Here is a 57,140-nt window from a genome sequence, read left to right as displayed (position 1 = left end):
CATTGCCTGTGTATATAAATTAAATGTAGACCACATCTTTTCATCATCAGGCATGACGAAATGCGGTGCCCATAATAGCGTTGGCTTGTCTTTATTAACTTTTCCATCCGCCTGGGCGCCAAAGCGTGATGTATAGTTATCAAGCTTTGGATGTCCGCTAACATAGACGTGTTGATTGCCATTTCCGCAATATTTAGCAAACTCATCTTTATGCCGCTGAGAGCGAACGAATACCCACCTGGCAACATTTTGACAGGGAAGATTGTACTGATAAACACGGTTTCTCTCGCCATCACCCATATCTAACCCATAAGGAATATAGGCGATAGAAATATTGCGTCGATTAAGCGTCAAACTTTGCAGTTCATTGGGACGTGCATCATCATAAGGATTTTGTAAAAAAACCACATGCGGCTTACGCGCCGTAATCTCATACTCGTGATACTCGGTATACCGGATACCCTTATCATTTAATAAATCACGCTGTGCAGTGTAATCCGGTGCTTTTGCGCCCCGACTGAAATAGGGCGCAAGGATAATCTGGCAATCGAAATGCGGTTTGGCCTGCATAGCGCGATATACCGACTCAAAGTTAGTCCAGCCGGGGGCCCACTGGAAAAAGATATCCACTTTTATCTTTTCTTCGCCAGGTTGATAGGCTGGCCACACTATTTCTTCTAATTTTTTAGCGAAATGCGCTCGATAATCAACAGGTTGGTTTTCGATATCACTTTTATCAGCGGCCTGATAGCCCGCATTGGGAAAGATACCCAACCAGCGGTCACGTTTTATCAAACTATTCCAGCGTACATCTAAAGCCCAGCACTGAGGAACGCCACCCGCCAGTAACCCCTGCAAGCTTTCTGCATAATTATCAATGAGAGTGGAGTAGTAATCACCGTTCACAATGTAAGCGCAAGCGCACCATGCATATTGCGGCTTAACAATATAATCCACACTTTTTAACGGCACGACGTTATCATAGTTGGCAGCGAGCAGCGCGACATGCCAGTTGATCTGCTGTAAAGAGGAGAGAAATAGATCAATTCGCTGTTTGGTCTGAATATCATCATGGAAAACCATATCGTCTTCCAGAATCAATACATTTTTCCAGCCGTTTTGCTGAGCCATTTGCAGCACGAGAATATGTGATTTAATACAGCCGATATAGCCTGGCGCTTCTTCAATAGCCTCAAAACGGACAATCTTTTCACGTGGTACGCCAATTGCTTTTAATTGACGAGCGATACGTACCCTGCGATCCTTGCGTTTGTTCAGGTTGATGTATACAACCTTATCTATCGTCTGCCAGTTGACTGCCATCATCTCTACACCCATCGCACTAAGAAAGCTCTCATTTTCAGGACGGCGCAATAAAGACGATTCTTAAGGAAAATAAAAAAATTTTTTAGGTTTACTGGCAAGGGATCAGCAGGGTAACGAGCCGGTGCCGGCAGCTTGTTCGGGCTGCGCCAGCGTTACAGCCATCGATCGTTTCACTCGCGCTGAATCATCGTAGCTGGATGTATAACCGCCACGACGAAGGCAAGCTTTGTGTACTGTATTGCCCGGCCCGCCTGCGTATGCGTGGCAAAGTGCACAGTTGTCGCATCACGTTCGAATTCACGAAAGCGCTGAGTTAGGTTGCCAGCGGAAAGGCAGCGGTCAGTCCGAAAATAGCCGTGCGGATTGAGGCAGGGCCGGGTATGGCAGGCATAGGGTGCGATCTTATTTTGCTGGCGCAATAACCCGATCACAAAACCCTGTGCCTGTCTTTTTGTGGTGATTCCTCAGCCCTGTGGGCCACTGCTCTTCGCGAGCATTTTGCGGTAATTGTTCAGCCATTTGCCGCTGGTCAAACGCCACCAGAAACAGATACCGCGCACCGTCCAGTCGAGGAACATGCCGAGCCAGACGCCAATCACCCCCATGCCCAGCACAATGCCGAGCAGATAACCGGCCACCACGCGCGCGCCCCACATACTGAACATCGATACATACATGGTGTACCGTGCGTCGCGCGCGCCTTTTAGCCCGGCCGGCAGCACCCAGGAGGCGGTCCAGATAGGCATAAAGGCGGCATTCAGCCAGATCAGGTGTTTGGTTACCTCAATCACCTGCGGATCGCGGGTGTAGAATCGCGCCAGCGTGCCCGCCAGCGGCACGGTGATAAACGCCAGCGTACATAGCCCAATCATCGCCAGCCAGAATACGTGCTTGATCTGCCGCTCCGCCTGCATCACCTGATTTTTCCCTAAGCGCCTGCCGGTGATAATGGTCGACGCCGACCCCAGCGCGTTGCCCGGCAGGTTGATTAGCGTGGCGATGGAGAAGGCAATAAAATTACCGGCGATTTCATTGGTGCCCATGCCAGCGACAAAAATCTGCGTCAGCAGTTTACCGCCGTTAAACAACACCGATTCGATACTGGCCGGTACGCCAATCCCCAGCACTTCCATCAGGATGTTGCGATCCCAGCGGCGGAAATAGCTGGCCAGCGTGATTTTCAGCGCCGGACTGATGCCGCGATACAGCACGTAAATGGCCGCCGCCGCGCCGATATAGCGTGAAATGGTTAATCCCAGCCCGGCACCGACAAATCCCATCCCTTCCCAGCCGAGCGCACCGTAGATCAGCACGCTACTGATGATGATATTCAGGATATTCATGCCGCCGTTGATCAGCATCGGAATTTTAGTGTTGCCGGCACCACGCAACGCGCCGCTGCCTATCAGCGCAATCGCCGCTGCCGGGTAGCTCCACGCGGAGGTTTGCAGATAGCTGAGCGCCAGCTCTTTGACCTGCGGCTCGGCGTTACCGGCGATCACATCCACGATCAGATGTCCCCAGAACTCGATGGCGATGACCAGCACAAACGCCAGCACCGTCATCAATCCCAGCGACTGCCGCGTCGCCGCACGCGCACGCTTGCCGTTGCGTTTGGCCAGGCTGAACGCCACCACCACCGTGGTACCGAGATCGATGGCGGCAAAAAAGGAAATGATCACCATGTTGAAGCTGTCGGCCAGCCCAACGCCTGCCATCGCCTCTTTGCCCAGCCAGCTCACCAGAAAAGTACTGAGAACCCCCATCAGCATCACGCACAGGTTCTCAATAAAGATGGGCACCGCCAGTGGGGTGATTTCACGCCACAACAGCGTGCGATAAGCACGGCGTTTGGGATACCACGCCGTGTTTCTGATCGCCCGCATTACTGCTACGCCAGGATTTTGCAAGGGAGTACCAAATCACTTTGGTTAAGAAGTAGAGTAATAATGATGATAGGCTGCTAACGATTATGCAAAGTGTTTCCCGTCACCATTTAATCATTATTACAAACTTTTTGCTGACTCCCCGCCCGCGCCGACGCTGCCGCCCAGATAGGCGCTGCGCACCTCTTCGTTGTGCAACAGTTCGCTGCCGCTGCCGCTCAGACGAATTTCGCCATTGACCATTACATAACCGCGATCCGCCAGTTGCAGCGCGTGGCGCGCGTTCTGCTCCACCAGAAACAGCGTCATGCCCTGCTGCGTCAGCTCGCGCAGGATGCTGAAAATCTGCTTTACCACCAGCGGGGCCAGCCCGAGGCTGGGTTCATCCAGCAGCAGCAGACGCGGCCGGCTCATCAGCGCGCGGGCGATCGCCAGCATTTGCTGCTCGCCGCCGGAGAGCGTCATTGCCCGCTGTTTCCGCCGCTCCAGCAGGCGTGGAAACAGCGTATACATGCGTTCTTTATCCTGCTTCATGTGGCGCTCGCCGATGGCGATGGTGCCCATCAGCAGATTCTCTTCCACCGTCATATCCGGAAAGATGCGCCGTCCTTCCGGCGCCTGGGCAATACCGCTGGCGGCGATAAAATGGGTCGACCGCTGGCTGATGGCTTCTCCGCGAAGGCGAATTTCACCGCTGGCAATGCGCGGCTGACCAAAAATCGACATCAGCAGCGTGGATTTTCCCGCACCGTTGGCCCCAATCAGCGCCACGGTTTCCCCTTCCGCCACGGTCAGCGACACCTGCTTCAGCGCCTGCACCGGGCCGTAAAACACATCCACCTGTTCAAACGCCAGCATTGCTTCAGCCATGCTCGCTCTCCTCTTCCGCGCCGAGATAAGCGGCGATCACCTTCGCATCGTGTCGAATCTGCTGCGGCGTGCCCTGGGCGATCACGTCACCGTGATCCAGTACGACGATGTGATCGGAAATGCGCATCACCATCGGCATATCGTGTTCAATCAACAGCACGCTGATGCGGTGATCGGCGCGCAGCTGATGCAGAATCTGGCTCAGCGCCTCGGTTTCGACCGGATTGAGTCCCGCTGCGGGCTCATCCAGGCAGATCAGTTCCGGCCGGGTGCACATGGCGCGCGCAATCTCCAGCCGGCGCTGCTGGCCGTAAGAGAGCGTACCGGCCAGCCGGTTGGCGCTGCTGACCAGATCAACGCGCTCCAGCCAGTAAAAAGCGCGATCGAGCGCGCGACTCTCCGCTGCCCGATAGCCGCGGGTATTGAGAATGCCGGCCAGCAGCTGACGGTTGACCTGCATATGCTGCGCCACCAGCAGGTTCTCCACCACCGACATCTCGCGAAACAGGCGGATGTTCTGAAAGGTGCGCGCCAGACCGGCGCGGTTGACCAGATGTGCGCCGCCAAACATCTTGTACCAGATACGCGAGCCCAGCCGCGCCGGCCGCAGCCAGTCACCCGGCTGAATCTTCTGGCCCAGCACCTGGATCACATCGGTGCTGCGCTGATGGGCATTGAGCACAATGCGCCCGCCGCTGGCGCGATAAAATCCCGTCAGGCAGTTAAATACCGTGGTTTTGCCCGCGCCGTTGGGGCCAATCAGCGCGGTGACCGAGCCGCGCTCCACGCGCAGGCTGACATCATTCAGCGCTTTGATGCCGCCAAAGCGCATCATCAGGTTATCAACCTGCAGGATGGCATCACTCATGGCGTACTCCTTTTCTCAGCGGCACACCGACGCGTGCGGTGCGCACCAGGCCGCGCGGACGCCAGATCATCATCAGCACCATCAACATGCCAAACAGCAGCACGCGGTACTCGGCAAAGCTGCGCAGCAGCTCGGGCGCCACCGTCAGCACAAACGCGGCCAGCACCACGCCGAGCGTCGAGCCCATCCCGCCCAGCACCACGATGGCCAGAATCAGCGCGGACTCAAAAAAGGTAAACGAGGTGGGATTAACGAACCCCTGATAGCTGGCGAAAAATACCCCGGCAATACCGGCGGTTGAGGCTCCGAGCATAAAGGCCGACAGCTTCACCAGCACGTGATTCAGCCCCATGGCGCGACAGGCGATTTCATCTTCACGCAACGCTTCCCACGCCCGGCCAATCGGCATGCGCGTCAGCCGGTGCTTGATAAACAGCACCAGCAGCACTACCAGCACCAGCACCACGTAAATAAAGATGAACTTCATGTTGGGGTTGTAATCGAGATGCAAAAACTGGTGGTACGGTATGCCGCCCTCTTTTGCCCGGCGGGCGAATTCAAGGCCGAGAAAGGTCGGTGACGGCACCGAGACGCCGTTCGGGCCCCCGGTGAACGACAGCCAGTTATTCAGCACCAGCCGGATAATTTCACCGAAGCCGAGCGTGACGATAGCCAGATAGTCACCGTGCATGCGCAGCACCGGAAAGCCGAGCAGCGCACCGGCCAATGCCGCCAGCAGCGCAGCGATGGGGATCATGCTCCAGAAACCCAGCCCGAGATACTGATAGCCCAGCGCCAGCCCGTAGGCACCAATGGCGTAAAATGCCACGTAGCCCAGATCGAGCAGCCCGGCGAGGCCGACCACGATATTGAGCCCGAGTCCCAGCAGCACGTAGATTAGCCCGAGAATCGCCACCGTCAGCAGATACTTGCTGGAGAGAAACGGAAACGCCAGAGCCACAACCAGCAGCAGCGGTATTATCCAGCGCAGGCGCGAGCGGTAACCGGGTTCACGCACGTATACGCCGTCATCGTTGCCCTCAAACTTGCGCAGAAAACGGCGCCCCACGGCGGTATGCAGAAACAGCCCCAGCAGCAAACGTCCTGCCATCACCACTGCCACCAGCAGCGCCACGCGCAGCGGCGACAGCGTAAAACTGTAGCCGCTGAGCACCACGCCCACTACCGGGCCGAACACCACCAGCGCGACAGCACCGGCCAGCAGCGTGTCGAGCAGCACCTGACGGATGCCGCTGGTTTGCGTCATTGCATTCATTCTGGCTTCCTCACACTTTGGCGACCAGCGGCCGGCCCAGCAGTCCCTGCGGACGGAAGATTAAAATCACCACCAGCAGCGAAAACGAGAACACATCTTTGTAATCAGAGTTCACCAGCCCGGCGAACTGCGCCTCGGCCACGCCCAGTAGCAAACCGCCCAGCATCGCACCGGGCAGCGAACCGATGCCCCCCAGCACCGCCGCGGTGAAGGCTTTGATGCCGATAATGAAGCCGGCGTAGAAATCAAACGTGCCGTAGTTCATGGTAACCAGCACCCCGGCCAGCCCGGCCATCGCCGCGCCGATGACAAACACCAGCGAAATCACCCGGTCGGTATTGATACCGAGAATCGACGCCATGCGCCGATCCTGCTGGACCGCACGGCAGATACGGCCCAGTTTGGTGTACTGGATAATCCAGGTCAGCAGCGCCATCCCGCACAGCGCCGCCACCAGGATAAACACTTTTGTCCAGGTGATTTGCACCACGCCGCCGTCAATCTCCATACGCAGCACACCGCTGAGCAGAGTAGGAATGCCCTGCTGATTCGGTCCCTGACTGAGCTGCACATAGTTTTGCAGAATCAGCGACATACCAATGGCAGAGATCAGCGGTGCCAGCCGGGTGGAATTGCGCAGCGGACGATAGGCAATGCGCTCAATGGCCCAGCCGTAAGCGGCGGTGACCACGATGGTGAACAACAGCGTGCCAAAGATCAGCAGTGGAAAGGAGTGAATGCCAAAGTAACTGAGCAGCGCCAGCCCGATCGCACACAGATAAGCAGAGATCATGTACACCTCGCCGTGGGCGAAGTTGATCATGCCGATAATGCCGTAAACCATGGTGTAGCCGATGGCGATCAGCCCGTAGACCGCGCCCAGCGTCAGGCCGTTAATCAGCTGCTGTATAAAGAAGGCGTCCATATTGTCTCTCGCAGGTGGAAGGCGTGCACAGGTCACGCTCAGATGCGAACGGCCCCGCTGCGCGCGGGGCCGCAGAGCGAATTACAGCTGGTGATATTTGCCTTTGTCATCCCACTGATAGACCACGTAATCCGAGACTTTCAGGTCGCCTTTTTCGTCCCATGCCTTCTTGCCCATCACGGTGTCAACGCTGTTGGCCTTCAGCCAGTCGCTGGCTTTGGCATTGTCTTTACCTGCTGCTTTGTAGGCGGCGGCCAGAGCCTGAATGGAGGCGTAGGCGTACAGCGTATACCCTTCCGGCTCAAAACCGCTGGCGCGGAATTTTTCAATCACCGCTTTGCCATCCGCGATGGTGCGCGGGTCATTGCCGAAGGTCATGTACACGCCTTTAGTGAACTGCGGACCGCCGGCAGCAGTCACCAGTTCTTCCGTCACGATGCAGTCGCCGGAGAAGAAAGCCGCATTGACGCCCTGCTCACGCATCTGACGCACCAGCGGACCCGCCTCCGGATGACAGCCACCGAAATAGACCACATCCGGTTTCACCGCGCCGATTTTGGTGACCAGCGCGTTAAAGTCTTTTTCACCGCGCGACAGCCCCTCATACAGCACTTCTTTCACGCCGCGTTTCTCCAGCGCCGCTTTGGTGGCATCCGCCAGCCCCTGACCGTAAGTATCTTTATCGTGGATCACCGCCACTTTCTTCGCTTTCAGCGTATCGAGAATATAGTTAGCGGCAATTGTCCCCTGCTGGTCATCACGCCCGCACATTCGGAACAGGGTTTTCATGCCGCGCTCGGTGATTTGTGGATTAGTTGAACCGGGCGTAATCGCCAGTACGCCCGCCTCGTCATACACCTCTGAGGCTGGCATGGTCGAGGACGAGCAGAAATGGCCCACCACCGCCATCACTTTGTCCTGATCCACCAGCCGGTTGGCAACGGCCACCGCCTGCTTGGGTTCGCAGGCGTCATCGCCCTGCACCAGCACAATTTTTTCACCGTTTATGCCGCCCGCCGCGTTAATGTCCGCCGCAGCCTGGCTGGCGCCCTTCCAGTATTGTGTACCGTACGTAGCATTCGGTCCGGTAAACGGACCGGCCACGCCAATCTTTATGTCAGCCTGCGCGTAGAACGCCATGCTTAAACAACCTGCCATCACCACCTTCAATGGGTGTTTTATGAATTTCAAAGACATGCTTTCAATCCTCAACGGGTCAGGAACGGAGCCATACCACGGCCTGGGAGAAATCAATCTGAAACACTTCGAGAGCAGTGTGGTCTGTGCGACCACGGTTGAAATTTAAGCAAAAAGCTCGCCAGAGAAGACAATCGGTGACAATTTTTTTGCAGCGGCATCGCAGCCGGGCGGAAAACGTGCGATGTGGCCTCCCTGCACCTGATAAACATAGCCAGCCTTTTGCCGCCTACCAGCACCGTGATGGTGCAGAATGCGGTCGATCACAGATTCTTCATCGTGATGAGAGGTTTATCCGCTATGCTCTGGTCAAATCGGTCCAAATTGCTGAAGGAGAATCTATGAATACGCAACGGAACGGATTGACCACTGAGCAGGCGCTGGATCAACTGGAGCGTCTGTATGACGACGCGGTTGAAGCGCTGCGCAACGCCATTCGCACGTTCACTGCCAGCGGCACACTGCCGGACGCCGGACTGCGCCAGCAGGGGCTGTTTGTCTATCCGGAGCTGCGCATCACCTGGCAGGGTGAAGGCCCGCAGCAAAATCGCACCCGCGCCTGGGGACGTTTTACCCACACCGGCCGCTACAGCACCACCATCACGCGCCCGGCGCTGCTGCGTCACTATCTCAGCGAACAGCTGCAGATGATCGAAAAAGAGTACGACGTGCTGATTGAGGTGGGCCCGTCAGAGCAGGAAATCCCTTATCCCTATGTGATTGATGGCTCCGACCTGTCACTGGACCGCTCCATGAGCGCCAGTATTGCGCGCCATTTCCCGACGACCGAGCTGTCGCAGATTGGTGATGAAACCGCTGATGGTCTGTTCAACGCCGACGCGCTGTTCCCGCTGTCGCATTTCGACGCGCTGCGCACCGATTTCTCCCTGGCGCGCCTGCGTCACTACACCGGCACCGCGGTAGAACACTTCCAGCCGTTTGTACTGTTCACTAACTACACGCGCTACGTCGATGAGTTCGTGCGCTGGGCGATTGAGCAGGTGCAGGACCCCAGCACGCCTTACGACAGTCTCGCCTGCGCCGGCGATGTGGTGATCACGGCGGAAACGCAGGACCCAACGGCGATGATGTCGGATCTGGCGTGGAAGAAGCATCAGATGCCCGCCTGGCATTTAACCTCGCCCAATCGTCGCGGCATCACGCTGGTAAATATTGGCGTCGGTCCGTCGAACGCCAAAACCATCTGCGACCACCTCGCGGTGGTGCGCCCACATGCGTGGCTGATGATTGGTCACTGCGGTGGCCTGCGTGAAAGCCAGAGCATCGGCGATTACGTGCTGGCGCACGCCTATCTGCGTGACGACCACGTGCTGGACAGCGTATTACCACCGGATATCCCGATCCCGAGCATTGCGGAGGTGCAGCGTGCCCTGTACGACGCCACCAAAGCAGTCAGCGGTATGCCCGGCGAAGAGGTGAAGCAGCGCCTGCGTACCGGTACGGTCGTCACTACAGACGACCGCAACTGGGAGCTGCGCTACTCCGCATCTGCGTTACGCTTCAACCTGAGCCGCGCGGTGGCGGTGGATATGGAGAGCGCCACCATTGCTGCACAGGGCTATCGTTTCCGCGTACCGTACGGCACCCTGCTGTGCGTCTCGGATAAACCGCTGCACGGTGAAATCAAACTGCCCGGCCAGGCCAACCGTTTCTATGAGGGCGCCATCTCGGAACATCTGCAGATTGGCATCTGCGCCGTTGAGCTGCTGCGCGCCGAGGGTGACAAACTGCACTCCAGGAAACTACGCACCTTCAACGAACCGCCCTTCCGCTAAACCCGCTGTTCCGGCCCATGGACGGGCCGGATTTCTGCTGACAACCTTAAATTTTCAGCACCGCCACTTTTACTAACCATGCCAGTACGGCGAGGATAGCCGGCAACATGAGGGTCCAGATCAGTCTGTCATTTAACCGTTCGAACTTTTTATCGATACGCTTCTCCACCTGACCGATCTCATTCATCAGTTGATTGCACATCAGCCCCTGTTCGGTACGCACGCGTTCCACGTCCGCTCTGGTGGCAAAATTTTCAAAACGCGCGGTCAGGACCGCGACATCCTGCTGTAACAGCTGAGTGGTGTTCGCCAGCTGTTCCACGTGTTGGGTTAATCGTACCATTAGCGGTGCTCCCTGATTTCTTAACGCCAGAAGGCGAGGCGGCAACCGATGCGGCAGCGTGCAAACGGGATAATCCATTATCTTGTCCTTCTTCAGCAACCTTGTGTCATCGCCTCACTCCACCGCTATTTAAGCAGAGCGGCAGCAATTAAACATTCAACGATCCCGCCACTGCAGGCAAAAAATTTGCGCATGGCAGAATTTACGGAAAGACAGTAAACAACAGGCCTGAAAGAGAAAAGTGGCGACGGGCAGGAATTGCGAGACATCACGCAAACAATCATTGCGCGCATGTAACAACTTACACGGAAGCCCGGGCGGGCTTCCGTTACACAGCATCAGGCACTCAGCCAGCCGAGTTTAATCACAAACAGAATCGACAGAATCACCAGCGCCGCATTGACCTCTTTGGTGCGGCCACTCAGCAGTTTCACCACCGTCCAGGTAATAAAACCAAAGGCGATACCGTTGGCGATCGAGTAAGTCAGCGGCATGGTCAGCGCGGTCACGGTGACCGGTGCCGCCGTGGTGACATCTTTCCAGTCAATTTCTGCCAGACCGGAAGCCATCAGCACCGCGACGAACAGCAGCGCTGGCGCCGTGGCGTAGACCGGCACGCTACCCGCCAGTGGCGAGAAGAACAGGCTGAGCAGGAACAGAATAGCGACCACAATCGCCGTCAGACCGGTACGGCCGCCGGCGCTGACGCCCGCAGCGGACTCCACATAGCTGGTGGTGGTTGAGGTACCCAGCAGTGAACCGAACAGCGCAGCGGCGCTATCGGCGATCAGCGCACGGCCCATTTTCGGCACGTTGCCCTGCTCATCGGCCAGACCGGCGCGTTTCGTCACGCCCAGCAGCGTGCCGGTGTTATCAAACACGTCGACAAACAGGAACGCAAAGATCACGCTCACCAGGCCTACGTTGAACGCGCCGGCGATATCCAGCTGCATAAAGGTCGGCGCAATCGACGGCGGCGCAGAGAACACGCCCGCGAACGGCGTCAGGCCAATGCCCATCGAGATAAAAGTAACAACCAGAATGCCGATCAGTACGGCTCCGGTGACGCGACGCGCTTCCAGCACCACAATGATAAAGAAGCCAAGCAGCGCCAGCAGCGGACCCGGTTTGGTGAGGTCGCCCAGACCGACCAGCGTAGCCGGGTTATCCACCACGATGCCCGCCCCTTCCAGCGCAATCAGTGCGAGGAACAGGCCAATGCCTGCCGCAATCCCGGCACGCAGCGGCAGCGGAATGCTGGCAATAATCCATTCGCGAATTTTAAAAATCGACAGTGCAAAGAAGATCACCGCCGAGAGGAACACCGCACCCAGCGCGATCTGCCAAGTGTAGCCCATATGCAGCACCACGGTGTAGGTGAAAAAGGCGTTCAGGCCCATGCCCGGTGCCAGCGCGATCGGATAGTTAGCGATCAGGCCCATCAGAATCGAACCGATGGCCGCGGCCAGACAGGTGGCAACAAATACCGAGCCTTTATCCATACCGGTCGCCCCGAGGATGCTGGGGTTCACAAACAGGATGTAGGCCATTGCCAGAAAGGTCGTGATACCGGCAATGATTTCGGTGCGCACCGTGGTGTGGTGAGCTTTTAACTTAAAAAGTTTTTCTAACATCATCATCTCTCATCAGCGGAGACGGCCCGCAGGCCTGCTCTCTCTTGCCAAGGCGTTTTCCCGCTATTCCGCGCGTGGTGGCTAAGCTGACGCGGAAAAAGTGAGGAAAATTATTTTTTTATGCCGGCGTTTTGCCACCGCTGGCAGCAGAACGTCGTGTGCTATCCCCTGTCCACATAGCAATTGCTATGCCACTCCCTGACGCAATCGTTTCCGTTTCAGCGTGCCGTTGCGGCTAAGAAAATTCTGAACCAGAACGAGGCGCGATTATGGTGCATTGCACCACCTGCGCGCAAACGTTTTCCCGCCGTGCGCAGCAGGGGATGAAATATTGCGGTAACGCACGCTTTCACACTCTGCCAGGCGATGGCGCTCACGTTTCTGCTGCGCGTTTCAGCAGCTTAAAAACGCCGGGTTACACTGCGTTTAACCCTTTCGCAACAAAAGAGGCAGTGCAATGAAGCCCGCGATTCTGGTCGTTGATGATGATCGTGCCATCTGCGAATTGCTGCACGATGTGCTGAGCGAACATGTGTTTACCGTTTATAGCTGTCATCAGGGGCGCGACGCCCTGGCGCTGCTGGCGCAGCATCCGGAAATCTCCCTGGTGATGCTGGATATGATGCTGCCCGATACCAACGGCCTGCTGGTATTACAGCAGATGCAGCGTCAGCGCCCTGAACTGCTGGTGATCATGCTGACCGGCATGGGATCGGAAGCCGATATGGTGGTTGGACTGGAGATGGGTGCCGACGACTATATCGCCAAACCCTTTAATCCCCGCGTGGTGGTGGCGCGGGCCCGTGCGGCGCTGCGCCGCTGCGGGCGACTGGCGCAGCCGGAAACGGTGATTGATGACGGCTGGCAGTTTAATGGCTGGCGGCTGGATGATGTGCGTTGTCAGCTGTTCAATCCGCAGCGTGAAAGCGTGCCGCTCACTCAGGGCGAATACAGTCTGCTGCGCGCGCTGGTCGGCCACGCGCGTAAGGTCCTGACGCGCGACCAGCTGCTGGAGCTGACCCACAGCGAGAGCCTCGACGTGTTCGATCGCACCATTGATGTGCTGATCATGCGCCTCAGACGCAAAATCGAGGCTAATCCGCATCAGCCGATCCTGATCCGCACCATTCGCGGACTGGGCTATGTTTTTTCCGCCGATGTGATGCGCCCGTCCGCCGCGGCGCGCGAGACGCAAATCGCCTGATCCATCCAGCGCTGCATCTCGCTCAGTGGCCGGATGCCGTCCAGCGCGTTGGCCGCATGCAGATTAAAGCTGGCGCAGGTATGGGCCAGCTTTAACGTCTGCTGCAGGCTGTAGTTCTGATGGCTGGCGTACAGCACGCCGGCGCAGAAGGCATCGCCCGCCCCGACGCTGCCGACAATCTCCTCTGCCGCTAAGCACCAGGCGGGCTGCCACAGACCGTCGCCCGCTGGCTGCTGGCCCCAGGCGCCTTCCGGGGCATGAATCACCACGCGCTGGCGCACACCCTGCGCCAGCAGCCAGCGTGCCGCCGCAGCAAACGCCGCCGGTGACGCCAGCGTGCCACTGCTGCGCAGCTCGATGCCGGTGAGCGCCTGCGCTTCCAGTTCGTTAATCACCAGATAATCGAGCCAGCGTAGCGCCGGCTTCACCAGCGTCTGATACTCGCCGGCGCGTGAGACCAGATCGAGCGAAGTGAGATAGCCGCGCTGCTGCATCTCCGCCAGCAGCCGGGCACTGCGGGTACCGTACTGCGCATCGGGCTGGTCGAGCTTATCCAGTAACAACAGATAGCCGAGGTGGAAGATGCGGTGCGCGGTGGCAAGGTGAGCGAAGTGCGCCACATCGAGCTGCGCATTGGCCCCGCGCGCATGAAAAAAGGTGCGCTGACCGTCCGGCGCGGTCATCACCTGCGTCATCGCCGTGGCTGACGCACCGATGCGCTGCACGTGCTGACGATCCACATGATGTTCATCCAGCAGCTGCAGCAGATAATCGCCGTCGCTGTCCTCGCCCAGCATCCCCACGGCGGCCAGCGGCAGACCGACCTGCATGCGCGCCAGGGTAAACAGCACATTCAGCGCTGCACCGCCGCTGCATTTCTCGCTGTGGCTAATCTCCGCCAGCCAGCCCTGTTCTGGCCAGTGGCTGATGCGCTGCACGTGATCCACCAGCATATTACCCGCCGCCAGAATGCCGTTGCGTGCTGCCATGTCAGGCCCTCCCGGCGCTGCCAAACACCTGCATCTGCTGGGCCACAACGCTGGCGATGTCGCGTTCAACCGCCATTAACAGTTCGGCGAACGAGTCGTAGCGCGCGTCGCGCTGGGTGATTTGCGTTTCAATCGCCCCGAGCGCCGCCTGCGACATACCGGTGTAGAAGTTGATTTTGTGGATGCCGAGGCTGATGGCGCGGCGGAAATCAGCGTCGCTGATGCCGGAACCGCCGTGCAGTACCAGCGGAATGCCGGCCGCTGCGCGAATCGCCGCCAGACGGTCAAAATCAAGCTTTGGCTCGCCTTTGTATTTGCCGTGCGCGTTGCCGATGGCCACTGCGAGGCAGTCGATGCCGGTTGCCTGGACAAATTCCGCCGCCAGCGCCGGGTCGGTGAATTTATTGCTGTCCGCTTCGCCAAACAGCGCGCCACCCTCATCGCCGCCCACGGCGCCCAGCTCAGCCTCGATCGAAATGCCCAGCGCGTGGCACATCTTCACCACTTCCCGCGTCTGGCGAATGTTCTCGTCATAGCTCAGGGTTGAACCATCGAACATTACCGAGGTGAAGCCGAGGCGAATCGCCTGCATCACCGCATCAAAATGCAGGCCGTGATCGAGGTTGAGCACCACCGGGATGGCGTGCAGCGCCGCTTCGGCACGGATAGCGGCGATCAACGGTTCCAGGCTGACGTATTTAAAATGCACCTCGGCAATGTTGATGATAAACGGCGAACGCTGCTGCTCCGCCGCATGGAACAGCGCGCGCAGAAAGTGGGTATCGAGAACGTTGAACGCGCCGAGCGCGTAACCGTGCTGCTGCGCATGGGCGAGGCCCTGCGCCAGAGAGATCAGTGCCATGGAACACTCCTGTTATGCCAGCCAGCGGTGATATTCGTTACACAGCAGCCAGCGCGGCGCTTCATCCTCATCAATCGGATTAAAGCGCGCCAGCGGGGTAAGAAAGACGTTGTCGTGCTCATCGTCATTGGGCATGGAGACTTCGCCCACCAGCACATCGCCGTAGCCGGTTTCGCCCCAGAAGCTGTGCCAGACACCGGGCAGTAACGTGACGCTCTCGCCGGGTGACAGCCGCAGCTGGGAACCGGCGGCATGGGTCTGGCAGATGCCATCCAGCGTGACCTGTACCGGCGAATCCGCCAGCCGATCGCCGTCGCGATTGTGTAGCGTGACAATCAGGTTGCCACCGCCGCGGTTGATAATGTCTTCCATTTTTTGCGGATGATAATGCATCGGCGTCACCTGCCCTTCGCGCACGTGCATGATCTTCTCCGCATACGGTTTGCCCCACGGTTGTCCGCCGCGTGAACCGTTGCGCAGGGTAAACAGCGTCAGGCCGGTCTGGCTGAAATCATCGGCACCAAAACTGGTGACATCCCAGCCGAGGTGCAGCGCCAGCAGTTCGGCAGCGGCTGAGGTGTCCAGCGCGCGCCACTGGCTGAGACCGTAATCGGCCCACGGCGGCAGATGCACATCCTGCCGCAGAAAGAATTCACGGGTCAGTTGCAAAATAGCGTTAACTTCGGAACGTTGCATAGCTGCGTCTCCGGCGGGCGTCGCGGCGCGCAGTGTGCACCGCGACGCCCGTGTGGCTTATTTCACCGTCCAGCCTTTGTAGCTGCTGACATTGTTACGATCGATTAGCGTTACCGGAATCAGCACCGGCTTATCCGGCGCTGGCTTGCCCTGCAGGATGTCATAGCCAATCTCAACTGCTTTGGCCGCCATCACCTGCGGATCCTGGGCTGGCGTCGCGACAAACAGCGAGCCTTTGCGCTTCAGCGCCTCTTCGCCGTCTGGCGATCCATCGACGCCGACGATAAAGAATTCGCTACGCTGCGCCTGTTTCGCCGCCAGATCGGCACCGATAGCGGTAGGATCGTTGATGGCGAACACGGCATCAATCTTCGGATTGGCCGACAGCAGGCCGGTCATCACTTCCAGTCCGCCTTCGCGACTGCCTTTGGCGTTCTGGTTGTAAGAGAGCAGTTTGATATCCGGGTGGGTTTTCAGCTCATTCATGCAGCCTTCCACGCGGTTCTGCACCGCTGACACCGGTGGTCCGTTGATGATGACCACGTTGCCTTTGGCTTTCAGGCGGTCGGAGATGTATTTACAGGCCATGGCCCCGGCCTGGGTGTTGTCAGAGGTGATGGTGGCATTGGCACCGTCCGCGGCCACGTCCACCGCCACTACCACGATGCCGGCATCACGCGCACGCTTCACCGCCGGCGCGATGCCTTTGGAGTCGGCAGCGTTGAGGATGATCATGTCCACTTTAGCGGCGATGAAGTTGTCAATCTGCGCTACCTGCTGGCCAAGATCATAGCCGCTGGAGACCAGCGTCACGTTGACCTTATCGCCCGCCAGCTGACGCGCCTTGAGCTCCGCCCCTTTGGTGATCTGGACGAAGAACGGGTTAGCCAGATCGCCCACCGTCACGCCGATGGATTTCAGTTCTTTGGCCTGCACAAATGGCGCACTGAACAGCGTCGCGGCCAGCAGTCCGGTGATAATCGGATTAAAACGCATAGTCGATGTTCTCCTGCTTTTTTGGTTTTATGCCCTGATTGCCTTTGCCCTCACCCTGGCCCTCTCCCGCAAGCGGGAGAGGGAACCGTTCTGCGTGGTGTTCAGGTGAAGCACTTGTTTCTAAATCTTCTCTCCGGACAGCCCCCTCTCCCGCAAGCGAGAGAGGGAACCGTTCTGCATGGTGTTCAGGTGAAGCACTTGTTTCTAAATCTTCTCTCCGGACAGCCCCCTCTCCCGCAAGCGGGAGAGGGAACCGTTCTGCATGGTGTTCAGGTGAAGCACTTGTTTCTAAATCTTCTCTCCGGACAGCCCCCTCTCCCGCAAGCGAGAGAGGGAACCGTTCTGCATGGTGTTCAGGTGAAGCACGTTAGTTACCTCTTCGCTCCGGGCTGCCCCCTCTCCCGCGAGCGGGAGAGGGTTGGGGTGAGGGCCAAAGCCAGCGCCCCCCCTCACCCCACGTGATGCCGCGTACGGTACTTATCGATCAGCACCGCAATAATGATCACCCCGCCCTTAATCACCAGCTGCCAGAAGTACGACACGCCCATCAGCGTCATGCCGTTGTTCAGCGTGGCGATAATCAGCGCGCCAATCAGCGTGCCGGTAATGGTGCCAATGCCGCCGACAAAGCTGGTCCCGCCCAGAATCACCGCGGCGATCGCGTCCAGCTCATAGCCCACGCCGAGGTTGCCGTTAGCGCTGTACAAGCGCGATGCGCTCATCAGGCCACCCAGCCCGGACAACAGGCCGCTCATGGCGTAGACGAACACCAGTACCGCACCCACTTTAATACCGGTCAGGCGCGCTGCCTGCATGTTGCCGCCCACCGCATAGATGTGCACGCCAAGCGTGGTGCGGCGCAAAATAAACCAGCACAGCGCAATCACCGCAAAGGCAATGATAATCAGCCACGGGATCGGTCCGAGATAACCGTTGCCTATCCACTCAAAGTTGATATCCGAATTGATCACCGTGGTGCCGTTAGCCAGCAGATAGGCCGCCCCGCGCAGCGCGGTATAGGTGCCCAGCGTGACGATAAACGGCGGCAGGCCCGCCCAGGCGACCAGAATGCCGTTGAACAGCCCCATGATCAGCCCGGCTCCCAGCGCGGCCGGGATGGTCAGCCCGGCAAACGCCGGATCGAGCGACACCACCATCGCCACCACCGCCGTGGTACCCAGCATTGAGCCAACCGACAGGTCAATGCCGCCGGTGAGAATGACAAACGTCATGCCCGCCGCCAGCACAATGTTGATGGAGGCCTGACGCGTGATATTCAGCAGGTTAGCTTCGGTAAAAAAGTTCGGGGCGACAAAGCCAAATACCGCCACGATCAGGATCAGAATCGGCAAGATACCCACGGTTTGCAGCAGGTCACTCATCAACGCACGTTTTAGCGTTGGACTTTTTACGCGTGCGGTTTCACTGGTCATTCCCGTCTCCTCAGGCCTGGACCGGCTGCGCGCCGGTGGCCAGTGTCATTATGTTTTCCTGGCTAATCTGCTCGCCGCTCAGCTCGCCGGCGATGGTGCCTTCGCGCATCACGTACACGCGGTCGCTCATGCCCACCACTTCCGGCAGCTCGCTGGAGATCATCAAAATCGCCACGCCCTGCTGCGCCATCTGGTTCATCATGCGGTAGATTTCACTCTTAGCGCCGACATCCACGCCGCGCGTCGGCTCATCCAGAATCAGGATGCGCGGCGCTATCGATACCCAGCGCGAAATCAGCAGCTTCTGCTGGTTGCCGCCGGATAAACCGCCAGCGCGCACCTGGGCGTGCGGCACGCGGATATTCAGTGATTGAATCGCCTCGCTGGCGATTTTCTGCCCTTTGCGCCGGTTAAGCAGGCCGTAGCTGGCATCGCGCTCAAGTGTGGCCATCACGATGTTTTCCTGCGCCGCCAGTTCCAGAAACAGCCCCTGCTCTTTGCGGTTTTCGGTCAGGAAACCGATGCCGCGCGCAATGGCGTCTCGCGGCGAGTGAATCTGCACTTTTTCACCGTCGATCCAGATTTCCCCGCCGGCTGGCTGATGCACACCAAAAATCAGCTGCGCCAGCTCGCTGCGGCCGGCACCGACCAGTCCGGCCAGTCCGACGATCTCCCCGGCGCGCACCGCGAGGCTGCTGGGATGCACTTTGCGGTTGTCGGTCAGATGATTTACCGCCAGGCGGATTTCGCCGAAGGTAATGGCGCGATCTTTGTTGAACAGATCGCTGAGCGGACGGCCGACCATCATGCGCACCAGTTCGCTGGCGTTCAGCTGTTCGCGCGTCAGGCTGCCGACGTACTGGCCGTCGCGCAGCACGCTGACGCGATCGGAGAGTTCATACACTTCTGCCATGCGGTGGCTGATGTAGATGATCGCCATGCCTTCGCTGCGCAGGCGTTTGATCAGCGCAAACAGCTGTTCGGTTTCGCGATTCGAGAGCGCAGCGGTGGGTTCGTCCATCACCAGGATGCGGCTGTTGCGATGCAGCGCGCGGGCAATTTCCACCTGCTGCTGTTCGGCGATGCTCAGGCGGCTCACCAGATCGGTGGCGCTGAACTGCGCGCCAAGGCGGTTAATCACCTGCTGCGCTTCTTCCGCCATCTGGCGACGCTTCACCAGCCCGCCGCGGGAAATTTCACTGCCGAGAAAGATGTTCTCTGCCACCGTCAGATTCGGCGCCAGGTTGATTTCCTGATAAATCAGGGTGATCCCTGCCGCCAGCGCCTCTTTCGGGCCCCTGATCGCGTAGGGTTGACCATCGATAAGAATTTCCCCGCTGCTGGCGGTATACGCGCCGGCCAGAATCTTCATTAAGGTACTTTTACCGGCACCGTTTTCGCCCATCAGCGCGTGCACTTCACCCGGCCAGACGGTCAGGTCGACGCCTTTCAGCGCATAGAAGCTGCCGAAGCGCCGGGTAATTGCCCGCATTTCTAATATCGGTGTCGCCGCCATCTTCAGGCTCCTGCTGCCAGTGGATAGCCGCGAGTTAAGCAACGCCAGATAAATGGAAAATGTCAGACGCCGTTCATATTTGTCATATTGCGCTCCGGCCGCGCTTCTATACTCGCCGGAGTTGAGCGGTAAGGAGCGGCAGCAATGAGTCACAGTCTGCACTGGCACGCCGGCGCGCGCGGGCGCCTGCTGATGTTTAACCTGTTGGTGGTGAGCGTTACGCTGGCGGTGAGCCTGGTGGCTATTTTTGGTTTTCGCCACGCCGGTCACATTCAGGAGCAGGCACAGGCACAAACGCTGGCCGATATGAACGGCAGCCTGGCGCTGGCGCGTGATACGGCCAATGTCGCTATCGCCGCGGTGCGGCTGGCGCAGGTGGTGGGCGCGCTCGAATACCAGAGCGAGTCGGCGCGTCTGCAACAGACCCAGCAGGCGCTGCAGCAGTCGCTGAGTCAGCTGGCCAGCGCGCCGCTGGCCGCACAGCAGCCGGCGCTGCTGGCACGCATCCGCGAGCGCAGCCAGATGCTGGAGCAAAGCATCAGCCAGCTGCTGCTGGAGGGGCATCAGCGCCATTTACAGCGTAACGTGATGCTCAGCGGCCTGTGGCAGGCGCAGCTGCTGCTCAACCGTATCGACCTGCTGGCCAGCGACGGCGCGTTTCTGCCGCTGCGCCAGCAGACCGCCGCGCTGTTAACCGTGGCAATTCAGTCCGCCACGCCGCAGGCCGCAGTGCAACAGCTCAACAGCGTGCTGCCGATCTGGTCTGCGCTGCCGCTGCAGGGCGTGCTGGCGATACAGCGCGCGCGGCTGGTCAGCACCAGCCAGCAGTTGCTGCCGGTGGCCGATCAGCTGGAGCAGAGTGATATCGCCATCGCCTACGCCACGTATCGCATCAAGGCGCTGGTGGCGATGCTCAACGAAGACATTACCCACTACGTTCAGCTGGTAGCGCAGCAGAGCGATGCGCGCAGCGCCGCCGCCCATCAGGAACTGGATTCAATCATCGGTTTCATCGGTCTGTTTATGCTGCTGGCGTTGCTGATTACCGGTTACGCCGGTTACTACATCTACCGCAATCTCGGCTCCAGCCTTACCGCCATCGCGCACGCCATGACGCGGCTGGCGCAGGGGGAGAAAAGCGTCAGCGTGCCCGGCCTGGCACGGCGCGATGAGCTGGGCGATCTGGCGCGCGCCTTTAACGTGTTCGCGCGCAACACCGCTTCGCTGGCCCACACCTCGCAGCTGCTGAAAGAGAAAAGCAACCAGCTGGAATCGACCTTCCTCGCCATGCGCGACGGCTTCGCGCTGTTTGATAACAGCGGTCAGCTGGTGGTGTGGAACGCGCAGTACGCCGAACTGCTGGGCTTCGCGCCGCGCGAGCTGCATCGCGGCATGCACTATCAGCGTTTGCTCGATCGCGTCGACGTGCAGCTCAGCAGCCTGCACGACGCGCAGGAAGTGAGGTTACCGGATGGCCGCACGCTGGAACTGCGCTTCAGCCCGGTGCCGCGGCGCGGCATGGTCAACACGGTGCTGGAGCGCACCTCGCGTAAGGCGCTGGAAGCGGCACTGCTGCACAGCCAGAAGATGAAAGCGGTCGGTCAGCTGACCGGCGGCCTGGCGCACGATTTCAATAATTTGCTGGCGGTGATCATCGGCAGCCTGGCGCTGACCGTCGATCAGTTGCCGCCCGGCACGCTGGCCAGCCGCATTGAGCGCGCGCGGCTGGCCGCCGATCGCGCCGCACAGCTGACGCAGCGTCTGCTGGCCTTCTCACGCAAACAGGCACTTTATCCGCGTGCCGTTGCGGTGGTGGAACTGGTGGAAAATCTGCAGTCGCTGCTGCAGCACTCCCTGCTGCCCGGCCAGCATCTGGTGGTGGATGCGCAGCGCCCAGGCTGGCCGGCGTGGATTGATGCCGGCCAGCTGGAGAACGCCCTGATGAATCTGGTGGTGAACGCGCGCGACGCCATGGAGCGCCAGAGCGGCGAGATCCGCCTGCGCATCTGGAATCAACGAATTCAGGAGGCCGATGGCAAGCGCGACCGCGTCACCATTGAAGTGATTGACCACGGCTGCGGCATGTCCGCCGAGGTGCGGGAACAGGTGTTTGAACCCTTCTTTACCACCAAAGCCACCGGCAGCGGCAGCGGGCTGGGGCTGTCGATGGTGTACGGATTTGTGCGCCAGTCCGGCGGACAGATCGAACTGGAGACCGCGCCGGGCCAGGGCACCACGGTGCGTCTGCTGCTGCCTCGCGCGCCGGAAGCCGCGCAGCCGCTGGTGAGCGCGCCGGTGCTGACGCCGCGTGCCAGCCGCGATCGCCTGATACTGGTGCTGGATGACGAGCCGGCGGTGCGCCAGACGCTGTGCGAACATCTGCATCAGCTGGGTTACCTGACGCTGGAGTGTGCTGACGGCGAGAGTGCGCTGACGCTGCTGCGCCAGACGCCGGATATCGATTTGCTTATCAGTGACCTGATGCTGCCGGGTGCCCTGAACGGTGCGGATGTGATTCGTCAGGCGCAGCAGCAGTGGCCACAGCTGGCCACCCTGCTGATCAGCGGTCAGGATCTGCGCCAGACGCCGGTGACGCTGCCGCTGTGTGAACGGCTGGCGAAACCCTGGCAGCAGGCGCAGCTGGTGCAGGCGCTGGAGCGCGCCTGGCAGCGCAGTGAACGGCTCAGTCGCGCGCGGCAGGCTGCCACAGCGGCACCCCTTTCCCGGTGATGTAGCGTTTACGCAGCCGGCTGGAGATGGCGTCCATCACCATCACCACTACCACCAGAATCACGGTCAGGAACATCACCACATCCCAGTTCCACAGGCGCATGTTTTCGGCGTAGACCAGCCCGACGCCACCGGCGCCGACAAAGCCCAGCACCGCGGCCGAGCGGGTGTTGGACTCAATCTGATACAGACTCAGCGCGAGAAAGGTGGGAAACGATTGGGTAAAAATGCCGTAACGGTGTTTTTGCAGGCTGTTGGCCCCCACTGCGCTCAGGCCGCGACTGGGTGAGCGTTCAACCGCTTCATGCCCTTCGGCATACAGCTTGCCCAGCAGGCCGATGTCCTGCATCACAATCGCCAGCACCCCGGCCAGCGGCCCCATGCCTACCGCCCGCACGAAGATCAATCCCCAGATGGCCATGTCGATGCCGCGCAGCACATCCAGCAGCCGGCGCACCAGCAGCGATATCGGCCGCGTCAGCGGATCGTGCATCACATTGCGCGCCGCCAGAAAGGAGACCGGCAGCGCGATGACGGTGGCGGTGAGCGTGCCGGCAAACACGATAGCCAGCGTGATGCCGACCTGCGAGAAATAGTAGCCAAACGGCCAGTTGACGAAATCCTGCCAGACGAACATGCGCAGGAAATAGCGTCCAAGCTGCTGGCAGCCGATGACAAAGCGCTGCCAGTCGATGCCGAACACGCTGAAGAAGAACAGATAGTAGAGCACCAGCGCCAGCGCAATCAGCGCGATGCGGCGCAGATAACGGTTTTGCGCGGCAAACAGTGCAGCGTGCTGCTGTTTCAGTTTCGCCACGTCGGGCGCTAAGGCGATCATTTTACGTCTCCTTCAACCACACGGCGGCGCAGCCAGCCGGATAGCGTATCCAGCAGCGACACCACCACGATGATCAGCAGCAGCGTCATGCTGACCTGATCGTAGCGATCCAGTTTGATGTTGGTCATCAGCTCCTGACCGATGCCGCCGGCGCCCACCAGCCCGAGGATGGTGGAGGAGCGGAAATTAATTTCCAGCCGCATAAAGCTGTAGGAGAGAAAGGTCGGTTTCACCTGCGGCCAGAAGGCGAAGCGCATACGCTGCAGCTTGCTGGCACCACAGGCGGCGAGACCGCGCACCGGTTTGTCGGAGGCGCTCTCAATTGATTCGTAGAACAGTTTGGTCAGGCTGCCGATGGTGTGCAGTGCCAGCGCCAGAAAGCCGGGGATAGCGCCGATGCCGAACGCCATCACGAACATTACCGCCCACGCCAGTTCCGGCATGGTGCGCAGGAAGGCAACAAAGGCGCGAATCGCCATGCGCAGGCTGCGCGGCGTCTGGGTGTTATCAGCGGCGAAAAACGCCAGCACGGCGGCGATCAGCACTGCAATCAGGGTGGAGGACAGCGCCAGCTGCAGGGTTTCCCAGATCAGCGGCAGCTGAAAGTGCAGACGATAGCCCCAGTAAGCCAGCGAACCTTCGGTTTTAACGTCCGCGAACAGCAGCGGCAGGTGCAGCACCGGCAGCGTCGCGCTGATGTAGTCAAAGAAGTGAGGCAGCGATTGCCAGACCGTGACCAGGTTGAATTCCGCCACGTTGCCGGCTGCGAGATAGAGCGCCACCAGCAGCAGCGACCACAGCAGCGTGTCGCGCTTTTGCTGGCGGCGAATACGTTGGTAGTAGTGTTCGAAATCGGTCAAGGGAGAGATCCTTTGTTGATGGCGAGGGATTGCCCTCACCCTAACCCTCTCCCGCCAGCGGGAGAGGGAATTGTCCGGCAGAATGATGCAGGCTCGTGCGGCCCCCTCTCCCGCCAGCGGCGAGGGAATTGTCCGGTAGCACGTGCGGCCCCCTCTCCCCCCGGGAGAGGGCTGGGGTGAGGGAAATACCGCACGGAACCACCCGCTCGTTACCCGCGTGCACCCTTCATCAGGTCGCGCTTCATATCGATGATATTCTGGTAATCCGCGACGCTGGCGGCGCCGATGTGCTGGGCACCGCCCACCGCTTTAACAAAGCAGCTGTGATCTTCTTTATCCAGCTTTTTGATCGCGGCCACCACTTTCGCTTTGAAGTCAGCGGGCAGGTTATTACTCACCAGAATCGGGCCGTTAGGAATCAGCGGCGACTGCCAGATGATGCGGATCTGCTTCATCAGATCCGGGTGATCCATACGAATCAGACGACCAAAGGCCCCCGAGGTATAACCACTGTTGTAATCGCCAATCAGCGACGTCCAGGTCACCGCGCCGTCGAACTGGCCATTCAGCACGCCGAGGATGTCCTGCTCGTGGCCACCGGAAAACGTCACGCTGGAGAAGGTATTGTTGTACTTATCATCCACCGTACCGCCAAACTCTTTCTTAAAGGCCTGATTGGGCATCAGGAAGCCGGAGGTGGAATCCGGATCGGCCATGCCAAACGATTTACCTTTCAGATCTTCCAGCTTCTTATACGGGCTGTCGGCTTTGACGATCACCACCGAGTGGTAGCCTTTCGAGCCATCTTTGTCGTCCACCACGATACCGACGATATCCACGGCCTTCGGGTTTTGCAGATAGACCGAGGCATAAGAGGCCGGCGACATGCTCAGCACCATATCGATCTTATTGCCCAGCAGCCCCTGAATCACGCCGGCATAGTCAGACGAGTTGCGCAGCTGCGTATCCACGCCCAGCTCTTTATCGAAGAAGGTTTTCACACACTGGTTATCGCCAATCTGCTGGGTGGCGTTCTGCCCGCCCAGAATTCCCAGGTTCAGCTGTTTCGGTGCATCCGCTGCGTTAACGCCAAAAGCCATCAGAGCGCCTGTCAGTAAAGCTAAAGCAGTCAGTTTCATTGTGAGATTTTCTCTTGCCGTGGGAGTTAGTGGAGCTGGTTAATTTCGTCGCCGTACAGCGCATGCAGCAGGCTGTCGGTCAACTGAGCGGGATGGCCGTCAAACAGCACTTTGCCGCGCTGGATGCCGATCACCCGGGTGCAATACTGCTGCACCAGTTCAATCGAGTGCAGGTTGACCATCACGCTGATGCCCTGCTCGCTCACCTGGCGCAGCACATCCATGATGCGTTTGGTATTTTTGGGATCGAGCGAGGCCACCGGCTCGTCGGCCAGCAGGATTTTCGGGCGCTGCATCAGCGCGCGGCAGATGGCGACGCGCTGCATCTGGCCGCCGGACAGATTCTCCGCCCGCTGCAGCGCCTGCGGCAGCATGTTCATCCACTGCAGCAGTTCAATCGCCTGCGCACGGTCGGTGTCGGAGAAGATTTTGAAAAAGGATTTCAGCGTTGAGGTCTGGCTGAGCCGGCCCAGCAGCACGTTGGTCAGCACGTCGAGGCGCGGCACCAGGCAGAAGTCCTGAAAGATCATGCCGCACTCGCTGCGCCATTCGCGCATCTGCCGGCTGTTGAGCGTCACCACATCGCGGTCCGCCTCGCCGTGACGCATGCTGAGAATCGCGCCTTCGCTGCTGGCTATGGTGCCGTTCAGCATATGCAGCAGGGTCGATTTGCCTGCGCCCGAGCGGCCGATTACCGCCACCAGCTCGCCCGCATGCAGATCGAAACTGACATCATCCAGCACGCGGTTATCACCGAAGGCTTTGCACAGCCCCTGCACCGACAGCACCTTGTCGCCATGGCGCTGGGCAGGATGTGCATTGTCGACGACGGTTTTGAGTAGTGCCTGTGCCATGTTGCGCTCCATCTCTTCTGAGGTGTTGATTGCCCGTTATTACGGACACTGGCGATGAAGGTCTGATGACAGAACCATGATTAAACGGTGACAGCGTCGCGCAAACCGACAGCAATCTGCTGGCCATCGAACGGTACGCTGACATTTTCCGGTAACCCATTGTCCAGCAACCAGTTATCCATCTCATGTGACAGGTGCACCAGCCATGCCTGGCGCGGAGCCAGCCGGGCCACGATGTCCAGTGCGCGGGTGACGTCGTTGTGATTACCCACCGCGGCGCGCGGCGCATCGTTGCAGTCGATCACCAGCTGATCGAGTGGCTGGCCCTGCAGGAAATCGGCGGTGTCCGGTGGCAAACCACAGGTGTCGCACAGCCACGCCAGCCGCGTGCCATGCCAGTCGAACAGGTAGCCGTAAGTCAGCCGCGAATGCTGCAGTGGCAGCGCCGTCACCTGCAGGCTGCCGAAGCTGTGCGCGACAAAAGGCGTCAGCGCCGGGCGAAACGCCAGCAGGCCGGGATGCTTAAACAGATCGTCGCAGCCCTTTTCATCCGGTGGCGCCCACACCGGAATCGGCGCGCCGCGGCCCCAGCGCAGACTGAACAGGCCGGCCACGTGATCCATGTGGAAATGCGTCAGCAGAATGCGGCTCAGCTCACCGGGCTGGAAGCGCTGATGCAGATCGGGCAGACCGGCATCGAGCAGGATGCGCTCGCGACCGGTGTCGATCAGCGCGCTGGTGGCGTGACGCGCATAGCGTGGCTGCTGCCGGGCGCGTTCACAGGCGCGACAGTCGCAGCCGAACAGCGGCGCGGCCTGCACGCCGCCCGTACCGAGAAAGGTCAGATTCATGGCGGATGCTCCAGTAACTGGCGCAGCTGATGGAGCGTGTCGATCAGCGCGCCGTCGTTGTTGAGCGCGTGGCACTGGTCAGGCAGCGGTTCTGCCGCACGCGCCAGCCGTCGCTGAATGTCAGCTTCACTTTCGCGCCCGCGCTGGCGCAGCCGTGCCGCCAGCACGGCCGGCGAGACCTGCAGTACCAGCGGCAGCAACTGCTCGCCGTAGTGCTGACGCACGACTGGCAGATGCAGACGTGAACCGTTGACCAGCACGTTGAGACCGCGCGCCAGCCAGTGGTCAATCTCCTCGCCGAGCGCGTAGCTCAGGCCGTGTGCGCGCCAGCTGATGGCGAACAGGCCGAGCGCTTCCCGCCGGCGGAATTCGGCTTCGCTCAGCGCCACGTGGTTTTCACCACCGGCATCGGCCGGCCGCGTGATATAGCGATGGGCGATCACCAGCTTATCCGGCGGCGCCTCGCGCAGCGCGTTCAGCAGGCTGTCTTTACCCGAGCCCGAGGGCCCGGTCAGCCAGATGAGGCGCGCCATCAGAACACCAGCCTGCCCTGTGACCAGACGTGGCGAATGTGCACATGACCATGATCGGTGTGTGCCAGCACCAGATCGGCGCGCAGCCCTTCCGCAATCGTGCCGCGATCGTGCAGGCCAATCGCCTGTGCCGGGTTACGCGTGACCAGCGCCGCCGCCTGCGGTAGCGTCAGCGTATTACGCTCGTCGGCCACCAGGCGGAATACCGCATCCAGCAGGCTGGCCGGATAGTAATCCGACGAGAGGATGTCCAGCAGGCCGTGGCTGGCCAGCTGCCACGCCGCGACATTGCCGGAGTGCGAGCCGCCGCGCACAATGTTGGGCGCGCCCATCAGCACCCGCATGCCGCAGTCGCGCGAGGCGCGAGCCGCTTCCAGCGTGGTGGGGAACTCGGCAATGGCGCTGCCCACCGCGTGTGACTCCGCGACTTGCGCCGCCGTGGCATCATCGTGGCTGGCAACCGGAATACCGCGCGCCTGGCACAGGCCAGCGATGGCGTTGCGGTTCGGCGTGGAGAATTCGTCAGCCAGCGCCAGCTGTTCGCGCTCAAACTGATCCATCTGCTCATCGTTGAGCTGATATTTGCCCTGATAGTAGGTGCGATACATCTCCAGCGACGCATACTGGCGCTGGCCGGGTGAATGATCCATCAGCGACACCAGCGACAGCTCCGGGGTGCTCATCAGCGCTTCAAACAGCGGCAGCGTGGTGTGGTGCGGCAGCTCACAGCGCAGGTGCAGCTGGTGGTCGGCGCGGTTAATGCCCTTGCGGTTGCTGTCCTGAATCGCCGTAATCATTTTGCTCAGGTTTTCAAGGCGATGACCGCCGTCGCGCACGTCACCGACGCCGATGGCGTCCAGTACCGTGGTGATGCCGCTGGCGACCATCAGTGCATCGTGGCTACTCATCGCCGAATGCGCCGGCCAGTCGACTTTGGGCCGTGGCGTGAAGAATTTATCGAGGTTGTCGGTATGCAGCTCGACCAGCCCCGGCAGCAAAAACGCGTTCCCGCCGTCCAGCGCGCCCGGCTGCTGACTGCCGCTGTCGCTGAAGCTGGCGATCCGGCCACCGCGCATCTCCAGCGATCCGCTGACGACCTCATTTTCCAGCACCAGCCGGACATTATTCACGATCATGCCTGTTCTCCTGTGTGCAGCGGCTGCATGACGTGCAGGCGGTCGGCCACCCGGGCGCGCACCGCTTCGTCATGGAAAATACCTACGATAGCGGCGCCGCGGGCGCGCGCCTGTTCAATCAGCTCCACCACCGCCGCGCTGTTAGCGCTGTCGAGTGACGCCGTGGGTTCATCCAGCAGCAGCACCGGATAGTCAGCGATAAAGCCGCGTGCGATGTTGACGCGCTGCTGTTCCCCGCCGGAGAAGGTCGAGGGGGCCAGCGACCACAGGCGCTGCGGCACATTAAGACGCGTCAGCAGTTCGCGGGCGCGCTGTTCACAGCGGGCGCGTTCGACGCCGCGCTCCAGCAGCGGCTGCATGACGATCTCCAGCGTCGGTACGCGCGGAATCACGCGCAGAAACTGGCTGACCCAGCCGACGGTGTCACGGCGGATCGCCAGCATCTGACGCGCCGGTGCCTGTGCCAGATCGACCCACTGGCCGTGATGCTGCAGCCAGATGTGGCCGCTGTTGGCCTGATAGTTACCGTACAGCGCACGCAGCAGCGTGGATTTACCGCTGCCGGAGCGCCCGTGCAGCACCACGCATTCGCTGGCTGCCACCTCAAGGCTGGCGTGCTGCAGCACCGGCAGCTCGGCGCTGTTCTGGTTGTGCAGCACAAAGGTTTTGCTGAGATTCTCTACGCGCAAAATGGGTTGCATGTTGATGTCCTGAATGTTTTGACCACTGATCCCCGCAGCACGGTCGCCATTAATGGCGACCCTACACGCCATACGGGTGACAGGCGTGTAGGGTGCGCATTAATGCGCACCGCCAGCGCCGCACGTTCGCCATACGGGTGGCAGACCTGTAGGGTGCGCATTAATGCGCACCGCCAGCGCCGCACGGTCGCCATGCGGGTGACAGCCCTGTGGTGCGCATTAATGCCCACCGCCAGCGCCGCACGGTCGCCACGCGGGTGGCAGACCTGTAGGGTGCGCATTAATGCGCACCACCAGCGCCGCACGGTCGCCACGCGGGTGACAGCCCTGTAGGGTGCGCATTAATGCGCACCGCCAGCGTGTTCTATGCCAGCACCGATGAAACCAGCAGCTGGGTGTACGGATGGTGCGGATCGTCGAGCACCCGGTCGGTGAGCCCGCTCTCCACCACTTTGCCCTGCTTCATCACCAGCAGGCGGTGCGCCAGCAGACGCGCGACGCCGAGATCGTGGGTGACGATAATCACCGCCAGATTCAGTTCGCGTACCAGCGTGCGCAGCAGATCCAGCAGGCGCGCCTGTACCGAAACATCCAGCCCGCCGGTCGGCTCATCCATAAACACTAGCGTCGGCTGCGTCACCAGGTTGCGCGCAATCTGCAAACGCTGCTGCATGCCGCCGGAAAAGGTGGTGGGCAGATCGTCGATGCGGTTGGCCGGAATTTCGACGTCCCGCAGCCAGCGCAGCGCCTCGTTACGGATGTCGCCGTAATGGCGCTGTCCAATCGCCATCAGACGCTCACCAATATTGCCGCCCGCCGTCACCTGCGGACGCAGGCCATCCAGCGGATGCTGATGCACCACGCCCCACTCGGTGCGCAGTAACCGCCGGCGCTCGCTCTCGCTGAGCTGATACAGATCGCGGCCGTGGTAAAGAATGTTGCCCTGCTGTGGCGCCAGACGCGCCGACAGGCTGCGCAGCAGCGTGGTTTTTCCCGAGCCGGATTCACCGACAATCCCCAGCACCTCGCCGGGATAGAGCGCAAAACTGACGTCTTCAAAACCTTTGCCCGGCGCGTAGAGGTGCGTCAGGTTATTGACCGCGAGCAGCGGCTGTTCACTGTGCATGCTGTTGTTCCTGCTGCTGGTGGCAAAAATCGGTATCGGAGCAGACAAACATGCGCGTACCGGCATCATCCATCACCACTTCGTCGAGATAGCTGTGGCGCGAACCGCACAGCGCACAGGGTTGTTCCCAGCTCTGCACGCTGAACGGGTGATCGTCGAAATCAAGACTTTCCACTTTGGTGTAGGGCGGCAGCGCATAAATGCGTTTTTCACGTCCGGCACCAAACAGCTGCAGTGCCGGCATCATGTGCATCTTCGGGTTGTCGAATTTGGGAATCGGCGACGGATCCATCACGTAGCGATCGTTAACCTTCACCGGATAGGCATAGGTGGTGGCGATATGGCCGTAGCGGGCAATATCTTCATACAGCTTGACCTGCATGATGCCGTACTCCTCCAGCGCGTGCATGGTGCGGGTTTCCGTCTCACGCGGCTCAATAAAGCGCAGCGGCTCCGGGATCGGCACCTGGAAAATCAGCACCTGATCCTCTTCAAGCGGCGTCTCCGGAATGCGGTGCCGCGTCTGGATCAGCGTGGCGTCTTTGGTGGCTTCGGTGGTTGCCGCCCCGCTGACGCGCTGGAAGAAGCGCCGGATAGAGACCGCGTTGGTGGTGTCATCCGCGCCCTGATCGATCACTTTCAGCACGTCGCTGTCGCCTATAATGCTGGCGGTGATCTGGATGCCGCCAGTGCCCCAGCCATACGGCATCGGCATTTCGCGGCCGGCAAACGGCACCTGATAGCCAGGGATCGCGACCGCTTTCAGAATGGCGCGGCGGATGGTGCGTTTGGTCTGCTCATCCAGGTAGCCGTTGTTGTAGCCGGTTAACTCACTCATCATTCTGCTCCTGATGCTGTTGGCGCAGCCGCTGCAGCAGCTCCAGCTCCGCCTGGAAATCCACGTAGTGCGGCAGTTTCAGGTGCGAGACAAAGCCGGCGGCTTCGACGTTATCGGCGTGCGACAGTACGAACTCTTCGTCCTGCGCCGGCCCGGCAATGCGCTCCTGATACTCGGGTGCCTGCAGCGCACGGTCCACCAGCGCCATCGCCATCGCCTTACGCTCTGCGCGTCCGAACACCAGACCATAGCCGCGGGTAAAGTGCGGCGCGCTGTCGCCCTGGGTGGTGAAGCCGTTGACCATTTCGCATTCGGTCAGCAGGATCTCGCCGATTTCAATCTCAAAACCCAGCTCTTCGGGGCAGATCGACACGCTGAGATAGCCGGTGCGGATTTCACCGGCAAACGGATGGTTGCGGCCATAGCCGCGCTGGGTCGAATAGCCAAGCGCCAGCAGAAAACCCTCGTCGCCGCGCACCAGCTGCTGTAAGCGGGCAGCGCGTGACGCCGGATAATCGGGCGGCTGGCGCGTGATGTCGCACGGCTCGCTGCCGTCATCCTCTTCACGCGCTGCCAGCCCTTCACGCGTCATCATGCTGAACACATGCGGGCAACGCTGCGCCAGCGCCTGATCGTCACGCGCGGCGGCCGGCGTTTCGCCGTTGGCCAGCAGGGTAAAATCCAGCAGGCGGTGGCTATAGTCATAGGTCGGGCCCAGCACCTGGCCACCGGGCAGATCTTTGTAAACTGCCGAGATGCGGCGCTCGATGCGCATTTCCGCGGTTTCCAGCGCCAGGCTGTCCGCAAGGCGCGGCAGCGTGGTGCGGTAGGCGCGCAGCAGGAAAATCGCCTCGACCAAATCACCACTGGCCTGTTTGATGGCTAAGGCCGCCAGCTGTGTGTCAAAGATGCCGCCTTCGGTCATCACCCGGTCCACCGCCAGCCCCATCTGTTGCGCCACCTGATCGCAGCCCAGCTCCGCCACGCTGCGATCGCCACGGCGCAGATCGGCCTGCAGCTGATGGGCGCTGGCAATCGCCTTTTCGCCCCCTTTCACGGCTACATACATCAGCACACCTCCACATCGGTGGTGCGTGGCAGCGCCATCATCGCTTCACCGCAGGTGAAAATCAGATCCACCCCCTGCGGGAACGGATGCGGGCGCTCACGCAGATAGGTCAGAATGGCGGCCGGCAGTTGCGGCGCGATGGCGCGCGGCTCACGCAGGCCGGGCCCGGAGAGGCGCAGCGTCAGCCCACCGTTGAGCGACGGCACTTCGACAATCAGCGTGGTGCTCTTCTCAGGGGACAGATTGTCACCGGCAGCGAAGCAGGCGGGATCGGGATTGGCCGCCGCGTGGGTCAGCGCAAACGGGGCATCGCGCTCATCGACAATCGGTACGCCGGTGTGAAAGCGCAGGTTGCTGCGCAGGATATCGCTGTCCACACGGCGATCCAGCCACAGCGCGCTCTCCTGATCGACCAGCGTCAGCAGCACCGCCGTTGCGGCCGGGGAGAGATCGCCCCAGCCCTGCGCCAGCGGCAGCGAGACCATCACGCCCGGCTCGCTCATCGCTTTGAGAATGCGGCGGAAGGCGCGCTGGGCGTCGGCAACCGGATGGTTAAAACTTGCCAGTAATGTCATTCGTTATCTCCGCGAACCAGCGTAAAGAAATCCACTTTGGAGCTGGCGATCTCCCGCGCGCGCAGCTGGCGCTGCTCTTCACGCAGTGCCGCCAGCGGGGCAATAATTTTTTCCTGCAGCAGCGCCTGGGTTTCCGGCTGTTGCAGCAGCGCATCAATCAGCGCGCAGCGTTCGGCATGCGCCTTATCGCGCCCCAGCACATAGCTAAAACCCAGCGTGCCGTCGTGCAGTCTGATCACCGCGCGGGTGACGGTGGCATCGCCCATGACGAAGCGTTTCCCGCTGCCGCCCATGCGCGCCTGCAAACGGGTTAAACCGGTTTCCGCCGGGCGCAGGCGCTCGAAGGCGGGTGTAAGCTGTAGCGACTGCCAGTGGCTGGCCAGCACGCTGGCTTCACTGTGCGCCAGCACCGAAAGCCAGTGCTGACGGGCGGTTTGCTGTTTCATTGGTGCTCCAGGGTGAGTTCAATCATGTCGCCACGCGTCAGGCTGACGGAGTACTCCGCCACCTGACCGTCCGGCTGTGTGTTCAGGGTGCGCACGCACAGCAGCGGCGCGTGCAGCGTAATCTCCAGCTGTTTGCACTCTTTGGCCTGTGCGCGGCGGGTACTGATGCGGGTCTGACTGCGACTCAGCTGCAGGCCGAGCTGCTGCTGCATGAAGTCGTGCAGGGAACCGTGCTGGAACGTCTGCAGCGCCGGCCACCAGCGCAGGTCGGCCAGATAGTGATTGATCACGCACACCGGCACGCCGTTGACGCGGCGCAGAGTGCGTAAGTGAATGACGCTGGCACCCTCGTCACTGCCCAGCGCGGCGGCCACGTCACTGCTGGCTGGACGCAGTACCGCCAGCAGCCGTTCGCTGGTGGGATGACTGCCCTGCTCCAGCAGGTTCTGGCTAAAGCGCGCCTGGGCATGCAGCGGGTATTCGTACGGGCGCATCAGCACCAGGATGCCGACGCCATGGCGCCGCTGCAGCAGGCCTTTGTTCACCAGCTCATCTACCGCCCGGCGCAGCGTGTGGCGATTGACGGCATAGTGATCGGCCAGCTGCTGTTCAGACGGCAGATAATCGCCGCAGCGATAGCGTTCCTGCAGCGCCTGCTCCAGCTGGGCGGCAACCGCCTGATAGACAGTGGTCGGATGTCTGGATATCTCCATCACGCTCAATACCTCATTCGTTTCAGGTTGAGGGGCGCAGCGGAAGAGGCTGCGGAATGGCGACTACAGTGCGGGAGACAGATGACAGTGCCGTGACGGCTCAGTGACGTGCGGATGAATTTGCTTTAAGGCAGCAGGATGGCAGCCAGACGGCTGCCAATTCAATAAAATCCACTTAACTGTTACCTTTGTGACTATGCGCAAAAAAACTGCGTGCAGTTTCACGCCTTTAACGCTTCCCTTACCAGATGCAGGCTGCGTAAATTCTGCTAATTTATTCAGTAAGCCCTGCCCGGAGCGCGAAACCTTAAAATGATAAACACCTTCAAACTTTCGCACGGTTTTCGCCGCAATTTTTTGCGCGAAGTGATCCTGCCGCTGGTGGCGATTTTGCTGCTGACTTTTCTCGGTGCCGGTTTCGGCCTGTTCTGGAGCACCTCGGCCACCAACCATGAGGCGCGCGAGCAGCAGCAGCGGATGATCGCCGCCTCGTTCAATCAGAGCCTGAGTGAACATCTGCGCCAGCTGCGCAGCCTGACGCGCTGGTCCCCGCTCGCCGATCAACTGGCGCAGCCGCAGCCGGACAGCGAATGGCTGAATCAAAACGTCGGTAGCTGGCTGTACGATATGTTTGATCATCAGCTGATTGTGCTGCTTGACCGCACCAATCAGCCGACCGCCGTGTGGCGCAACGGCCAGCCGGTGGCGGATCTGCGCATCGGGCCGTACCTGCGCGATCTGTTGCAGACGCCACTGGTGCAAAGCAGTGATGAGGTACCCGGTCCGGCCGACCGCGCGGATTTTGTGCGCATCGGCCAGCGTGCGGCAGCGCTGGCGGTGGGCGATATCAGCAGCACGCGCGAGGCCGGGCGCTACCGGCTGGTGAGTATTAAGTTTCTTGATGATGGCTATCTGCGCAACCTGTCTGAACGCAGTCAGCTGCGGCAGCTCTTCTTTAGCGATGGCGTACCGCAGAACGAACACAAAGCGCGCTATCCGCTGACCTCGCGTCAGGGCGATATCGTCGGCTACCTCAGCTGGGATCCGGACAAGCCGGGCGCGCAGATGTTGCGTACCCTCGGCCCTTCCACGCTGATTTCGGTGCTGCTGATCACCCTGCTGTGTCTGTTTATGGTGCGGCGCATCTGGACTTCCTCGCTCGATTTATCGCAGTCGCTGCTGAAGCTCGGGGCCAGCGAGGCGCAGGCGCAGCATCTGGCGTTTCACGATGTGCTGACCGGACTGCCGAACCGGGCGCTGGTGGAAGATCGGCTGACTCAGGCACTGGCCGCCGCGACCCGTCACGACCAGCGCGTGGCGTTGCTGCTGCTGGATCTGGATCGCTTCAAAATCATTAACGATACCTGGGGCCATCACGCCGGCGATGACCTGATTATCGAGGTGGCGCGCCGCCTGAGTCACCTGGTGCGCGCCAGCGATACCGTCGGGCGTATTGGCGGCGATGAATTTATCATCGTGATGCCGGAGGTAGAGAATATCGGTCAGGTGCAGGCGCTGGCGCAGCGCATCATCGCCGCGCTGGGCGAGCCGTATCAGCTGGTGGGCAACGAGCTGTGGGTAGGCGTCAGCATTGGCCTGGCGCTGGCACCCCGCGATGGCATTGACCGGCTGGAGCTGATGCGCAAAGCCGACATAGCGCTGTACGAGGCGAAAAATGGCGGACGCGGTCAGTATCGTCAGTTTGAAAAGGTGATGGATGAATCGCTGCGCACGCGGCAGCAGATAGCGGCGGATCTGCGTCAGGCGCTGGTCACGTACGACGGTCTGGCGGTGTGGTATCAGCCACTGATGGAGATCAGCGGCCAGCAGATTGTCGGACTGGAAGCGCTGCTGCGCTGGCATCATCCGCAGCGCGGCGATGTTTCGCCTGCGGACTTTATCGCCATCGCCGAAGAGACCGGCATGATTATTCCGCTGGGCGAATGGGTGCTGCGCGAGGCCTGCAAAACCGCCCTGAAGTTACCGCAGGTGATTGTGGCGGTGAACGTTTCGCCGGTGCAGTTCCGCGCCAGCGGGTTTGTCGAACGCATGATTGAGATTGTGCAGTCGGAAGGAGCCGATCCGCAGCGGCTGGAGCTGGAAATCACCGAAGGCGTGTTGATTGAGGATGAACACGAAGCGCGCAACAGTATCATCGCGCTGCGCGACGCCGGGTTCCGTATCGCGCTGGATGATTTCGGCACCGGTTATTCGAGCCTGAATTATCTCAGCACGTTCCCGGTCGACAAGATTAAAATCGACCGGTCGTTTACCCAGTCGCTGGGCGTGGCGGAGAACTCCACCGCGATTGTTGAATCCGTGGTGCGCCTCGGCCACGCCATGGGCCTGACCGTCACCGCCGAAGGCGTCGAAACCGAGGGCCAGAAAAACGCGCTGGCCGATGCCGGGTGTAATGAGCTGCAGGGATATTTGTTCAGCCGGGCAGTGCCGTTGAGCGAGATTGAGCGGATGGTGTGAGGGGAGAACGGCGTTTAATTCGTTTGTTTTTGTCCTGGTGCGCATAAATGCGCACCCTACAAAACCTTGAACCGTCCTGTGGGTCTGCCATTTACGGCAAACAAACACAATCCCAACCCTGTAGGGGCGCCATTTATGACGACCTGGTAAAAACCCGCACTCATCTAAAATTATCCTGGTGCGCATAAATGCGCACCCTACAAAACCTTGTACCGTCCTGTGGTTTTGCCAATTACGGCGACCAAACACAATCCCTACCCTGTAGGGTCGCCATTTATGGCGACCTGGTAAAACCCCGCACTCATCTAAAAATAACCCATTCATCGTGCTCTGAATATCTGGAATGCAACTCCCAACGTTCCCCTCTTCTAATGGCTTTCCGCAAATAAAAGGAGCACATTCTTTTTGCACAAGGAGGTCATAATGAAAAATCGCAAATATCCCCGCCTGAAGCATTATAATTATCGTTCGGCAGGCGCCTATTTTTTAACGCTGGTGTGTCATCAGCGTCGCTCCTTATTTGGCGATATACATCATGGCATAATGATAGCCTCGCCTTTAGGGAATATCGTTATCTCCGCCTGGAACGAGGTTCCGCGCCGGACGCGTTTCGCCACGCTTGATACATTTGCGCTGATGCCCAATCACTTCCATGCCATCCTGTGGTTACAGGAACGTAATGAACGCTCCATCAATCAAATAATTAATTTGTTTAAAGGCGGCGTCACGCGCCAGGCAGGATATAAAATCTGGCAACGCAGCTTCTACGATCGCGTTATCCGCAATGAAAACGAATTACTGCATATACGAAAATATATTATGGATAATGCAAAACGGTGGGAATCAGATCGATTGTATATTCCAGGTGCGCATTAATGCGCACCCTACAGTGAAACAGTAAATATGTAGCCCGGCGTTATCCCGGGCATAAACAGGACGGCGCGCTAACCCTTGCTGTGCAGCAACTGGCTGGCGGTGTCGCTAATCACCTGCGCCATGCCGCGGTCGCCCTTCGCCATTGACGACATGAAAGCTTTGGCCTGCTTAAGTGTGATATGCGGCGGCAGCGGGGCCACTTCCGGATCGGTTTTCACCTCCAGCACTACCGGTCGGGTGGCGCTGAGCGCCTGCTGCCACGCCGCCGCCAGGTCTTCGGGCCGGTCGACATAGATGCCCTGCAAACCGAGGCTATCGGCAAAGCGCGCATATTGCACGTCCGGCAGCTGCTGCGAAGCTTCAAAGCGTGGATTGCCTTCCATCACCCGCTGTTCCCAGGTGACCTGATTGAGATCCTGATTATTGAACACGCAGACAATCAGGCGCGGATCGGCCCACTGCTGCCAGTATTTCTGAATGGTGATCAGCTCGGCCAGGTTGTTCATCTGCATCGCTCCGTCGCCCACCAGCGCCACCACTGGCTGAGTGGGAAAGGCAAATTTCGCGGCGATAGCAAACGGGACGGCAGCGCCCATGCAAGCCAGCCCACCCGACAGCGTGGCGCGCTGGCCCTGCTTCACCCGATAATCGCGCGCAAACCAGTTGGCGCAGGAGCCCGAGTCCGAGGTGACAATTGCATCTTCCGGCAGCTGAGGGGACATCTCCCACACCACACGCTGCGGATTGACCGGGTTGGCGGGCGCCATAGCGCGCTGTTCCATCAACGCCCACCAGTCGCGCACCTGCACCGCGATCGCCTCCTGCCAGTGGCGATCCGCTTTATGCGTCAGTAACGGCAATAGCGCGCGCAAGGTCTCTGCCGCGTCGCCGTGCAGGTTGACCTCGCACGGATAGCGCAGCCCCAGCATCGCCGGATCGATATCGATTTGTACCGCGCGCACTTTACCTTCCGGCGGCAGAAATTCGGTCCATGGAAAACCGCTGCCAATCATCAGTAAAGTGTCGCAATTCTGCATCAGCTCCCATGACGGTTTGGTGCCGAGCAGGCCGATCGAACCGGTGACAAAAGGTGCATCGTCCGGCAGCACGTCTTTGCCCAGCAGCGCTTTGGCCACGCCCGCGCCGAGCACATTAGCAATCTGCACCACTTCAACCGCAGCACCGCGCGCACCGGCACCGATCAGTACCGCGACTTTTTTGCCGGCGTTAAGCACTTCTGCGGCGCGGCGCAAATCCTCGTCGTAGGGCACAATCTTTGGCCGCTGATAGCCCGGGCCGGAATGGGTAAATCCGTGCGCATGCTGCGGTGGCTGCCAGTTCTCATCCTGCAGATCTTTCGGCAGGATGATCACCGCGACGCCGTTCTGTGCTTTGGCAATGCGCACGCCGCGATCGACCAGATGCTGGACCTGCGCCGGCGCTGCCGCTTCCTGCACGAAGTTCGCCACATCGGCGAAGATGCGGTCTAAATTCATCTCCTGCTGGTAGCTGGCACCGCGCGCGGTGGTTTCCGCCTGGCCGGCAATCGCCAGCACCGGCGCGTGATCCATTTTGGCATCATACAGGCCGGTGAGCAGATGGGTGGCACCGGGGCCGCCGGTCGACAGACAGACGCCGAGCTCACCGGTAAATTTGGCGTGACCGGCAGCCATAAAGGCCGCCATCTCTTCATGTCGCACCTGAATAAATTCGATGCCTGCACCGGCTTTATTGGCCCGCTGGATAGCGCCCAGCACGCCGTTGATGCCATCGCCCGGATAGCCATAAATGCGCGTGACGCCCCATGCCTGCAGGCGTTCAACAAAGAAATCGCTGGTTTTCTTGCTCATGACGGGCTCTCCCTTAGACGTTTGCAATAAACGTTAAGGGTAGCCGACGAAATGGAATGTGATAGATAACGCCTGTTCGGCGACGTTCGCCGCGTCTGGCTTAGAAATCACCGCCGTTACGCTTAGTTAACCCAGCGCAGGCGAGACCAGCGCGAAAGTCTGCGGCCCGTTCGGTGCCGCCCGCCACGGTGTGCCGTGTACCATCGCATAAGGCGCATCGACCTGCGCCAGCCCAAGGTTGAGCAGCCACGCGCCGAGCCGGGCATCGGGCGTGTCCAGCCGGACAAACTGCTGCGTCAGATCCTGCATCAGCTGCGACACCAGCGCCTGCGCCGCCGCAACATCGTCAGCGATCACCGGGCCGATGGTCCAGCCGTGTCCAAAGCGGCGGCGACTGGCAAACCCCTGCAGCGTGCCCTGTGTATCCTGCAGCACCACGCTTTGCGCCAGCAGCTGCTGGTGCAGACGCGTTCGCCGCAGCCCGTTCGCCTGATAATCCAGTGCGTCGATGGCGGCGGCATCCGCTTCAACGGCCGGCCGCAGCGTCACGCCATCCGGTACCATTACCGCAGGCTGCTGCGCCAGCGCGCGCGTCTGGTGCTGCGCCACGCGATCGCAGGCCTGGAAGCCGAGCTTCTCATACAGCACCTGCCCCATATCGGTGGCGTGCAGCCGCACGTTGCAGCCGGAGAATTTTTCCAGCATTGCCTGCATCACCTGGCGGCCAATACCGCGTCCGCGCGCCTGTTCGCTCACAATCACCAGACCGATAGTGGCGGCGTCCGGCCCCCAGCGCCAGCCAATCGCCCCGCCGAGATAGTCGCCCTGCGCCTCAACCACCACGCCTTCACCCAGGGCGATGAGCTGCTGCCAGTCTTCACGGCGGTGCGCCCAGCCCAGTTGCTGAGTCAGGCGATAACCCGCTTCGGCGTCCGCGAGGGTCATGGCGCGCAATATCGAATTCATTCTGTTCTCCCTGAGAGGCGTTCTGCCCGCCAGCTTGCCACGTCCGTTTGCGGAAGCAAATAAAAAAGGCCCGCACCGGGCCAGAGAGGAAACTCAGATTTGGAAATCGATGGCGGGTTCGTCGTCGGTTTCGTAAGAGAGCGCCTGCCGTTTGATCTCTTCCAGTGACAGGTTAGCGTTACACAGTTCAAGGAACTGCCAGACGTAGTTGCGCTGGAGCTGGCCGCGCTTCAGTCCGAGCCACACGGTGTTGGCATCAAACAGATGGTGAGCATCGATCTTCACCAGGTCTTCGCCATCGTAAATATCGCATGCCTGATCGGCGAGGATACCGACGCCCAGCCCGAGTTCGACATAGGTTTTCACCACGTCAGAATCCTGCGCGCTGAGCACGATATCCGGGCGAAGGCCAGCAGCCTGGAATGCACGGTCCACGCGCGAGCGACCGGTGATCCCCTGACGATAGGTGATCAGCGGATGGCGGCTGAGGCTGGCGAGCGTGACCGGCTGATTCGCCAGCAGCTCGTGATCGTGCGGCACCAGCAGCGAGTGGTGCCAGCTGAACCACGGGAATGCCGCCAGGCTGGTGTTATTCACCAGCTGCTCCGAGGCGATGCCGACATCGGCCTCACCGGCCAGCAGCATGGCGACGATTTCCTGCGGTGAACCCTGATTGAGTTCCAGCCGCACGTTGGGATAGAGCTGGCGAAACGCTTTGATGACGCGCGGCAGGCTATAGCGCGCCTGGGTGTGCGTGGTGGCGATGGTCAGCACGCCGCTGGTTTCATTGGTAAACACATCCGCCAGCCGGCGCACTTTGCCGGCCTCATCGAGGATGCGTTCAGCAATGGTCAGCAGCGCTTTTCCCGGTTCGGTCATGCCTAACAGCCGCTTGCCACGACGAATGAAGATTTCCACGCCCAGTTCATCTTCCAGATCGCGAATATGCCGGCTCACCCCCGATTGTGAGGTAAACAACGTATTGGCGACTTCTGTCAGGTTGAATTCGCAACGGGCCGCTTCGCGTATAATTTTAAGTTGCTGGAAATTCACACCCTTTTCTCCTGTTTCCTGCCCCTGTTTCGTCCATGTTATGAAGTTGGTGTGATTGCAACAAATAATAAAAAACGGTGTGTTATGCGGAATAGTAATAAGCGTGGGGTTGGGGATGGGTGCGATTTGCCGCCCTCACCCCGGCCCTCTCCCATGGGGAGAGGGAGTGGATCGCGCGATATTGAGATGGCGTGCCGGGATGGATGGCCGCGCCAGACGGTTCCCTCTCCCGCAGGCGGGAGAGGGTTAGGGTGAGGGAAAAAACCTCTCTATCACCCCACTAACATCAGTTCGCGCTCCTCCACCATCGGCTTATTCAGCAGCGACAGCAGAATATTTTTGACCGCCTGCGCCGATGGCGACAGCGGCAGGCGCGCTGAGACGTTCAGCGACAGCGGCAGATTCAGCGACGGACTGTTAATGCGTGCCATCCACGCATGCGTTGAACTCACCAGCGCGCGTGCCGCCGATTCCGGCAGTACGGTAACGCCCATGCCGCTCGACACCGCCGCGGTTAAGGTTGAGATCGACTCAATTTCACCGATGATTTTCGCGCTCAGACGACGCAGCGAGAACGCTTCGTCCACGCGTTTGCGCACTGCGCTGTAGTCACGCGGCAGGAACAGGTTCATCTGCGCCACGTCAGCCAGATCCACCGTAGCACCCGGACAGGCCGTCGCCCCTACCAGATACAGCTCCTCTTTCATCAGCGGAATGCTGTTGATACCGGCAGTCGGCGCGCGATCGTACAGCACGGCCATATCCAGCTGGCCATTCATCACTTTCTCATTGAGTGAAGTGCCGCTGTTCTCGTGCAGATAGACCAGCACATCAGGATATTGCTCGCGCACCGTTTGCAGCAGCGGCATGGTGAGCGAAGAGGCCGCCGTGCCCGGCGCGAGGCCAATCGATACCTGACCATTGAGCGCCTGGCCAGCGTTGATTACCGCTGTCTGCGCCTGTTCACACTGGCGCAGGATGGTGCGTGCGTGAGCATAAAGAATTTTACCGGCTTCGGTTGGCGTTACGCCGCGCTTGGTGCGGATCAGCAACTGCTGGTCGAGTTCGTTCTCCAGCGTCGCCACCTGTTGGCTGAGTGCAGGTTGTGCGATATGCAGGACTTCTGCTGCCTGCGTCAGGCTGCCGATATCGACGATTTTTACAAAGTATTTCAGTCGTCTTAAGTTCATATTGCCTCCGTCACGGATCCCCGAATGCCCAAATGATGAGTTCTCAGCCTGCTGGCTTGTGACAAAGAAATTGCAATATGCAGGCCAGGTTTGATCTTTACCCGGCGGGCACTGACCAGAATTTTCCTAACGAACAGGAAAATAAGCGTTTCTGATTACCCCGAATGGGTTAATAAGTGCCGCACATGACCCATAACGTTTATCCGCTGGCGATGACGCACCCTGATGGTGCAGCATTTGCGAGGCAGATGTGCAAAAAAGTGATGACTGCGCGTGCTGCTGTGGTGCAAAACGGGCAGAAAATGCACGGATTGCGGGGGCAGAAAGGAGAATAAAGAGAAATTGCGCGGTGGCTATCAGTGGGAAAACTTATTGTGTCTGACGATGCCGGCAACCCGGCAGCGTGCAATTACCGCCTTTACCCTGCTCCTCTCCCGGAAGAGAGGAGCAGAACGGGTTAGCGTTTTTTGCGGTTGCGGTGCATATCGATTGAAACCGCCGCGACGATGATCATCCCTTTAATGATGTCCTGCACGTAAGCATCGACGCCAACAAAGGTAAAGCCACTTTTGATTAAACCGAGGATCACTGCGCCGATCAGCGTGCCGGTAATCCGCCCGACGCCGCCCATCAGGCTGCTGCCACCGATAACTGCGGCGGCGATGGCGTCGAGTTCATACGCCATGCCCATGCTCGACTGGCCGCTGCTGACGCGCGCCGCCAGCACCACTCCCGCCAGACCCGAGAGCGCCCCGGCGATGGTATACACGATGATCAGGTATTTATTAACGTTGATGCCCGACACTTTGGCGGAGGTCATGTTGCCGCCAATCGCATAGACATATTTGCCGTAGCGGGTGTGTTTGAGTGCGATGTGGAACAGGAAGGCGACCACCAGGAAGATAATCACCGGCATCGCACCCTGACCGATGGAGGTGAAACCGTCCGACAGGAAGCTGATCGGGTTGCCCTGGGTGTAATACTGAGCCAGACCACGCGCCGACACCATCATACCGAGCGTGGCGATAAACGGTGGAATACCGGTTTTGGTGATCAATACGCCGTTGACCACGCCGCACAGCAGGCCGACGCCGATGCCGGCGACGATCGGGATGGCGGCAGGCAGATTGACCAGCGACGGATACATCGGCGACAGGCTGTCAGACGTCTGCGCCAGGCTGGCGGCAACCACCGCCGTCAGGGCGATAACCGAACCGGACGACAGGTCGATGCCGGTAGTAATAATGACCTGGGTGACGCCGACAGCGATGATACCGATGATCGCCACCTGCAGCACAATCAGCACTAAACGGTTGGTGTTGAGCAGAAATGACTGGTCGCGCACGTACCAGCCGGCTATTTCAAAAATCAGCGCAATGCCTAACATCACGACAAAGATGCCGGTGTCTTTTGGCAGTTTATGACGCAGATTGCCGAAGAAAGAACTCTGTTCGGTGGCCTGCGGGGCCGTTATTTTTACGTTACTCATAGGGGTCTCGTGCCTCACTCGGATGCCAACGACAAAATGGTTTCCTGGTCGGCCTCTTCTTTATCGAGGATGCCGGTTATACGTCCGCCGTGCATCACCATCACCCGGTCGCTCATGCCGAGAATCTCCGGCAGCTCAGAGGAAACCATGATGATGGCCACGCCACGGTTAGCCAGTTCACTGATCAGGCGGTAGATTTCGGCTTTGGCGCCAACATCAATACCGCGGGTTGGTTCATCGAGGATCAGAATCTTCGGTTGCGCCAGCAGCCAGCGCGCAATCAGCACCTTCTGCTGGTTACCGCCACTGAGGTTATTGATGATCTGATCCATGGTCGGCGTTTTAATATTGAGTTTGCGGATCTGCTCCATGCAGTCCTGCGCCATCTTCATGTGGCTAACGAAACCGCTTTTGCCGATGTAATCGGGCATATTGACGATGCTCATGTTCTCCAGCACCGACAACACCAGAAACAGCCCGGACTTTTTGCGATCTTCGGTGAGGAACGCCATGCCCTTCTCAATCGCCGTTGACGGCGAATCGATTTTCACCGGCACACCATCAATCAGCACTTCACCGCTGTCGAAGCTTTCCATGCCGAACAGGCTCTCCATCACCTCGCTGCGTCCGGCACCCACCAGCCCGGCCACGCCGAGGATCTCGCCTTTGCGCACGTTGAAGCTGACATCGGTAAAGCGGTCTTTGCAGGTCAGGTTGCGCACCGTCAGCACTTCTTCGCCGATGGCACTGTTGAATTTAGGGAATAGCTGCGTCAGTTCGCGTCCCACCATCTGGGTGATCAGCGACTGACGGGTAAAGGCGGTGGTGCTGTTGCTGCCGACCCAGGTGCCGTCGCGGAAGATGCTGATCTCATCGGTGATGGCGAAAATTTCATCCATTTTATGGCTGATATAGATGATGGCTTTGCCCTGGGCACGCAGGTCGCGGATGATGGTGAACAGATGCGCCACTTCGGTTTCCGTCAGCGCCGAGGTCGGTTCATCCATAATTACGATGTCGGAGTTCCACGACACCGCTTTAGCAATTTCCACCATCTGCTGGGACGCAATGCTGAGTTCGCCGACCAGCCGATCGGCTTTCAGACGGATATTCAGCTTGTTAAGCAGTTCCTGCGTCTGCTGATTGAGCTTGCCGTGATCGACAAAGCCGTATTTCATCGGTTCACGACCGAGCCAGATATTCTCCGCCACGGTCATGTAAGGCACCAGATTCAGCTCCTGGTGAATCATGGAAATGCCGGAACGCAGCGCGTCCATGGTGTCCTGAAACTGCACTGGCTCCCCTTTAATGCGGATGGTGCCCTTATCGGGACGATACATCCCGATAAGGCATTTCATTAAAGTGGATTTGCCCGCGCCATTTTCACCCATCAGGGCATGTACCGACCCCGGCTTAATACGCAGTGAGACATTGTCGAGTGCCTTCACTCCGGGGAAGAACTTGCTGATGCCTTCGGCTTCAAGCGCAAAAGCGGTCATACATCACCTCCGTACGGCTTAAGGGGGAGCGATTATTTCTGGTTACGGTTTTCGAACTGCGCCATGTTGTCTTTGGTGATCAGCTGGTAAGGGATGTTGATGATTTTTTCCACTTTTTCGCCGTTCGCCAGTTTCACCGCAGTCTGTACGGCACCTTCGCCCTGACCTTTCGCATCCTGGAATACGGTGGCAACCATTTTGCCATTCTTCAGCATTTGCAGCGCATCAGGCGTACCGTCCACGCCGGCAATCAGGATGTGGTTCGGGTTTTTACCCAGCGCCTGCAGCGCACCAATCGCCATTTCATCGTTGTTTGAGGCAATGGCCTGGATATCGTCACCGGCGGTCATCCAGTTGCTCACCACGTCTACCGCATCGTTACGCGTAAACTTGGCGGTTTGCTTCTGTACCACCTTAATGCCCGGATATTTGGCGACCACCGCTTCGACGCCTTTAGTACGGTCACGGGTTGATTCGTTCGCCAGGTCGCCCATCAGGATCGCCACGTTGCCTTTGCCGTTCATCGCTTTGGCCAGTGCTTCCATCTGCAGACGGCCCGCCAGTTCAGAGTCGGAGCCGACGTACGCCATCTTGTCGGTCAGCTGACCCGCCGGTTTGCGGTTGACGAATACCAGTGGAATACCGGCTTTGGTCGCGGCATCCATGATCGGCTTCACCGCGTTAGTATCGACCGGGTTAACGACGATGGCGTCGACGCCCTGGCCGATGAAGTTTTGTACCTGCTGCAGCTGCTGAGAGACGTCGCCTTTGGCATCTTCCACCTGGCCTTTCACGTTGTCTTTTTGCATCTCTTTTTGCATGGCTGTGCGCAGGATGGTGAGGAAGTTGTCATCAAACAGCGCCATAGAAACGCCCACCTGGATATCTTTTGCCATCACAGCGGCAGGTAACATGCAAGCTAACAGGGAAGTCACTAACGCTTTTTTGAATTTCATAGGTAACCCTTCTTATTTGTTAACGTGCTCAGGTTGGCTGAGTCCGCGAATGAAAAATATCTTTTACATTCACTCAACGTCGCTGGCGTTTTTTTTCTGTTCGTAGAGGTAAGGCTTCTGGTCTGACGCTATCGGTACCGTGCTGCTCCTTTTTTCAACATCTTCCTTATCAATATGTTACTTTCGAAAGAAGCGTTGAGCGGACAAAACTCGTTTCGGGCGTGATGATAAGCAGTTCATTTGTTTCATCCTTTCTTCTTTTGAAATTTTCATCATAAAAGCACTGAAATGATTGTTTTAAAATCGGCAAATAACAAAACTTTGACACGCATCTAACATCTCAAAGGAAATGCGTTTAAAGTGAGATCTTGCTGGCAGTTTGAAATCTGCCCATTCAAGGCAGAAAAGCAGCAATCCGCTGCTTTAACGCGCACTTAAACCAGAAGTGTGCGATCGGGCTTTGACAACGGGGATCGGCATCGCTAATATTCGCCTCGTTCCAACGATTCCTCTGTAGTTCAGTCGGTAGAACGGCGGACTGTTAATCCGTATGTCACTGGTTCGAGTCCAGTCAGAGGAGCCAGATTTAAAGAAGCCCGCTCAGGGAAACCTGAGCGGGCTTTTTGTTGTGGTGAGTTTGCTGGGCGATGGAAGATGATACGGGCCGCTAAATCAAACCCGCCGGACTGATGTCAGCCACCCTTTTATTTTATAACGTTTTGCCCAGGCAAATGGCCTCTTCCCGGCCGCGGTAGGGTCCGTAATTTTCTCTCTGCCGGTAACCCTGCCTGATATAAAAATCCACGGCGCGCTGATTAACATGCCGGGTTTCCAGACACAGTTCACGATATCCCAGGGTTTTTGCCGCGGCTTCCAGAGCGCAGAGCAAGGCGCAGCCGATGCCCGGCAAACTGCGGTCGGAGAACATCCTTTTCAGTTCAGCGATCCCGGCAGCCACCGGCCGTAACGCGCCGCAGCCGACGGCCGTGCCCTGCGCGTCTCTCGCGATCACCCACAACGCGCCTTCACCCTGAAAGGTGTCAACGCTGGCGCGGCTGTTTCCGCCATCGCCAGTGATAGCCGCAAGCTCTGCGGAGAGTTTTTCAATCAGCCACTGTGATTCCGCCGAGCGCGGGTCTGCGTGTTCAATCTTCACCATCGTGATACCTGTATTAAAGGAGGTTGCTGTGCCGCTACCAGACTGACCTTACATCTACAATAGGTGTTGTTCATCACCACCCGCTGCAACATCTGGCGGGCAAGTCCGGCGTTTACCCGATATGCTTCTCTTCCTTGCCTGCCAGCGCTTCTTCACTCTCTATCATTGCAAAGAATAACTCGAGCTGCCCGAGCATCATCGACGCGGCCACCGATAACTGGCGTTGTGGTGCCACGCACAGTGACAGAGTAAAGGGTTTTAATACCGTGTCGATCAGCGGAATGAATTTCAGTTCTCCCCGGCGATATTCATCAACAATATCCAGCCAGCACATCAGGCTGATGCCAACATCATCACGCACTAACGATCGCAGCATATGAATGTTATTGGTGCGCCCCACTTCCTTCAGGCGAATGCCAGAACTGTTAATTAGCGCTTCCAGCGGATCGGCCAGCATTAATGGCGCGGCGGGCACAATAAATGGCCAGGGTTCGCAATGACTGAAGCGAATAGATTCCAGCGCTGCCAGGGGATGATGTCGGCTAACCACAATCCCCAGACGCAGATCGGCAAAGGATTTCACCAGCAGTTCACGCGAGCTTTGTGGGTTGAGCATGATGCCAAAATCCGCATCACCGGCGGTCAGCGCATTCGCGATATGGATATTGCTCATGGTGGTGAGGGTAAACGAAATGCCCGGATAGTCTTCACGGATACGCTGCAGGATTGAGGAGAAAAAACCGCGGTTAATGGCATCAATGGTGGCGATATGTACATGACCATGTCGCAAGCCACGCAGATCCTCTAATTGGGTACAAACACGACCAAAATCACGTTGCCAGTTTTTGGCCGCATTAAACAGGATTTCGCCAGCGGCAGTCATACATAAACCTGATGGATGGCGTTCAAACAACGGCATATCCAGCTGTTCCTCCACGCGCAAAATCTGCCGGTCGATAGAGGAGGCAGAGACGTGCAACACCTCGGAAGCCTTACGTAGCGAACCCTGGCGTGCCACTTCGGTGAAATAAATCAGAAAACGTGAGAAGGCAAACATAGTGGGTGCTCTCTTTTTTGCAACGCATCATGCGAATTAAACAGATGGACGCTTACACAACGGCAAAATAATAATCGCATCCATGATAAAGACAAGGGTTTGCGCGGCGCTAACGCTGATGACAGCCCTGCAAAGACAGGCTGATTATGAAATCAACACACCTGGCTGTCACCGTCATCGCAAAGCAGTCCAACGGTGCTGGCAATCTGTTACTGACGCTGGAAAGTGCCAGCGACCAACCGCTGCCGCCTTTTACACCGGGCGCGCACATTGATGTCCACCTGCCGGCGGGAGGGGTGCGTCAATACTCACTGTGTTCGCCAGCCAGTGCCGCTGGCTATGAAATCTGCGTGCGTCTTGATCCCGCCTCGACAGGCGGTTCCCGCTGGCTGCATCAACAGCTGAATGTCGGCGATGCGTTAACTCTGTCGGCACCGCGTAACCACTTTCCGCTACCGGATGCACCGCGCACCTTATTATTTGCTGCCGGTATTGGCCTGACGCCACTGCTGGTCATGGCAGAAGCGCTGGCCGGGCGGCAGGCTGAATTCATGCTGCATATCTACCTCAAACATCATGATGAACTGGCGTTTGCGACACGTCTGGCGCAGCTCGGTGAGCGTGTCGTCATTCACTACAGTAGCGAAGGCGACAGCCTGCGCACCCGGACACCTGACGATCTGGAAACATCAGCCAACAGCGCGCTGGTTGCCTGCGGACCAGCTGGCTTCATGCACCACCTGCAGCAGCAAGCGCTGGAACGCGGCTGGCAGCCGGATCAATGGCACAGCGAACGTTTCAATCCTGCAGCCTCCCTGATTACCGCAGGCGACAGCTTCGACGTGGAGATTGCCTCTTCCGGCGCGCGTTATACCGTTGGACAGGCTCAAAGCATTGCCGGGGTGCTGGAAGCGGCGGGTATCGAGATTGAACTCTCCTGTGAGCAAGGCATGTGTGGTGCCTGCATTACGGGTGTTTTGTCGGGTGAACCCGATCACCGTGACGAGGTGTTAAGCCCAAAAGAGCGTGCCGCGAATGACTGCATCGTCCTGTGCTGCTCACGCGCACGCTCTCCGCTTCTGGTACTGGACTTATGAACATCTATCCAGGCGCAACCGGCGCACGTTTACCCCGCTGGCTCCTGCCAGATAGCTGGCCACAGCAGGACAATCAGCCGCAGCTGGCGACGTTACATTTTCACGCTGACGGGCTGCAGTTCGCGCCCTGTGAAGGAGCGTATGCTGATTATTTGCCCCTCAATGGCTCTCTGGTGCTTCCTGCCCTGATCGAACCGCATGCGCATCTGGACAAAACGTTCACCTTCGAGCGCAGCCCGGCACGCCAGCCCGGTTTGCTGGCTGCGATTACCGCGATGCACCAGGATCGCGTGCACTGGAGCCGTGCAGACCTGCATCAGCGCGCGCATCAGGCGTTGCAATGGGCGGTGGAGAGTGGCGTGGGTTTATTGCGCACCCACGTCGATTGGTTCAGCGCGCAGGCGCCGCTGGCGTGGCAGGTTATTGGTGAGTTACAGCATCCTTTATGTCGCATCGAACGCGTGGCCCTCGCCCCGCTGAGTTTTTTCGCCAGCGCGGATGATGCGCAGCACATTGCCGCTCAGGTGGCCATCAGCGGTCCGGGCGCACTTCTGGGTGGTTTCATTCACAGCAGCAACTGGGATGCGCAAGCCTTCTCACATCTTCTGCAAGCTGCCGAACAGTGGCAGCTCGATATCGACCTGCACATTGATGAAGAGTTGAATGCTGATGCCCAGGGCATGCGCTGGCTGGCGAACTACCTGCAACAACATCCGTTCAGTGGTCATATTACCTGCAGCCACAGCTGCGCGCTGTCGCAACAGGAAGATGCGCTGCAGATTCTTGATCGGCTGGCCCTGCACCGGGTGACGCTGATCGCTCTGCCCCTGACCAACCTGCTGTTACAGGACGCCGTGCCCCATCGCACACCGCGTCAGCGTGGATTAACGCTGGTGAAAGAAGCGCAGGCGCGTGGAATTTCACTGCTGCTGGGCGCTGATAACGTGCAGGACGCCTTCTGCCCCCTAGGCAGTTACGACCCCCTCGATACCCTGTTCAGTGGGGTATTGAGCCTGCAGTTGGGAGCTGCCTTTGATGAAGCCTCTCAGCTCATCTGCCAGCCCGATGCTTTCCGTCACAACGATATGGTGATTTTTCCGCATGCCGATACAGCAAGCTGGCCGCTACGCCAGCGCCAGCGCTATCGGCTTAAACAAGGCGTGCGTTATGGAGAAGAAACTGATGACGCTAGATGAAGGGGCGGGTAAGCCGCTGGCGAAATATGCGGCATGGCGACGCGTCGGCGACTTTATTTTTCTCTCCGGCATTATTCCGGTGAATCCGCAAACCGCGACGATCGTGCGCGGTTACAGCGATATCCCCGAAGCAGCGCAACGGCTGCTGGGACGCAGTGGTGAATTTTCTACCGATTTCAAAGAAGGTCCAATCCTGGCACAAAGCTGGTATGTGCTGGAGAGCATCCGCACCACCCTTGAAAGCGCCGGGGGGCAGATGAGTGATGTTTTCAAACTGGTGCAGTACTTTCGCAATCTGGACCATTTCCCGCACTACAGCCGGGTGCGCAAGCAGTTCTTCCCGGATGAACCGCCGGTGTCAACGGTGGTGCAGGTCAGTGAAATGCTGCCGAGTCCGGACGTACTAATTGAAGTTGAAGCCACGGCGTGGTTGCCACAATAACGCGAGGAAACAGTATGTTGCATGGTTATATCCCGGCAAACCGTTTTTTGCCGTACCTGAGCTGGACCGACATCGCCACACTGGATAATAAAGCCAACACGGTGATTGTGTTACCGACCGGCGCCATCGAACAGCACGGTCCCCATCTGCCGTGTGCCGTCGACAGCGTCATTTCATCGGGCGTGGTCGGGCATGCCCTGGCACGTTTACCCGCGGATATCCCGGCTTATGCCATTCCGCCGATCACCTATGGCAAATCCGATGAGCACCTGCACTTTCCCGGCACGCTGACGCTGACCGGGGAAACCTTGTTACATACCATTCTGGAGATTGGTGAATCCCTTTATCGCGCCGGTTTCCGCAAGTTTTTAATGGTGAATGGCCATGGCGGGCAGCCACAGCCGCTGCAGATGGCCGCACGCGAACTCCGTCTGCGACACGGTGACATGATCATCATCATGCAAGACACCTTCAAAGTGCCCAACTGTGCCGAAAGTTTTATGGACGACAAAGAGCGTCAAATGGCGATGCATGCCGGTCATGCGGAAACCGCACTGATGCTGGCACTCGCCCCCGACACCGTGCAGATGAGCAAAGCCGTGGCGAATTATCCGCCTGCCTTCCCCTGCCCGACACTCTCGACCAGTAAACCCATGGCGGCATGGGCTTCTTATGATTTCGGCCCCAGCGGCGTGATTGGCGATCCACTGCCGTCGACGCCCGAACAAGGCGCGGCGATTCTGGATTCGCTGGCGGAAAGTTGGGCACAGGTGATCACCGAAATGCATCAAATGAGCTGGGTAACCCGCGCTGAACCGGCATGGGGCACAGGCCACTGGCAGGGCAAAGTATTAGACCACAACGACGCTGCATCACTCTTAACATCGCGCTAACCGGGGGATCACGATGAATAAAAAATTAAGCATGATTGCCGCACTGTCGCTGGCGCTGTCGGCCCAGAGCATGGCGGCGGAGAAATTCACCTTTATGACCAACTGGTATGCGCAAGCAGAGCATGGCGGTTTTTATCAGGCACTGGCGCAGAACCTGTATAAAGATGCCGGGCTGGACGTCACCATTAAAATGGGTGGTCCCCAGGTTCACACCATGCAGCTGATGGCGGCGGGTCAGGCAGACTGCATCATCAGCGATAACATGCAGGCGCTTGAATCCTGGCAGCAGGGTGTTGAAGCCGTGCCCGTTGCCACTACGTTCCAGCACTCGGCAATTGCTTTTCTCACCCATCCTGATGTTAAAGATAAAGCGGATCTGCAGGGTAAAACCTTCCTGCTGGCGGCGGAAGCTTATACCTCCTACTGGCCGTGGGCGCAGAGTGCGCTCAGCCTGAAGAATGCGCGCGTGCGCCCGTACACGTTCAGCATCCAGCCATTCCTCGCAGACAAAACGCTGGTGCAGCAGGGTTATATCACCTCGGAACCTTTTGCTGTGCAGAAAGCCCATGCGCAAGCCAATGTCTACCCGATCAGCGAATGGGGTTACCCGCCCTACGGCAACAGCATTGTGTGCATGAAATCAACCATTGAAAAACGTCCGCAGGCGGTAGCCGCATTCGTTAAAGCCTCAATGCAGGGCTGGAAAAACTATCTGCAGGATCCGAGCGCTGGCAACGTGCTCATCAGGAAAGAGAATCCACAGATGAGCGAGGAGCAGATCGCCTTCGGTATCGCCCAGATGAAGAAATACCTGATGGTGACGGGCGGCGACGCGCAAACGGCGGGTATCGGTATTATTACCGAGCCACGGCTAAAACAGACATGGCAGCTGCTGGTGGATAACAAGCTAATCGATCCGGCCAAAGTGCCGTTTGCGGGTAGCTACACGCTGCAGTTCATCAAAGACGTTAAGGTCATGCCATGAACACCGCCAGCAACATAACGCCGATCAATCCGGACAGCCAGCCACGGCCTGCAGCGCCGCCGGCGATTGAGGTGCTCTCCGCGGAGAAAATCTATCCCAACGGGACGCGGGCACTGCTGCCGGTGGAACTGACCGTGCGGCAGGGGGAGTTTGTTTCACTGCTCGGCCCTTCCGGCTGTGGCAAAAGTACCTTACTGAAAATGATTGCCGGCTTAATTGAACCCAGTGATGGCAAACTGATGCTATTTCGTCGCGATCGTCGGGAGAATCAACGCGATCTGCCGCTTTCCTTTGTGTTTCAGGAAGCCACCCTGATGCCGTGGAGCAGCGTGCATAATAATGTACGCCTGCCGTTGGATCTGGCGGGGGTACCACGCGGTGAAGCCGACACCCGGGTGCGGGAGATTCTGGCACTGGTTGGCCTGGGTCAGTTTGGTCATGTACTGCCACGCGAGCTTTCCGGTGGCATGCAAATGCGGGTGTCAATTGCCCGTGGTTTAGTGACGCGTCCCCGGGTGCTGTTAATGGATGAGCCCTTTGGCGCGCTGGACGAAATCACCCGCAACAAACTGGACAGCGACCTGCTCGATTTGTGGCAGGAGCAAAAGCTTACAGTAGTTTTTGTGACCCACTCGATTCAGGAAGCCGTATTCCTGTCGCAGCGTGTGATTATGATGGCCGCGCGACCGGGTCGCGTTGTTGATGATATTCGCATTGAAACCAGCCTGCCGCGTGATGATGCGTTTCGTGTCAGTCAGCCGTTTACCCATTATGCGCAGCTGTTGCAGCGCGGCCTGCTCGCAGCCAGTCAGGAGAGCAAAGCATGAAACCGCTTGCAGCAAACCGTAAATTTCAACAATGGCTGTTTCCGGCGGTGGTCGCCATTGCCATGCTGTTACTGTGGCAGTTTCTGGTCACCGCGTTTAAGGTGCCCGCCTTTCTGGTCCCTTCTCCACTCGTCGTGGCGCAAAGCCTGGCGCAAAACTTTCCGGCGTTGTTTATGTCCTTACTTTACACGCTGAAAATCACGGTGATCTCGTTTGTGCTGGCGACGGTTATTGGCTCCATCATTGCGTTTTTACTGGTGCAGAATCGGTTTATCGAGACGGCGTTATTTCCTTATATTGTCTTTCTGCAGGTAACGCCGATTGTCGCCATTGCGCCGCTGATCATTATTTGGGTGAAAGACACCACGTTGTCCCTGGTGGTGTGCGCCACTCTGATGGCAGTGTTCCCGATCATTTCAAACACCACACAAGGTTTACGTAGCGTGTCTCCGGGGCTACTGAGCTATTTCAGGCTCAACCATGCATCGCGCCTGCAAATTTTAATACGCCTGCGCATTCCATCGGCGTTGCCCTATTTCTTTGGTGCGTTGCGCATCTCCAGTGGCTTGTCGCTGATTGGCGCAGTGGTCGCGGAATTTGTTGCAGGCACCGGCGGCACGGATACCGGGCTGGCCTATCAGATCCTGCAGGCTGGCTATCAACTCAATATTCCGTTGATGTTTGCCGCATTGTTACTGATTTCCCTGGCCGGCTTCCTGCTCTTTGCACTGATGTCATGGCTCACGCGCCGCGTACTGGCAGCATGGCATGAGAGCGAATTGAGCCCGAGTTAATGCAACACGGGCGGATCATCAACCGCCCATCACCTCTTCGACTGACAGGAGCTATACATGTCTGAACCCGATCGCCAGTTTGCACTGGCGGCGCTGGTCGCGGCGTTGCCGGAATTTGACTGGATTAAAGAAGCGCCGAAAGTAAAACGTCTGTCACGTGACTTTCACTGGTTTAGCCCGGTGCTTAAACACCAGCTGGAAGAGAAGTTCGCCGAGCTGGCTGTTCGTCCACGCGATGAGAACGAACTGCTTGCCGTTGTGGCAGCCTGTGCCAAAGCGCGTATCCCACTGAATCTCCGGGGGGGCGGCACCGGCAACTACGGCCAGCTGATTCCGCTGGAGGGCGGTGTCATGGTCGACATGACACGCCTGAACAGCGTCACCGCCATGGGTACCGGTACGGTGCGCGCGCAGGCTGGCATTCGTCTGGGCGATCTCGAAGCACATACCCGCCCGCATGGCTGGGAGCTGCGTTGCATGCCCTCAACCTGGAAACTTGCCACGCTGGGTGGTTTGTTTGGCGGCGGTTTTGGCGGAGTAGGATCGATTAACTACGGTCCGCTGGCCGCGCCAGGCAACGTGCTGTCAATTCGTATGATGACGATGGAAGAGACACCGCGCATCATTACGTTGCAGGCACCGGATGCCCTGCTGTTGCATCATGCTTACGGCAGCAATGGCATCGTGCTGGAGATCGAGTTGGCACTGGCACCCTGCCACGACTGGATAGAGCGCCTGGATACCTTCGCCGATTTCCCCTCCGCGATGGCTTATGCCGATGCGCTGGCGCGTTCACCTGGCATTGTTAAACGTCAAATCGCGGTATTTGCCGCACCGGTGCTGGATTATTTCAGCGATTTAGCGGAGGCGCAGATTCGGGCTCAACACGGTGTCATTTCAGTGACGGGAAGCGAGAGTGATGGCCTGCTGCCCGCCATCCTCGCACAACACAACGGCCGTAATGCATTGCACTTTGCCGAAGGGGAAAATAGCGGCCATTCCCTGATTGAATATTGCTGGAACCACACCACCCTGCAGGCATTGAAGGTTGATAAAACCCTGACTTACCTGCAAACCGCTTATGCCGTGGATAATTACCATCAACAGGTGCTGGCAATGGAAGCTGAATTATCGGATGAGGTGATGTCACATATTGAATTTCTGCGCGACATGAACGGTGCGCTCACCTGTAGCGGCCTGCCATTAATCCGTTACAGCAGCCCGGAACGGCTCAACGCCATTATGGATATTTATCGTAGCCATAATGTGAAAATAAATAATCCGCATGTCATTCATATTGAGGATGGCAAACAAGGTATGGTGCGGCCTGATGTGGTTGCCCTAAAATCCGCCTGCGATCCTTACAACTTATTAAACCCCGGCAAGCTACGTGGCTGGGAAGTACGTGAAACCTTGCCGGCGGTACATATTCCCGGCGTTAATTGATCATCACTTTTTATTTACGGCATAACTCACCGCCGGGTGATCCTCTCACCCGGCTGGCATAGTTACGCTTTCCTCAACGGGTGTGTTTATTCAGGGATCATGCAATGAGAGCACTAAAACGTGTCGGTTTACTTGCGCTGTTTTTCCCCTTCGCGCCAGCAACACTGGCTGCGACACAAAGTAATATCAGCGACTGTCATTACGATGCCAGCGGTGTAGACAGCTTCAGCGATATATTCACCTGCGGTACCGTTAGCGGCAGTTTACGTACGCTCTACTACTCCACACACAATGCCTATTTTTCCAAAGGCTTTAATCAGGACACCACCAGTTACGGCGGCAGTGTGAAATATGAAACGGCTCCCGCGTATGGTTTTCGCGCTGGCGTGAGCGCCATCTTTTTGCGGGGGATTGATCACCCGGATGAAGCGCATACCATCAGCGACATTGGTGATAATCAGACCAATATCGGGGAAGCTTATTTAAGCTGGCAACAGGATGATTTTAAAATTACTGCCGGCGATCAACGCATTAACATTCCCTTCGTCGGTGACTATGACTGGCGTATTACACCGATACTCTTCAGGGGCGTTGATGCCAATTATGGCGACAGCACCCAGTATTTGCATGCTACCAAAGTCTGGCGCTACAAGCCCTGGGG

General features: G+C 58.7%; 54 protein-coding genes and 1 tRNA gene (2 of these 55 cut by a window edge). 16 read left to right on the top strand and 39 right to left on the bottom strand.

The genetic code is table 11. The annotated features are described in order from the left end of the window. The 8 genes from C1N56_RS07840 to C1N56_RS07805 form a co-directional block, all read right to left on the bottom strand. A protein-coding gene (locus C1N56_RS07840) for a glycosyltransferase family 25 protein (protein WP_211725533.1) crosses the window boundary here: on the bottom strand, positions 1-1,326 show its 5' portion. 525 nt of this gene lie to the left of the window's left edge; the window shows 1,326 of its 1,851 coding nt (coding positions 1-1,326); it begins with the start codon at positions 1,324-1,326; the stop codon falls past the left edge of the window. Between the two features lie 464 nt (positions 1,327-1,790). Further along, entirely contained in the window at positions 1,791-3,212 is a 1,422-nt protein-coding gene (locus C1N56_RS07835) for an EmmdR/YeeO family multidrug/toxin efflux MATE transporter (protein ID WP_058781328.1), read from the bottom strand. Positions 3,213-3,332: 120 nt separating this feature from the next. After that, on the bottom strand, positions 3,333-4,082 hold the full coding sequence (locus C1N56_RS07830; protein ID WP_125310045.1) for an ABC transporter ATP-binding protein: 750 nt from the start codon (positions 4,080-4,082) through the stop codon (positions 3,333-3,335). Continuing rightward, the gene (locus C1N56_RS07825) at positions 4,075-4,950 is read right to left on the bottom strand and encodes an ABC transporter ATP-binding protein (RefSeq protein ID WP_021509824.1); all 876 of its coding nucleotides are present in this window, start codon (positions 4,948-4,950) and stop codon (positions 4,075-4,077) included. The genes C1N56_RS07830 and C1N56_RS07825 overlap by 8 nt, the downstream gene beginning before the upstream one ends. Next, positions 4,943-6,226 (bottom strand): high-affinity branched-chain amino acid ABC transporter permease LivM, encoded by a 1,284-nt coding sequence (gene livM / locus C1N56_RS07820; RefSeq protein ID WP_088516815.1) that lies wholly within the window; start codon positions 6,224-6,226, stop codon positions 4,943-4,945. The genes C1N56_RS07825 and livM overlap by 8 nt, the downstream gene beginning before the upstream one ends. Before the next feature lie 10 nt (positions 6,227-6,236). After that, positions 6,237-7,151, bottom strand: coding sequence for an ABC transporter permease subunit (locus C1N56_RS07815; protein WP_021509822.1), 915 nt, complete (start codon positions 7,149-7,151; stop codon positions 6,237-6,239). A gap of 81 nt (positions 7,152-7,232) precedes the next feature. Further along, a complete protein-coding gene (locus tag C1N56_RS07810; protein WP_021509821.1) occupies positions 7,233-8,291 on the bottom strand; it encodes a branched-chain amino acid ABC transporter substrate-binding protein in 1,059 nt (352 codons plus the stop codon). 162 nt (positions 8,292-8,453) lie between these two features. Then, positions 8,454-8,615 (bottom strand): hypothetical protein, encoded by a 162-nt coding sequence (locus C1N56_RS07805; protein ID WP_155519940.1) that lies wholly within the window; start codon positions 8,613-8,615, stop codon positions 8,454-8,456. A gap of 74 nt (positions 8,616-8,689) precedes the next feature. Here C1N56_RS07805 and C1N56_RS07800 point away from each other — a divergent pair, with 74 nt between their 5' ends. Further along, on the top strand, positions 8,690-10,144 hold the full coding sequence (locus C1N56_RS07800) for an AMP nucleosidase (protein ID WP_394517361.1): 1,455 nt from the start codon (positions 8,690-8,692) through the stop codon (positions 10,142-10,144). A 46-nt stretch (positions 10,145-10,190) separates the two neighbouring features. On the opposite strand, the gene C1N56_RS07795 is transcribed toward C1N56_RS07800, so the two are convergent. Both C1N56_RS07795 and C1N56_RS07790 read right to left on the bottom strand, forming a co-directional pair. Then, entirely contained in the window at positions 10,191-10,487 is a 297-nt protein-coding gene (locus C1N56_RS07795) for a hypothetical protein (protein WP_394517360.1), read from the bottom strand. A gap of 338 nt (positions 10,488-10,825) precedes the next feature. Then, positions 10,826-12,124: an NCS2 family permease gene (locus C1N56_RS07790; protein ID WP_021509817.1), complete on the bottom strand. Its 1,299-nt coding sequence runs from the start codon at positions 12,122-12,124 to the stop codon at positions 10,826-10,828. Positions 12,125-12,578: 454 nt separating this feature from the next. Between C1N56_RS07790 and C1N56_RS07785 the strand changes: the two genes are divergently transcribed. Next, positions 12,579-13,325, top strand: a complete 747-nt coding sequence (locus C1N56_RS07785; RefSeq protein WP_104188831.1) for a response regulator — start codon at positions 12,579-12,581, stop codon at positions 13,323-13,325. Here the strand turns inward: C1N56_RS07785 and C1N56_RS07780 are convergent. The 6 genes from C1N56_RS07780 to C1N56_RS07755 form a co-directional block, all read right to left on the bottom strand. Beyond that, positions 13,262-14,314 carry a carbohydrate kinase family protein gene (locus C1N56_RS07780; RefSeq protein ID WP_394517359.1) on the bottom strand — a complete coding sequence of 351 codons (1,053 nt, stop codon included), beginning with the start codon at positions 14,312-14,314 and terminating at the stop codon, positions 13,262-13,264. The two genes, C1N56_RS07785 and C1N56_RS07780, sit on opposite strands and share 64 nt — an antisense overlap. A 1-nt stretch (position 14,315) precedes the next feature. Next, complete coding sequence (locus tag C1N56_RS07775; RefSeq protein WP_394517358.1) at positions 14,316-15,176, bottom strand: ketose 1,6-bisphosphate aldolase; 861 nt, start codon at positions 15,174-15,176, stop codon at positions 14,316-14,318. Between the two features lie 12 nt (positions 15,177-15,188). After that, on the bottom strand, positions 15,189-15,872 hold the full coding sequence (locus C1N56_RS07770; RefSeq protein WP_021509813.1) for a D-lyxose/D-mannose isomerase: 684 nt from the start codon (positions 15,870-15,872) through the stop codon (positions 15,189-15,191). Positions 15,873-15,929: 57 nt separating this feature from the next. Then, a complete protein-coding gene (locus C1N56_RS07765) occupies positions 15,930-16,868 on the bottom strand; it encodes an ABC transporter substrate-binding protein (protein WP_058757358.1) in 939 nt (312 codons plus the stop codon). A 449-nt stretch (positions 16,869-17,317) separates the two neighbouring features. Next, positions 17,318-18,301, bottom strand: coding sequence for an ABC transporter permease subunit (locus C1N56_RS07760; RefSeq protein ID WP_021509811.1), 984 nt, complete (start codon positions 18,299-18,301; stop codon positions 17,318-17,320). A gap of 10 nt (positions 18,302-18,311) precedes the next feature. Further along, positions 18,312-19,817, bottom strand: a complete 1,506-nt coding sequence (locus C1N56_RS07755) for a sugar ABC transporter ATP-binding protein (RefSeq protein ID WP_059012350.1) — start codon at positions 19,815-19,817, stop codon at positions 18,312-18,314. Positions 19,818-19,961: 144 nt separating this feature from the next. Between C1N56_RS07755 and C1N56_RS07750 the strand changes: the two genes are divergently transcribed. Beyond that, positions 19,962-22,547 (top strand): ATP-binding protein, encoded by a 2,586-nt coding sequence (locus tag C1N56_RS07750; protein ID WP_394517357.1) that lies wholly within the window; start codon positions 19,962-19,964, stop codon positions 22,545-22,547. Here C1N56_RS07750 and phnE (C1N56_RS07745) read toward each other — a convergent pair. From phnE (C1N56_RS07745) to phnF, 14 genes are all read right to left on the bottom strand, one after another. Next, on the bottom strand, positions 22,501-23,385 hold the full coding sequence (gene phnE / locus C1N56_RS07745; protein WP_058757355.1) for a phosphonate ABC transporter, permease protein PhnE: 885 nt from the start codon (positions 23,383-23,385) through the stop codon (positions 22,501-22,503). The genes C1N56_RS07750 and phnE (C1N56_RS07745) overlap by 47 nt on opposite strands. Beyond that, on the bottom strand, positions 23,382-24,245 hold the full coding sequence (gene phnE, locus C1N56_RS07740; protein ID WP_394517356.1) for a phosphonate ABC transporter, permease protein PhnE: 864 nt from the start codon (positions 24,243-24,245) through the stop codon (positions 23,382-23,384). The genes phnE (C1N56_RS07745) and phnE (C1N56_RS07740) overlap by 4 nt, the downstream gene beginning before the upstream one ends. Positions 24,246-24,454: 209 nt before the next feature. Further along, positions 24,455-25,384 carry a phosphonate ABC transporter substrate-binding protein gene (phnD, locus tag C1N56_RS07735; RefSeq protein ID WP_031280167.1) on the bottom strand — a complete coding sequence of 310 codons (930 nt, stop codon included), beginning with the start codon at positions 25,382-25,384 and terminating at the stop codon, positions 24,455-24,457. A 26-nt stretch (positions 25,385-25,410) separates the two neighbouring features. Next, a complete protein-coding gene (gene phnC / locus C1N56_RS07730; RefSeq protein WP_021509805.1) occupies positions 25,411-26,238 on the bottom strand; it encodes a phosphonate ABC transporter ATP-binding protein in 828 nt (275 codons plus the stop codon). Positions 26,239-26,318: 80 nt separating this feature from the next. After that, complete coding sequence (phnP, locus tag C1N56_RS07725) at positions 26,319-27,089, bottom strand: phosphonate metabolism protein PhnP (RefSeq protein WP_058774781.1); 771 nt, start codon at positions 27,087-27,089, stop codon at positions 26,319-26,321. Continuing rightward, positions 27,086-27,622 carry a ribose 1,5-bisphosphokinase gene (gene phnN / locus C1N56_RS07720; protein ID WP_394517355.1) on the bottom strand — a complete coding sequence of 179 codons (537 nt, stop codon included), beginning with the start codon at positions 27,620-27,622 and terminating at the stop codon, positions 27,086-27,088. Before phnN ends, phnP begins: the two co-directional genes overlap by 4 nt. Continuing rightward, positions 27,622-28,758: an alpha-D-ribose 1-methylphosphonate 5-triphosphate diphosphatase gene (phnM, locus tag C1N56_RS07715; RefSeq protein ID WP_394517354.1), complete on the bottom strand. Its 1,137-nt coding sequence runs from the start codon at positions 28,756-28,758 to the stop codon at positions 27,622-27,624. The genes phnN and phnM overlap by 1 nt, the downstream gene beginning before the upstream one ends. Beyond that, positions 28,755-29,459 (bottom strand): phosphonate C-P lyase system protein PhnL, encoded by a 705-nt coding sequence (phnL, locus tag C1N56_RS07710; RefSeq protein WP_127834295.1) that lies wholly within the window; start codon positions 29,457-29,459, stop codon positions 28,755-28,757. The genes phnM and phnL overlap by 4 nt, the downstream gene beginning before the upstream one ends. A 364-nt stretch (positions 29,460-29,823) precedes the next feature. Continuing rightward, positions 29,824-30,585: a phosphonate C-P lyase system protein PhnK gene (phnK, locus tag C1N56_RS07705; protein WP_150360842.1), complete on the bottom strand. Its 762-nt coding sequence runs from the start codon at positions 30,583-30,585 to the stop codon at positions 29,824-29,826. Next, positions 30,575-31,423, bottom strand: coding sequence for an alpha-D-ribose 1-methylphosphonate 5-phosphate C-P-lyase PhnJ (locus C1N56_RS07700; protein ID WP_021509799.1), 849 nt, complete (start codon positions 31,421-31,423; stop codon positions 30,575-30,577). The genes phnK and C1N56_RS07700 overlap by 11 nt, the downstream gene beginning before the upstream one ends. Continuing rightward, positions 31,416-32,492 carry a carbon-phosphorus lyase complex subunit PhnI gene (locus tag C1N56_RS07695; protein ID WP_394517353.1) on the bottom strand — a complete coding sequence of 359 codons (1,077 nt, stop codon included), beginning with the start codon at positions 32,490-32,492 and terminating at the stop codon, positions 31,416-31,418. The genes C1N56_RS07700 and C1N56_RS07695 overlap by 8 nt, the downstream gene beginning before the upstream one ends. Then, positions 32,492-33,067: a phosphonate C-P lyase system protein PhnH gene (phnH, locus tag C1N56_RS07690; RefSeq protein WP_058774784.1), complete on the bottom strand. Its 576-nt coding sequence runs from the start codon at positions 33,065-33,067 to the stop codon at positions 32,492-32,494. The genes C1N56_RS07695 and phnH overlap by 1 nt, the downstream gene beginning before the upstream one ends. Then, positions 33,064-33,513: a phosphonate C-P lyase system protein PhnG gene (phnG, locus tag C1N56_RS07685; protein WP_275028480.1), complete on the bottom strand. Its 450-nt coding sequence runs from the start codon at positions 33,511-33,513 to the stop codon at positions 33,064-33,066. Before phnG ends, phnH begins: the two co-directional genes overlap by 4 nt. Further along, entirely contained in the window at positions 33,510-34,226 is a 717-nt protein-coding gene (gene phnF, locus C1N56_RS07680) for a phosphonate metabolism transcriptional regulator PhnF (protein ID WP_394517352.1), read from the bottom strand. The genes phnG and phnF overlap by 4 nt, the downstream gene beginning before the upstream one ends. A gap of 312 nt (positions 34,227-34,538) precedes the next feature. Between phnF and C1N56_RS07675 the strand changes: the two genes are divergently transcribed. Together C1N56_RS07675 and C1N56_RS07670 are read left to right on the top strand one after the other, a co-directional pair. Next, positions 34,539-36,704 (top strand): putative bifunctional diguanylate cyclase/phosphodiesterase, encoded by a 2,166-nt coding sequence (locus tag C1N56_RS07675; RefSeq protein WP_394517351.1) that lies wholly within the window; start codon positions 34,539-34,541, stop codon positions 36,702-36,704. 423 nt (positions 36,705-37,127) lie between these two features. Next, positions 37,128-37,580 (top strand): transposase, encoded by a 453-nt coding sequence (locus C1N56_RS07670; RefSeq protein WP_059013045.1) that lies wholly within the window; start codon positions 37,128-37,130, stop codon positions 37,578-37,580. 68 nt (positions 37,581-37,648) lie between these two features. Here C1N56_RS07670 and C1N56_RS07665 read toward each other — a convergent pair whose 3' ends face one another. From C1N56_RS07665 to nac, 4 genes are all read right to left on the bottom strand, one after another. Beyond that, a complete protein-coding gene (locus C1N56_RS07665; RefSeq protein ID WP_394517350.1) occupies positions 37,649-39,430 on the bottom strand; it encodes a thiamine pyrophosphate-requiring protein in 1,782 nt (593 codons plus the stop codon). A gap of 126 nt (positions 39,431-39,556) precedes the next feature. Further along, the gene (locus C1N56_RS07660; protein WP_394517349.1) at positions 39,557-40,396 is read right to left on the bottom strand and encodes a GNAT family N-acetyltransferase; all 840 of its coding nucleotides are present in this window, start codon (positions 40,394-40,396) and stop codon (positions 39,557-39,559) included. Between the two features lie 93 nt (positions 40,397-40,489). Then, positions 40,490-41,449 (bottom strand): HTH-type transcriptional regulator Cbl, encoded by a 960-nt coding sequence (gene cbl / locus C1N56_RS07655; RefSeq protein ID WP_021509789.1) that lies wholly within the window; start codon positions 41,447-41,449, stop codon positions 40,490-40,492. 272 nt (positions 41,450-41,721) lie between these two features. Further along, entirely contained in the window at positions 41,722-42,639 is a 918-nt protein-coding gene (gene nac, locus C1N56_RS07650) for a nitrogen assimilation transcriptional regulator NAC (RefSeq protein ID WP_058757341.1), read from the bottom strand. A 185-nt stretch (positions 42,640-42,824) separates the two neighbouring features. Between nac and C1N56_RS07645 the strand changes: the two genes are divergently transcribed. Beyond that, on the top strand, positions 42,825-42,974 hold the full coding sequence (locus C1N56_RS07645) for a hypothetical protein (RefSeq protein WP_155519939.1): 150 nt from the start codon (positions 42,825-42,827) through the stop codon (positions 42,972-42,974). Positions 42,975-43,096: 122 nt separating this feature from the next. Here C1N56_RS07645 and C1N56_RS07640 read toward each other — a convergent pair whose 3' ends face one another. Genes C1N56_RS07640 through C1N56_RS07630 form a run of 3 tightly spaced genes read right to left on the bottom strand, consistent with a single transcriptional unit; the run spans position 43,097 to position 46,583 of the window. Further along, positions 43,097-44,128, bottom strand: a complete 1,032-nt coding sequence (locus C1N56_RS07640; RefSeq protein WP_021509787.1) for an ABC transporter permease — start codon at positions 44,126-44,128, stop codon at positions 43,097-43,099. A gap of 14 nt (positions 44,129-44,142) precedes the next feature. Continuing rightward, positions 44,143-45,627, bottom strand: coding sequence for a sugar ABC transporter ATP-binding protein (locus C1N56_RS07635; protein WP_394517348.1), 1,485 nt, complete (start codon positions 45,625-45,627; stop codon positions 44,143-44,145). Between the two features lie 32 nt (positions 45,628-45,659). Beyond that, positions 45,660-46,583 (bottom strand): sugar ABC transporter substrate-binding protein, encoded by a 924-nt coding sequence (locus tag C1N56_RS07630; protein WP_058757339.1) that lies wholly within the window; start codon positions 46,581-46,583, stop codon positions 45,660-45,662. Positions 46,584-47,090: 507 nt separating this feature from the next. On the opposite strand from C1N56_RS07630, the gene C1N56_RS07625 reads away from it, so the two are divergent. Next, positions 47,091-47,166: transfer RNA gene (locus C1N56_RS07625), tRNA-Asn, on the top strand. A 126-nt stretch (positions 47,167-47,292) separates the two neighbouring features. Here C1N56_RS07625 and C1N56_RS07620 read toward each other — a convergent pair. Both C1N56_RS07620 and C1N56_RS07615 read right to left on the bottom strand, forming a co-directional pair. Then, the gene (locus tag C1N56_RS07620) at positions 47,293-47,742 is read right to left on the bottom strand and encodes a GNAT family N-acetyltransferase (protein WP_104189740.1); all 450 of its coding nucleotides are present in this window, start codon (positions 47,740-47,742) and stop codon (positions 47,293-47,295) included. Between the two features lie 112 nt (positions 47,743-47,854). Beyond that, on the bottom strand, positions 47,855-48,799 hold the full coding sequence (locus C1N56_RS07615) for a LysR family transcriptional regulator (RefSeq protein ID WP_088518062.1): 945 nt from the start codon (positions 48,797-48,799) through the stop codon (positions 47,855-47,857). A gap of 146 nt (positions 48,800-48,945) precedes the next feature. On the opposite strand from C1N56_RS07615, the gene C1N56_RS07610 reads away from it, so the two are divergent. From C1N56_RS07610 to C1N56_RS07570, 9 genes are all read left to right on the top strand, one after another. Beyond that, the gene (locus tag C1N56_RS07610; RefSeq protein WP_168715153.1) at positions 48,946-49,896 is read left to right on the top strand and encodes a PDR/VanB family oxidoreductase; all 951 of its coding nucleotides are present in this window, start codon (positions 48,946-48,948) and stop codon (positions 49,894-49,896) included. Continuing rightward, positions 49,893-51,092: an amidohydrolase family protein gene (locus C1N56_RS07605; RefSeq protein ID WP_394517347.1), complete on the top strand. Its 1,200-nt coding sequence runs from the start codon at positions 49,893-49,895 to the stop codon at positions 51,090-51,092. The genes C1N56_RS07610 and C1N56_RS07605 overlap by 4 nt, the downstream gene beginning before the upstream one ends. Then, positions 51,079-51,534 (top strand): RidA family protein, encoded by a 456-nt coding sequence (locus tag C1N56_RS07600; RefSeq protein ID WP_088518078.1) that lies wholly within the window; start codon positions 51,079-51,081, stop codon positions 51,532-51,534. The genes C1N56_RS07605 and C1N56_RS07600 overlap by 14 nt, the downstream gene beginning before the upstream one ends. A gap of 14 nt (positions 51,535-51,548) precedes the next feature. After that, positions 51,549-52,427, top strand: a complete 879-nt coding sequence (locus C1N56_RS07595; RefSeq protein ID WP_104189734.1) for a creatininase family protein — start codon at positions 51,549-51,551, stop codon at positions 52,425-52,427. Positions 52,428-52,440: 13 nt separating this feature from the next. Continuing rightward, positions 52,441-53,412: an ABC transporter substrate-binding protein gene (locus tag C1N56_RS07590; RefSeq protein ID WP_394517346.1), complete on the top strand. Its 972-nt coding sequence runs from the start codon at positions 52,441-52,443 to the stop codon at positions 53,410-53,412. Then, entirely contained in the window at positions 53,409-54,239 is an 831-nt protein-coding gene (locus tag C1N56_RS07585; RefSeq protein ID WP_104189732.1) for an ABC transporter ATP-binding protein, read from the top strand. The genes C1N56_RS07590 and C1N56_RS07585 overlap by 4 nt, the downstream gene beginning before the upstream one ends. Beyond that, positions 54,236-55,033: an ABC transporter permease gene (locus tag C1N56_RS07580; protein ID WP_104189730.1), complete on the top strand. Its 798-nt coding sequence runs from the start codon at positions 54,236-54,238 to the stop codon at positions 55,031-55,033. Before C1N56_RS07585 ends, C1N56_RS07580 begins: the two co-directional genes overlap by 4 nt. A gap of 57 nt (positions 55,034-55,090) precedes the next feature. After that, positions 55,091-56,479, top strand: coding sequence for an FAD-binding oxidoreductase (locus C1N56_RS07575; protein ID WP_088518055.1), 1,389 nt, complete (start codon positions 55,091-55,093; stop codon positions 56,477-56,479). A gap of 104 nt (positions 56,480-56,583) precedes the next feature. Continuing rightward, positions 56,584-57,140, top strand: the 5' end (the start) of a protein-coding gene (locus C1N56_RS07570) for a TonB-dependent receptor (RefSeq protein ID WP_346302972.1). The gene runs 715 nt beyond the window's last position; only the first 557 of its 1,272 coding nucleotides appear in the window; its start codon is at positions 56,584-56,586; its stop codon lies beyond the right edge, outside the window.

This window comes from Pantoea sp. SGAir0175 (genome assembly GCF_043547855.1).
This window is presented reverse-complemented; position numbering and strand designations above follow the sequence as displayed.

Coding starts and splice junctions, on each gene's coding strand:
- C1N56_RS07775 (WP_394517358.1), bottom strand. CDS start 15,176: ATGGCACTGATCTCTCTGGCGCAGGGCCTCGCCCATGCGCAGCAGCAC.
- phnK (WP_150360842.1), bottom strand. CDS start 30,585: ATGCACAGTGAACAGCCGCTGCTCGCGGTCAATAACCTGACGCACCTC.
- C1N56_RS07605 (WP_394517347.1), top strand. CDS start 49,893: ATGAACATCTATCCAGGCGCAACCGGCGCACGTTTACCCCGCTGGCTC.
- phnM (WP_394517354.1), bottom strand. CDS start 28,758: ATGATCGTGAATAATGTCCGGCTGGTGCTGGAAAATGAGGTCGTCAGC.
- C1N56_RS07660 (WP_394517349.1), bottom strand. CDS start 40,396: ATGAATTCGATATTGCGCGCCATGACCCTCGCGGACGCCGAAGCGGGT.
- phnG (WP_275028480.1), bottom strand. CDS start 33,513: ATGAAACAGCAAACCGCCCGTCAGCACTGGCTTTCGGTGCTGGCGCAC.
- phnP (WP_058774781.1), bottom strand. CDS start 27,089: ATGAATCTGACCTTTCTCGGTACGGGCGGCGTGCAGGCCGCGCCGCTG.
- C1N56_RS07585 (WP_104189732.1), top strand. CDS start 53,409: ATGAACACCGCCAGCAACATAACGCCGATCAATCCGGACAGCCAGCCA.
- phnH (WP_058774784.1), bottom strand. CDS start 33,067: ATGACATTACTGGCAAGTTTTAACCATCCGGTTGCCGACGCCCAGCGC.
- C1N56_RS07700 (WP_021509799.1), bottom strand. CDS start 31,423: ATGAGTGAGTTAACCGGCTACAACAACGGCTACCTGGATGAGCAGACC.
- C1N56_RS07675 (WP_394517351.1), top strand. CDS start 34,539: ATGATAAACACCTTCAAACTTTCGCACGGTTTTCGCCGCAATTTTTTG.
- C1N56_RS07795 (WP_394517360.1), bottom strand. CDS start 10,487: ATGGTACGATTAACCCAACACGTGGAACAGCTGGCGAACACCACTCAG.
- C1N56_RS07615 (WP_088518062.1), bottom strand. CDS start 48,799: ATGTTTGCCTTCTCACGTTTTCTGATTTATTTCACCGAAGTGGCACGC.
- phnN (WP_394517355.1), bottom strand. CDS start 27,622: ATGGCGCGCCTCATCTGGCTGACCGGGCCCTCGGGCTCGGGTAAAGAC.
- C1N56_RS07760 (WP_021509811.1), bottom strand. CDS start 18,301: ATGACCAGTGAAACCGCACGCGTAAAAAGTCCAACGCTAAAACGTGCG.
- phnC (WP_021509805.1), bottom strand. CDS start 26,238: ATGGCACAGGCACTACTCAAAACCGTCGTCGACAATGCACATCCTGCC.
- C1N56_RS07785 (WP_104188831.1), top strand. CDS start 12,579: ATGAAGCCCGCGATTCTGGTCGTTGATGATGATCGTGCCATCTGCGAA.
- C1N56_RS07665 (WP_394517350.1), bottom strand. CDS start 39,430: ATGAGCAAGAAAACCAGCGATTTCTTTGTTGAACGCCTGCAGGCATGG.
- C1N56_RS07590 (WP_394517346.1), top strand. CDS start 52,441: ATGAATAAAAAATTAAGCATGATTGCCGCACTGTCGCTGGCGCTGTCG.
- C1N56_RS07580 (WP_104189730.1), top strand. CDS start 54,236: ATGAAACCGCTTGCAGCAAACCGTAAATTTCAACAATGGCTGTTTCCG.
- C1N56_RS07835 (WP_058781328.1), bottom strand. CDS start 3,212: ATGCGGGCGATCAGAAACACGGCGTGGTATCCCAAACGCCGTGCTTAT.
- C1N56_RS07810 (WP_021509821.1), bottom strand. CDS start 8,291: ATGGCGTTCTACGCGCAGGCTGACATAAAGATTGGCGTGGCCGGTCCG.
- C1N56_RS07600 (WP_088518078.1), top strand. CDS start 51,079: ATGACGCTAGATGAAGGGGCGGGTAAGCCGCTGGCGAAATATGCGGCA.
- nac (WP_058757341.1), bottom strand. CDS start 42,639: ATGAACTTAAGACGACTGAAATACTTTGTAAAAATCGTCGATATCGGC.
- C1N56_RS07595 (WP_104189734.1), top strand. CDS start 51,549: ATGTTGCATGGTTATATCCCGGCAAACCGTTTTTTGCCGTACCTGAGC.
- C1N56_RS07750 (WP_394517357.1), top strand. CDS start 19,962: ATGAGTCACAGTCTGCACTGGCACGCCGGCGCGCGCGGGCGCCTGCTG.
- phnF (WP_394517352.1), bottom strand. CDS start 34,226: ATGGAGATATCCAGACATCCGACCACTGTCTATCAGGCGGTTGCCGCC.
- C1N56_RS07765 (WP_058757358.1), bottom strand. CDS start 16,868: ATGCGTTTTAATCCGATTATCACCGGACTGCTGGCCGCGACGCTGTTC.
- C1N56_RS07790 (WP_021509817.1), bottom strand. CDS start 12,124: ATGATGTTAGAAAAACTTTTTAAGTTAAAAGCTCACCACACCACGGTG.
- C1N56_RS07645 (WP_155519939.1), top strand. CDS start 42,825: ATGACCCATAACGTTTATCCGCTGGCGATGACGCACCCTGATGGTGCA.
- C1N56_RS07630 (WP_058757339.1), bottom strand. CDS start 46,583: ATGAAATTCAAAAAAGCGTTAGTGACTTCCCTGTTAGCTTGCATGTTA.
- C1N56_RS07815 (WP_021509822.1), bottom strand. CDS start 7,151: ATGGACGCCTTCTTTATACAGCAGCTGATTAACGGCCTGACGCTGGGC.
- C1N56_RS07635 (WP_394517348.1), bottom strand. CDS start 45,627: ATGACCGCTTTTGCGCTTGAAGCCGAAGGCATCAGCAAGTTCTTCCCC.
- phnL (WP_127834295.1), bottom strand. CDS start 29,459: ATGCAACCCATTTTGCGCGTAGAGAATCTCAGCAAAACCTTTGTGCTG.
- C1N56_RS07770 (WP_021509813.1), bottom strand. CDS start 15,872: ATGCAACGTTCCGAAGTTAACGCTATTTTGCAACTGACCCGTGAATTC.
- C1N56_RS07620 (WP_104189740.1), bottom strand. CDS start 47,742: ATGGTGAAGATTGAACACGCAGACCCGCGCTCGGCGGAATCACAGTGG.
- C1N56_RS07640 (WP_021509787.1), bottom strand. CDS start 44,128: ATGAGTAACGTAAAAATAACGGCCCCGCAGGCCACCGAACAGAGTTCT.
- livM (WP_088516815.1), bottom strand. CDS start 6,226: ATGAATGCAATGACGCAAACCAGCGGCATCCGTCAGGTGCTGCTCGAC.
- phnE (WP_058757355.1), bottom strand. CDS start 23,385: ATGATCGCCTTAGCGCCCGACGTGGCGAAACTGAAACAGCAGCACGCT.
- C1N56_RS07670 (WP_059013045.1), top strand. CDS start 37,128: ATGAAAAATCGCAAATATCCCCGCCTGAAGCATTATAATTATCGTTCG.
- phnD (WP_031280167.1), bottom strand. CDS start 25,384: ATGAAACTGACTGCTTTAGCTTTACTGACAGGCGCTCTGATGGCTTTT.
- C1N56_RS07755 (WP_059012350.1), bottom strand. CDS start 19,817: ATGGCGGCGACACCGATATTAGAAATGCGGGCAATTACCCGGCGCTTC.
- C1N56_RS07830 (WP_125310045.1), bottom strand. CDS start 4,082: ATGGCTGAAGCAATGCTGGCGTTTGAACAGGTGGATGTGTTTTACGGC.
- C1N56_RS07800 (WP_394517361.1), top strand. CDS start 8,690: ATGAATACGCAACGGAACGGATTGACCACTGAGCAGGCGCTGGATCAA.
- C1N56_RS07610 (WP_168715153.1), top strand. CDS start 48,946: ATGAAATCAACACACCTGGCTGTCACCGTCATCGCAAAGCAGTCCAAC.
- C1N56_RS07825 (WP_021509824.1), bottom strand. CDS start 4,950: ATGAGTGATGCCATCCTGCAGGTTGATAACCTGATGATGCGCTTTGGC.
- C1N56_RS07780 (WP_394517359.1), bottom strand. CDS start 14,314: ATGGCAGCACGCAACGGCATTCTGGCGGCGGGTAATATGCTGGTGGAT.
- C1N56_RS07575 (WP_088518055.1), top strand. CDS start 55,091: ATGTCTGAACCCGATCGCCAGTTTGCACTGGCGGCGCTGGTCGCGGCG.
- C1N56_RS07695 (WP_394517353.1), bottom strand. CDS start 32,492: ATGTATGTAGCCGTGAAAGGGGGCGAAAAGGCGATTGCCAGCGCCCAT.